This is a genomic window from Alphaproteobacteria bacterium LSUCC0684, assembly GCA_041228335.1.
Lineage (GTDB): Bacteria > Pseudomonadota > Alphaproteobacteria > Puniceispirillales > UBA1172.
This window is the reverse complement of sequence record CP166130.1, coordinates 1,378,931-1,435,405: the sequence shown is the minus strand read 5'-3', so window position 1 is coordinate 1,435,405 and position 56,475 is coordinate 1,378,931. Positions and strand designations below refer to the sequence as shown.

At 56.2% G+C, this 56,475-nt stretch carries 56 protein-coding genes and 1 tRNA gene (2 of these 57 only partly in view); 25 read left to right on the top strand and 32 right to left on the bottom strand.

The genetic code is table 11. The annotated features are described in order from the left end of the window. Window positions 1-145 carry the start of a type I methionyl aminopeptidase gene (gene map, locus AB8880_06815; protein XDZ64645.1) on the bottom strand. It extends 602 nt beyond the left edge of the window, so only the first 145 of its 747 coding nucleotides appear in the window; the start codon lies at window positions 143-145; its stop codon lies off the left edge, out of view. A gap of 47 nt (window positions 146-192) precedes the next feature. Beyond that, window positions 193-930 (bottom strand): DNA/RNA nuclease SfsA, encoded by a 738-nt coding sequence (sfsA, locus tag AB8880_06810; protein XDZ64644.1) that lies wholly within the window; start codon window positions 928-930, stop codon window positions 193-195. Between the two features lie 87 nt (window positions 931-1,017). Here sfsA and AB8880_06805 point away from each other — a divergent pair, with 87 nt between their 5' ends. Next, window positions 1,018-1,788 (top strand): competence/damage-inducible protein A, encoded by a 771-nt coding sequence (locus AB8880_06805; GenBank protein ID XDZ64643.1) that lies wholly within the window; start codon window positions 1,018-1,020, stop codon window positions 1,786-1,788. Between the two features lie 25 nt (window positions 1,789-1,813). Here the strand turns inward: AB8880_06805 and AB8880_06800 are convergent, their stop codons facing one another. After that, window positions 1,814-2,659, bottom strand: a complete 846-nt coding sequence (locus tag AB8880_06800) for a rhomboid family intramembrane serine protease (protein XDZ64642.1) — start codon at window positions 2,657-2,659, stop codon at window positions 1,814-1,816. Window positions 2,660-2,804: 145 nt separating this feature from the next. On the opposite strand from AB8880_06800, the gene AB8880_06795 reads away from it, so the two are divergent. Further along, window positions 2,805-2,891, top strand: a tRNA-Leu gene (locus tag AB8880_06795). Between the two features lie 16 nt (window positions 2,892-2,907). Here the strand turns inward: AB8880_06795 and AB8880_06790 are convergent. From AB8880_06790 to AB8880_06775, 4 genes are all read right to left on the bottom strand, one after another. Next, entirely contained in the window at window positions 2,908-3,459 is a 552-nt protein-coding gene (locus AB8880_06790) for a 5'-methylthioadenosine nucleosidase (protein XDZ64641.1), read from the bottom strand. Then, window positions 3,452-3,979 (bottom strand): adenine phosphoribosyltransferase, encoded by a 528-nt coding sequence (locus AB8880_06785; protein ID XDZ64640.1) that lies wholly within the window; start codon window positions 3,977-3,979, stop codon window positions 3,452-3,454. Before AB8880_06785 ends, AB8880_06790 begins: the two co-directional genes overlap by 8 nt. Window positions 3,980-4,000: 21 nt before the next feature. After that, window positions 4,001-4,624, bottom strand: coding sequence for a 2-hydroxychromene-2-carboxylate isomerase (locus tag AB8880_06780; protein ID XDZ64639.1), 624 nt, complete (start codon window positions 4,622-4,624; stop codon window positions 4,001-4,003). A gap of 109 nt (window positions 4,625-4,733) precedes the next feature. After that, a complete protein-coding gene (locus tag AB8880_06775; protein ID XDZ64638.1) occupies window positions 4,734-5,345 on the bottom strand; it encodes a YfbR-like 5'-deoxynucleotidase in 612 nt (203 codons plus the stop codon). A 108-nt stretch (window positions 5,346-5,453) separates the two neighbouring features. Here AB8880_06775 and AB8880_06770 point away from each other — a divergent pair, with 108 nt between their 5' ends. Then, window positions 5,454-6,176 (top strand): hypothetical protein, encoded by a 723-nt coding sequence (locus tag AB8880_06770; protein XDZ64637.1) that lies wholly within the window; start codon window positions 5,454-5,456, stop codon window positions 6,174-6,176. On the opposite strand, the gene AB8880_06765 is transcribed toward AB8880_06770, so the two are convergent. From AB8880_06765 to AB8880_06740, 6 genes are all read right to left on the bottom strand, one after another. After that, window positions 6,170-6,787 carry a flavin reductase family protein gene (locus AB8880_06765; GenBank protein ID XDZ64636.1) on the bottom strand — a complete coding sequence of 206 codons (618 nt, stop codon included), beginning with the start codon at window positions 6,785-6,787 and terminating at the stop codon, window positions 6,170-6,172. The genes AB8880_06770 and AB8880_06765 overlap by 7 nt on opposite strands. Before the next feature lie 72 nt (window positions 6,788-6,859). Continuing rightward, the gene (locus AB8880_06760) at window positions 6,860-7,102 is read right to left on the bottom strand and encodes a hypothetical protein (protein ID XDZ64635.1); all 243 of its coding nucleotides are present in this window, start codon (window positions 7,100-7,102) and stop codon (window positions 6,860-6,862) included. Between the two features lie 10 nt (window positions 7,103-7,112). Next, the gene (locus tag AB8880_06755; GenBank protein XDZ64634.1) at window positions 7,113-7,553 is read right to left on the bottom strand and encodes a YcgN family cysteine cluster protein; all 441 of its coding nucleotides are present in this window, start codon (window positions 7,551-7,553) and stop codon (window positions 7,113-7,115) included. Then, a complete protein-coding gene (locus AB8880_06750) occupies window positions 7,553-8,896 on the bottom strand; it encodes an FAD/NAD(P)-binding protein (GenBank protein XDZ64633.1) in 1,344 nt (447 codons plus the stop codon). Before AB8880_06750 ends, AB8880_06755 begins: the two co-directional genes overlap by 1 nt. After that, window positions 8,889-9,368 carry a flavin reductase family protein gene (locus AB8880_06745; protein ID XDZ64632.1) on the bottom strand — a complete coding sequence of 160 codons (480 nt, stop codon included), beginning with the start codon at window positions 9,366-9,368 and terminating at the stop codon, window positions 8,889-8,891. The genes AB8880_06750 and AB8880_06745 overlap by 8 nt, the downstream gene beginning before the upstream one ends. Before the next feature lie 65 nt (window positions 9,369-9,433). Further along, window positions 9,434-11,059 carry a GMC family oxidoreductase gene (locus AB8880_06740; protein XDZ64631.1) on the bottom strand — a complete coding sequence of 542 codons (1,626 nt, stop codon included), beginning with the start codon at window positions 11,057-11,059 and terminating at the stop codon, window positions 9,434-9,436. A 147-nt stretch (window positions 11,060-11,206) separates the two neighbouring features. On the opposite strand from AB8880_06740, the gene AB8880_06735 reads away from it, so the two are divergent. The 6 genes from AB8880_06735 to raiA all read left to right on the top strand — a co-directional run bounded on the left by AB8880_06735 (window position 11,207) and on the right by raiA (window position 15,254). Further along, complete coding sequence (locus AB8880_06735; protein XDZ64630.1) at window positions 11,207-11,626, top strand: gamma-glutamylcyclotransferase family protein; 420 nt, start codon at window positions 11,207-11,209, stop codon at window positions 11,624-11,626. Next, window positions 11,607-11,759, top strand: a complete 153-nt coding sequence (locus AB8880_06730) for a hypothetical protein (GenBank protein XDZ64629.1) — start codon at window positions 11,607-11,609, stop codon at window positions 11,757-11,759. Before AB8880_06735 ends, AB8880_06730 begins: the two co-directional genes overlap by 20 nt. Before the next feature lie 27 nt (window positions 11,760-11,786). Then, window positions 11,787-12,527: an SDR family NAD(P)-dependent oxidoreductase gene (locus AB8880_06725; GenBank protein ID XDZ64628.1), complete on the top strand. Its 741-nt coding sequence runs from the start codon at window positions 11,787-11,789 to the stop codon at window positions 12,525-12,527. Between the two features lie 23 nt (window positions 12,528-12,550). Further along, entirely contained in the window at window positions 12,551-13,945 is a 1,395-nt protein-coding gene (locus AB8880_06720) for an aminotransferase (GenBank protein XDZ64627.1), read from the top strand. Between the two features lie 17 nt (window positions 13,946-13,962). After that, window positions 13,963-14,592 (top strand): hypothetical protein, encoded by a 630-nt coding sequence (locus AB8880_06715; GenBank protein ID XDZ64626.1) that lies wholly within the window; start codon window positions 13,963-13,965, stop codon window positions 14,590-14,592. Between the two features lie 83 nt (window positions 14,593-14,675). Continuing rightward, window positions 14,676-15,254: a ribosome-associated translation inhibitor RaiA gene (raiA, locus tag AB8880_06710; GenBank protein ID XDZ64625.1), complete on the top strand. Its 579-nt coding sequence runs from the start codon at window positions 14,676-14,678 to the stop codon at window positions 15,252-15,254. Here the strand turns inward: raiA and AB8880_06705 are convergent. From AB8880_06705 to cobU, 4 genes are read right to left on the bottom strand one after another with little or no spacing between them, the layout of a single operon-like run. Next, entirely contained in the window at window positions 15,251-15,877 is a 627-nt protein-coding gene (locus AB8880_06705) for a histidine phosphatase family protein (GenBank protein ID XDZ64624.1), read from the bottom strand. The two genes, raiA and AB8880_06705, sit on opposite strands and share 4 nt — an antisense overlap. A gap of 1 nt (window position 15,878) precedes the next feature. Further along, a complete protein-coding gene (locus tag AB8880_06700) occupies window positions 15,879-16,679 on the bottom strand; it encodes an adenosylcobinamide-GDP ribazoletransferase (protein ID XDZ64623.1) in 801 nt (266 codons plus the stop codon). 10 nt (window positions 16,680-16,689) lie between these two features. Continuing rightward, entirely contained in the window at window positions 16,690-17,703 is a 1,014-nt protein-coding gene (cobT, locus tag AB8880_06695) for a nicotinate-nucleotide--dimethylbenzimidazole phosphoribosyltransferase (protein ID XDZ64622.1), read from the bottom strand. Window positions 17,704-17,751: 48 nt separating this feature from the next. Further along, window positions 17,752-18,276 carry a bifunctional adenosylcobinamide kinase/adenosylcobinamide-phosphate guanylyltransferase gene (cobU, locus tag AB8880_06690; GenBank protein XDZ64621.1) on the bottom strand — a complete coding sequence of 175 codons (525 nt, stop codon included), beginning with the start codon at window positions 18,274-18,276 and terminating at the stop codon, window positions 17,752-17,754. 159 nt (window positions 18,277-18,435) lie between these two features. Here cobU and AB8880_06685 point away from each other — a divergent pair, with 159 nt between their 5' ends. Together AB8880_06685 and AB8880_06680 are read left to right on the top strand one after the other, a co-directional pair. Further along, a complete protein-coding gene (locus AB8880_06685) occupies window positions 18,436-19,992 on the top strand; it encodes a trimethylamine methyltransferase family protein (protein ID XDZ64620.1) in 1,557 nt (518 codons plus the stop codon). A 40-nt stretch (window positions 19,993-20,032) separates the two neighbouring features. After that, a complete protein-coding gene (locus AB8880_06680; GenBank protein ID XDZ67037.1) occupies window positions 20,033-22,462 on the top strand; it encodes an FAD-dependent oxidoreductase in 2,430 nt (809 codons plus the stop codon). Here AB8880_06680 and AB8880_06675 read toward each other — a convergent pair. Together AB8880_06675 and AB8880_06670 are read right to left on the bottom strand one after the other, a co-directional pair. Then, window positions 22,459-23,658: a mandelate racemase/muconate lactonizing enzyme family protein gene (locus AB8880_06675; protein XDZ64619.1), complete on the bottom strand. Its 1,200-nt coding sequence runs from the start codon at window positions 23,656-23,658 to the stop codon at window positions 22,459-22,461. The two genes, AB8880_06680 and AB8880_06675, sit on opposite strands and share 4 nt — an antisense overlap. A gap of 23 nt (window positions 23,659-23,681) precedes the next feature. Then, window positions 23,682-24,758, bottom strand: a complete 1,077-nt coding sequence (locus AB8880_06670; GenBank protein ID XDZ64618.1) for an alcohol dehydrogenase catalytic domain-containing protein — start codon at window positions 24,756-24,758, stop codon at window positions 23,682-23,684. Between the two features lie 403 nt (window positions 24,759-25,161). Here AB8880_06670 and AB8880_06665 point away from each other — a divergent pair, with 403 nt between their 5' ends. The 3 genes from AB8880_06665 (at window position 25,162) to AB8880_06655 (ending at window position 28,464) form a co-directional block, all read left to right on the top strand. Further along, the gene (locus AB8880_06665) at window positions 25,162-26,562 is read left to right on the top strand and encodes a short-chain fatty acyl-CoA regulator family protein (GenBank protein ID XDZ64617.1); all 1,401 of its coding nucleotides are present in this window, start codon (window positions 25,162-25,164) and stop codon (window positions 26,560-26,562) included. A 62-nt stretch (window positions 26,563-26,624) separates the two neighbouring features. Further along, window positions 26,625-28,025, top strand: coding sequence for a magnesium transporter (mgtE, locus tag AB8880_06660; protein XDZ64616.1), 1,401 nt, complete (start codon window positions 26,625-26,627; stop codon window positions 28,023-28,025). 19 nt (window positions 28,026-28,044) lie between these two features. Next, the gene (locus AB8880_06655; protein XDZ64615.1) at window positions 28,045-28,464 is read left to right on the top strand and encodes a DUF1489 family protein; all 420 of its coding nucleotides are present in this window, start codon (window positions 28,045-28,047) and stop codon (window positions 28,462-28,464) included. A 63-nt stretch (window positions 28,465-28,527) separates the two neighbouring features. Here AB8880_06655 and AB8880_06650 read toward each other — a convergent pair whose 3' ends face one another. From AB8880_06650 to AB8880_06640, 3 genes are all read right to left on the bottom strand, one after another. Then, window positions 28,528-29,781 carry an MFS transporter gene (locus tag AB8880_06650; protein ID XDZ64614.1) on the bottom strand — a complete coding sequence of 418 codons (1,254 nt, stop codon included), beginning with the start codon at window positions 29,779-29,781 and terminating at the stop codon, window positions 28,528-28,530. A 143-nt stretch (window positions 29,782-29,924) separates the two neighbouring features. Beyond that, entirely contained in the window at window positions 29,925-32,759 is a 2,835-nt protein-coding gene (locus tag AB8880_06645; GenBank protein ID XDZ64613.1) for a bifunctional [glutamine synthetase] adenylyltransferase/[glutamine synthetase]-adenylyl-L-tyrosine phosphorylase, read from the bottom strand. Between the two features lie 19 nt (window positions 32,760-32,778). Further along, entirely contained in the window at window positions 32,779-34,158 is a 1,380-nt protein-coding gene (locus AB8880_06640) for an MATE family efflux transporter (protein XDZ64612.1), read from the bottom strand. A 245-nt stretch (window positions 34,159-34,403) separates the two neighbouring features. Between AB8880_06640 and AB8880_06635 the strand changes: the two genes are divergently transcribed. The 8 genes from AB8880_06635 to AB8880_06600 all read left to right on the top strand — a co-directional run bounded on the left by AB8880_06635 (window position 34,404) and on the right by AB8880_06600 (window position 44,571). Next, a complete protein-coding gene (locus AB8880_06635) occupies window positions 34,404-35,591 on the top strand; it encodes an efflux RND transporter periplasmic adaptor subunit (protein XDZ64611.1) in 1,188 nt (395 codons plus the stop codon). Then, window positions 35,588-38,722 (top strand): efflux RND transporter permease subunit, encoded by a 3,135-nt coding sequence (locus tag AB8880_06630; protein XDZ64610.1) that lies wholly within the window; start codon window positions 35,588-35,590, stop codon window positions 38,720-38,722. The genes AB8880_06635 and AB8880_06630 overlap by 4 nt, the downstream gene beginning before the upstream one ends. 3 nt (window positions 38,723-38,725) lie before the next feature. Beyond that, complete coding sequence (gene hisI / locus AB8880_06625; GenBank protein XDZ64609.1) at window positions 38,726-39,058, top strand: phosphoribosyl-AMP cyclohydrolase; 333 nt, start codon at window positions 38,726-38,728, stop codon at window positions 39,056-39,058. A gap of 2 nt (window positions 39,059-39,060) precedes the next feature. After that, on the top strand, window positions 39,061-39,801 hold the full coding sequence (locus tag AB8880_06620) for an RlmE family RNA methyltransferase (GenBank protein XDZ64608.1): 741 nt from the start codon (window positions 39,061-39,063) through the stop codon (window positions 39,799-39,801). 92 nt (window positions 39,802-39,893) lie between these two features. Then, the gene (gene guaB, locus AB8880_06615; GenBank protein ID XDZ64607.1) at window positions 39,894-41,354 is read left to right on the top strand and encodes an IMP dehydrogenase; all 1,461 of its coding nucleotides are present in this window, start codon (window positions 39,894-39,896) and stop codon (window positions 41,352-41,354) included. An 8-nt stretch (window positions 41,355-41,362) separates the two neighbouring features. Beyond that, on the top strand, window positions 41,363-42,913 hold the full coding sequence (gene guaA / locus AB8880_06610) for a glutamine-hydrolyzing GMP synthase (GenBank protein XDZ64606.1): 1,551 nt from the start codon (window positions 41,363-41,365) through the stop codon (window positions 42,911-42,913). Between the two features lie 181 nt (window positions 42,914-43,094). Beyond that, window positions 43,095-43,496, top strand: coding sequence for an ester cyclase (locus AB8880_06605; GenBank protein XDZ64605.1), 402 nt, complete (start codon window positions 43,095-43,097; stop codon window positions 43,494-43,496). 286 nt (window positions 43,497-43,782) lie between these two features. Then, window positions 43,783-44,571: an FkbM family methyltransferase gene (locus AB8880_06600; protein XDZ64604.1), complete on the top strand. Its 789-nt coding sequence runs from the start codon at window positions 43,783-43,785 to the stop codon at window positions 44,569-44,571. A 65-nt stretch (window positions 44,572-44,636) separates the two neighbouring features. On the opposite strand, the gene AB8880_06595 is transcribed toward AB8880_06600, so the two are convergent. Both AB8880_06595 and AB8880_06590 read right to left on the bottom strand, forming a co-directional pair. Then, a complete protein-coding gene (locus AB8880_06595) occupies window positions 44,637-44,852 on the bottom strand; it encodes a DUF3126 family protein (GenBank protein XDZ64603.1) in 216 nt (71 codons plus the stop codon). Between the two features lie 23 nt (window positions 44,853-44,875). Beyond that, window positions 44,876-45,118, bottom strand: coding sequence for a DUF2794 domain-containing protein (locus AB8880_06590; protein XDZ64602.1), 243 nt, complete (start codon window positions 45,116-45,118; stop codon window positions 44,876-44,878). A gap of 237 nt (window positions 45,119-45,355) precedes the next feature. Between AB8880_06590 and AB8880_06585 the strand changes: the two genes are divergently transcribed. The 3 genes from AB8880_06585 to der are packed head-to-tail and all read left to right on the top strand — an operon-like array spanning window position 45,356 to window position 48,739. After that, the gene (locus AB8880_06585; GenBank protein XDZ64601.1) at window positions 45,356-45,973 is read left to right on the top strand and encodes a tetratricopeptide repeat protein; all 618 of its coding nucleotides are present in this window, start codon (window positions 45,356-45,358) and stop codon (window positions 45,971-45,973) included. Window positions 45,974-45,975: 2 nt separating this feature from the next. Next, window positions 45,976-47,310 carry a PQQ-binding-like beta-propeller repeat protein gene (locus AB8880_06580; protein ID XDZ64600.1) on the top strand — a complete coding sequence of 445 codons (1,335 nt, stop codon included), beginning with the start codon at window positions 45,976-45,978 and terminating at the stop codon, window positions 47,308-47,310. 16 nt (window positions 47,311-47,326) lie between these two features. Next, on the top strand, window positions 47,327-48,739 hold the full coding sequence (der, locus tag AB8880_06575; protein ID XDZ64599.1) for a ribosome biogenesis GTPase Der: 1,413 nt from the start codon (window positions 47,327-47,329) through the stop codon (window positions 48,737-48,739). 8 nt (window positions 48,740-48,747) lie between these two features. On the opposite strand, the gene AB8880_06570 is transcribed toward der, so the two are convergent. The 8 genes in view from AB8880_06570 to AB8880_06535 are tightly spaced (at most 53 nt apart) and all read right to left on the bottom strand, a layout consistent with a single transcriptional unit that may run on beyond the window. Further along, window positions 48,748-49,470, bottom strand: coding sequence for an SDR family NAD(P)-dependent oxidoreductase (locus tag AB8880_06570; protein ID XDZ64598.1), 723 nt, complete (start codon window positions 49,468-49,470; stop codon window positions 48,748-48,750). Next, on the bottom strand, window positions 49,467-50,921 hold the full coding sequence (purF, locus tag AB8880_06565) for an amidophosphoribosyltransferase (GenBank protein XDZ64597.1): 1,455 nt from the start codon (window positions 50,919-50,921) through the stop codon (window positions 49,467-49,469). Before purF ends, AB8880_06570 begins: the two co-directional genes overlap by 4 nt. A gap of 14 nt (window positions 50,922-50,935) precedes the next feature. Further along, entirely contained in the window at window positions 50,936-51,610 is a 675-nt protein-coding gene (locus tag AB8880_06560) for a CvpA family protein (protein ID XDZ64596.1), read from the bottom strand. Between the two features lie 53 nt (window positions 51,611-51,663). Beyond that, window positions 51,664-53,037 (bottom strand): DNA repair protein RadA, encoded by a 1,374-nt coding sequence (gene radA / locus AB8880_06555; protein ID XDZ64595.1) that lies wholly within the window; start codon window positions 53,035-53,037, stop codon window positions 51,664-51,666. Then, a complete protein-coding gene (locus AB8880_06550; protein ID XDZ64594.1) occupies window positions 53,037-53,810 on the bottom strand; it encodes an ABC transporter ATP-binding protein in 774 nt (257 codons plus the stop codon). The genes radA and AB8880_06550 overlap by 1 nt, the downstream gene beginning before the upstream one ends. Window positions 53,811-53,812: 2 nt before the next feature. Further along, the gene (locus AB8880_06545; GenBank protein ID XDZ64593.1) at window positions 53,813-54,592 is read right to left on the bottom strand and encodes an MlaE family ABC transporter permease; all 780 of its coding nucleotides are present in this window, start codon (window positions 54,590-54,592) and stop codon (window positions 53,813-53,815) included. Next, window positions 54,589-55,710, bottom strand: a complete 1,122-nt coding sequence (gene alr, locus AB8880_06540; GenBank protein ID XDZ64592.1) for an alanine racemase — start codon at window positions 55,708-55,710, stop codon at window positions 54,589-54,591. Before alr ends, AB8880_06545 begins: the two co-directional genes overlap by 4 nt. A 6-nt stretch (window positions 55,711-55,716) precedes the next feature. Further along, a protein-coding gene (locus AB8880_06535) for a replicative DNA helicase (protein XDZ64591.1) crosses the window boundary here: on the bottom strand, window positions 55,717-56,475 show its 3' portion. The gene runs 768 nt beyond the window's last position; 759 of the gene's 1,527 nt are visible here — the last part of the coding sequence; the start codon falls outside the window, past its right edge — the gene reads right to left on this strand; its stop codon occupies window positions 55,717-55,719.

Here is a 56,475-nt window from a genome sequence, read left to right as displayed (position 1 = left end):
TGTAATTCAACGGGGCAGGAACAGCGTCATGGTCTTCGATAAAGCGATGGCAGAGATCATTCAATTCAAGTGTTGTTACCCCAGCCTGAACAAAAGGGGTAATGTAATCGAGGGTTTCCGCCGCCAGTCTGCCGGCGTTTCGCATGCCGATAAATCCGCTCTCATCATGTCGTATGACTGGTTCAACTCGCATCATGCGTCTCGTTTGTGTTGCAGCGAGGCGATGTCCATCGGCATCGCTTCGGTAATCTTTATGGCGTCAGGGCTGACCATACAACGCCAGGCTTCCATGTGAACCCCAGCGGCGCGGGCCTCCATGAAGGCTTCTGCATAAACCGGATCAATATCGTCCGCAAGGGTAAACCTGTCGCCATCGCCGCGCTGGATCACATAGAGCATGGCGGCTTTCTTCCCTTTGCGGGCTATCTCCGCCAGAATACGTAGGTGCTTTGCCCCGCGGCTGGTGACGGAATCGGGAAATTCGACTGCCCCTGGATTTGGACCGTCCGGCCGGGCAAGATGGACATTCTTGACTTCGAGATAGAGCGCCTCACCCGTTTCCGGATTCTGCAGGCGAAAATCAAAACGTGTGCCCTTTGTATAGGTGAATTCGGGGCTGATGGCTGAAAACGTCCTGAAGGCCGGGATAATCCCCGCTTCAAGAGCTTCGAGTGCAAGCTTGTTGGGCTGGTTGGTGTTGATCCCGACCATAACGCCGTCAGCTTCAATCAATTCAAGCGTTTTCTTGAGCTTGCGGGCAGGGTTATCCGACGTCGAACACCAGACATTCATCCCTGGGTCCTTGAGTCCGGTCATCGCCCCGGGATTAGGGCAATGCACGGTTTCCACCTCACCGTTGAAATCCACATCTGCGAGAAATCTCTTGTAGCGTCTGATGAGAATCCCTTTTGTCAATTGCGGGAGAAGCATGTAAACCTCTTGCAGGGCAGGGGCTGGTTATTCGCATGAATTATCTATATAGACATAGGACCTATCAATGTCTTCAAAAGGTTTTTCATGCAACCAACTGCAGCCATCATCATCATCGGCGATGAGATTCTGAGCGGTCGAACCGCGGATAAAAACATCAACTGGCTGGCTTCTGTTCTTTATGAACGCGGCATCAAGCTTTCGCAGGCCCGGGTAATCGGAGATGACGAAGCGCTGATCATTGAAACGGTTAAGGCGCTGTCCTTGGCCCATGATATCGTTTTTACATCCGGCGGCATCGGGCCGACCCATGATGACATCACCACCGCCTCTATCGCCAAAGCCTTCGGGGTTAAGGTGATCCGCCATCCCGAGGCAGACCAGCGGCTCATTGATCACTATACCGGCACCGGGCTTGAATACAACGCAGCAAGGCAGAAGATGGCCGATATTCCCGAAGGAGCCGAACTGATCGACAACCCGGTTTCGGCTGCGCCCGGGTTTATTATCAACAATGTCTATGTTCTGCCTGGTGTGCCATCAATCCTTCAGGCCATGGTGGAGAATATGGGAGATCAGCTTCCCGGTGGCACCAAGGCCCATCGGTTGACGGTCCAGACAGATATCGGCGAAGGCTCCCTTGCTGAAGGTCTGGCCCGTATCGAAGCTGAATATGAGGGGATTTCAGTGGGCAGCTATCCCTGGTTCAAGCCTGGAACCTACGGCACGGCGCTTGTTGTCACCGGCCTTGATCTGAGTCTGGTGGAAGCCGCGGCGGCCGCGCTGGTGAAACTGGTGGAAAGTTTTGGCGGCACCGGCTTTATCGATGAGAAGGTGGTTGGCGGCAATACGCCATGAGCCGGGGGTGGCCAAATATCAAAGATTACCCCCAAGGGCCTTTTCGTCTTGAGTTCTTGCGGCTGATGGAAGGGATATCCGAGCGGCCCGGACGCCGATAACTGTATCTTTTTCTGAACTCATCCCGGACCTGTCGGGCTGGTGCCGGGGAGATATCCCAATGCGGCGGTTCGTCCTGTTTCGGCAGCAGCACCACACCTTTTTTCTTGAAGAAAGGTGTCAAGACAAGCCCGGCCAGAAACCCGCCTATATGGGCAAAATATGCCGTGCCTCCCCCGTCGCCTGCAAGTGAAGACGGCGCCGCCACGAATTGAAGCAGGACCCAGACGCCGAGAACCACAAAAGCCGGGATATAAATCCACCGGATGAAGATCAGGATCACCATGATGACGCGGACTTTTGCTCGGGGAAACATCAGCAGATAGGCCGCAAGAACCCCGGCGATAGCCCCGGATGCCCCGACAAGAGGCGTGGTCGAGGCCGGATCAACCATCACATGGGCAAGCGAGGCCGCCACGCCGCAGATCAGGTAGAACAAAAGAAATCTGACCGGACCCATGCGATCTTCGACATTATCGGCAAAGATCCAGAGATAGAGCATATTTCCGCCAAGATGCATCCAGCCGCCATGAAGAAAGGTAGAGGACACCAAGGTTGCCCAGGATGGAATGGACCGCAGCGCATCAGGCAGAAAAGCCTCCCCGGTGACAATCGCCGGAATGGTTGCGTATCGCAGCAGGATTTCATACTGGCCACGTTCAGGCTGTGTGGCCTGAATGAGGAAAATCAGAATACATAGCGCCATGATCATCCAGGTGACCAGTGGCGGGCGACTGGTCGGATTGTCGTCAAAGAGCGGCAGAAAGAACATGGGGAGATTGTACCCTTGCGGCAGTGATGATCAAGCTTAGCCCGGATCGAGTGGATATTGCACTTGAAATCAGCGCCGGGTCTCTGTAGTGAAATGGGTGGCTGTTTCGTCAATATTGAGGGGGCAGCGAGCCAGGGTCTGGCACGGGAGCGTGGCGGAATTGGTAGACGCAAACGACTTAAAATCGTTTATCTTCAATGGTGTACGGGTTCGAGTCCCGTCGCTCCCACCACCTTGGCCCGGCACGATCATCTCCCCAGAACGGTGGTTGCGAAAAGCTGCGCTCCAAATTGCAGGGACGCGCTCCAATCCGTGGCGGCGGCCTCGTCGGCTTTATCGGAGATATATTTGAAGCACCAGAAGGGCAGGCCGAGCGACATGCTCAGGCGGGCAAGGGCATAGGCTTCCATATCGACAAGATCGGTCATGAGTTCTGGCGTTCGTTCAACAAAACTGTCACCTGTACCGATGCTGAGCCCGGGGCGGCCGAGATCAATCGGGCCTTCATCTTCAAAAGGTGTCTGGCCGAGGGCAAAGCCAAGCCCGCGGACATCCATATCGCGCTGATAAAACCGGCTGACCTCATGTATGCCGGAAAGATTGTCCATAAGCGTCCCGGCAGTGCCGAAATTGATCACGGCCTCCGGTCTTGTCTCAACAATGGCCTGAAAGCCCCGGATGGCGGCATTGACCTTGCCAACCCCGGTGTAGCGAATGATCCACCCCGGCGCGGCGGCTTCGGGCAACTCGTCCTGAAGCGCAACAAGAATGAGGGTGGTTGATGGATCAAAACTAGTCATCATAGGCCAGTAGTGAGACAACCGGCATGCCGACAGCCGCGCGTCCTTTCAGGGCTTCGAGTTCAATGACGACGGCGGTGGCGACCGGTTCGGCCCCGAGGCGTCGAAGCAATGCCGCCGAGGCCGCGACGGTCCCGCCGGTGGCCAGCAGATCATCCACCAGCACAACGCGCTTGCCCCTTACCGGGGCGTCGTTTTGCATGGTCAGGGTGTTTTCGCCATATTCCAGCGCGTAGCTTTCGGCGATCAGGCTGCCGGGAAGTTTACCTGGCTTGCGAATCATGAGCGATCCCTTGCCGAATTCATGCGCCAGCAGAGTTGAAAAGAGAAACCCGCGGGATTCGATCCCGGCAAAAAGGTCTGGCTCAAATGGCTCGAGGCCTTGCCTGAAGGCATCAATGGCTACCCGCATGGCTCCGGGCGAGGCCAGCATCGGGCTGATATCCCGAAATAGGATACCGGCTTTGGGAAAATCCGGATAGAGCCCGATATGGTGTTCAAGTTCACTGACAGACATCATCTTTGACCTCAAGTTTCCCCTTCAAGCCTCCCCCTCAAGCCTCCAGGCAAGCAGGTCAAGCCTGTCCTGCCCCCAGAAGACTTCGCCTTTATAGACATAGGATGGCGCGCCGAAAACCTGTTGGTCCAGGGCTTTTTCCGTATCGGCGGCGATACGGCTGTCAAAACCGCTGCTGTTGGCCCCGGCGATCCGGACCAGTTTTTCGCCATCAAGACCTGCGGCGTTGAGCGTGGCACTGACAGCGGCCGGATCATCCATATCCTTTTCCTCGGCCCAGAGCCCCTTGAGCAAAGCCTCCGATGCGATCATCCCGTCATGGACACCACCCGCTTCAACCGCGGCAAGGATGGTATAGGCGCCAAGACGCGTCCGTGACGGGAAATGCTTTGGCTGAAGCACGAGAGGGATATTGAGGTAATCCCGAAATCTGGCCAGGTCCTGCAACCGGTAAGCCTGCCTTGCCGGGGCACGTTTCGGCAGCGGGAGCCCGCCGGTCTGGGGAAATATCACGCCGTAATCAACAATGCGAAGGTGAACTTTTGCCTTATGCTTTTCGGCAAGGTGGCGGAACCTTTCCGCGCCGAGATAGGTCCATGGGCTTACCGGGGTCAGGTAGTAATCGATCTCGATTGGTATATCTGGCATGGTTGCTCAACGCTCCTTTAGGTAGTGATAGCTTGCCCTGATATGGTTCAGGACACCAGCTTATGAAGATATTCTGTTATGCCGTGATTTCATGGGCGTGATCCTGCCTTCAATCTTTTCTTCCTCCAAGATACCGGAACCGGCGCAAATAGGTCTCTTCTGTTCGGATCGGGGATTCGGGCTTGATGCGGATATCGGGAATTATCCGGGGACGGGCGATCGCGGCCCGCGCTTCCTTTTCCGTAAATCCGGCAATCTGGACAGCCTCGATAAATGCCGCCAGTTTATCTGCCCGTTTGATCGCCTTGTGCACCCCTTCAGGAAGGGTGCCGGGCAGGCCAAAACGAATATGAACCGCCATCTCAAGTCTTTTCTCTATTTCCTTGTATTCATGTGATAAAACTGCCTTGACTGGCGTGATCATATCACCGATTACATATTCAGGTGCATCATGCAGCAGGCAAGCCAGCCGCCACCGCCGGTCAATGCCCGGATTCTGCTTTGCAAAGAGCCGTTCCACAAGGACGCTATGCTGGGCGACGCTATAGGCCCATTCGCCTGATGTCTGCCCGTTCCAGCGTGCGACGCGCGCAAGGCCATGGGCGATATCCTCGATTTCGATATCCATGGGTGATGGGTTGATCAGATCAAGGCGTCGCCCGCTTAGCATGCGTTGCCAGGCCCGGGGTGTCTTGGGATGATTTTTCTTTCCGCTCGCCATAAGTATCTCGATCCGCCTCGATTGTTTCTCCAACTGAAAACGCGCAGCTTGCTATTGCTCATCTTCGGGTCGCGCCGTATAACTCAAGTGCAAGGGGACGCGCACCATATGAAGGATTATTACCAAACAACAGAACGATATCGAAAACAAGAATTCCGTGCCCAGATCAACTGGCTTATTCGTTTATGCGTTCTTGGTTTCATGCTCTGGATCGGATGGTTCTGGGGCAACAGCCAGCAATCGGCGCTCGTATCCACCAATGCCCAGCAGCTTCTCGAAATGCAGCAGGAAAACGAGAAACTGCAGCAGCAGATCACCACACTCAATACCTCGCTTGAAGAAGAGCAGCGCCTTCGGATGGAGGCTGAACTTGTCGGCGGATCATCCGGGCAGGACGCCAGGATGAAGCAGCTCAACCGCCGGATTGCCCGTTTTCTTGCACGAGGGGTGGATGAACAGCAGATTGTCAGGGCATTGAATACCCTCTCCAAACCGGCGCGGTGCCGGACCATCGAGACAAAGGATGTCGCGGTGGCGACGAGCTTGTTTGCCGGCGGGGAATCCAAGGCTGATCTTCTCGGTGGTTCGCTTCAGGTCTTCATCGAAGGCGAAGCCGGGCACGAAGCGACACGCGATACCCCCTGGTTTGATCCGGCCAAGCCTGTTTCCATGCGGATCAGCTATTTCGGTGGGGAGAAGATCAATTCGGGCATGTTGCCGTTCGATACGGTGCTGATCGCCGATACATGGCTGATCAAGATACATCTTTATGAAACAAGCCTGCAGGGATATATCAATCTGGTTGTTGATACTTGTCCGATTGATCAGTAACCGCCTTTGGGCCGTTCGATCTCAAACACATCACGAACAACCGAGTAGTCCTTGTATCCAAGTCGGCTGACCGGCTGATAGAGGCTGACATCAACCTTGCCATCGACGATCACCGCATCATTGATGTTTATGCCGATGATTGTGCCCATGACCCAGTAATTCCTGTCGCCGTTTTCATCTTCGGGCAGGGCCAGAATATCCCAGACCTTGCATTCGAGATGACAGGGGGCATCCTTGACCCGCGGCGGTGCAACCCTGGTCGAAGGCTCAGCCTCTATCCCCACAAGGTCAAATTCCGATACGCCATGGGCCGCCGGGGCGGAGGTGTCGCTCATGGCCTGCATCTGCGCGTGGGAGACGATATTGACGACAAATTCCCCGGTCTCGCGGGAATTGACAAGCGAATCCTTTTCCCGCTCGGCTGGCGATACTGAAAACCCGACCATGGGCGGAGTTTCCGAGATCGCGTTGAAGAAACTATAGGGCGCAAGATTGGCGTTGCCCGCCGCATTCACGGTGGATATCCAGCCGATGGGACGCGGGGCAACAATCGCCTTGAGGGGATTGAAGGGAAGGCCGTGTTCTTGATGGGTGCCTGGGGTAAAAAACATTGTATTTCTCCATTACGTTTCAGGGCCATGGATGGATCAGATCTTCCGCCTGATCTCGTTTGGGGTATCTGTTCAGATCTTGCGGCCGGGGCTGTCCGGCAAAATTGAGGAAGGGCTCTGATCCCCGCCGAGACCTCGACGCGGGGTGCAGTCACCGCTGATCATCTGGGTGAAGAGCGACTCTTTGCACTGCTCCCAATCAGGGGCCTTGGCATTGCGGCTCTGATAGAGGCTTGCGATAATCAGCGCCGTGATCAGGGCGTAAAGCACCCAGCGCAGGCTTCCGCTTTGGCGTTTCGGTTCCTGTTCGGTCATGTCTTCTCCATCAATCCCATTCTTTTATATGTGCGGGGTAGTCATCTTCCGCAATATCATCTTCATGAATTATTTGTCCTTTGACGGAGATGCCGGCCTTATGGGTACTTTCGGGATCTCCTGTAATCAACGGATGCCAACGGGGCAGAGGCTTGCCTTCATGGATAAGCCGATACGCGCAGGTTGAAGGCATCCACGGCAGGCTGTCGAGGCTCGATGGGGATAGAATGACGCAATCCGGCACTTCTTTCTTCCGGTTTGCGTAATCGGTGCAACGGCATGTCTTTCCATCCAGAAGTCGGCAGCCGATATCGGTATAGTGGATCGTGCCGTCATCCACATCTTCGAGTTTGATAACGCAGCATTTGCCGCAGCCATCGCAGAGGCTTTCCCATTCATCAGGGCTCATCTCTTCGAGCGGCGTTGTCTCCCAGAAGCGTTCTGCCTTCATCACCTGTCTCCGGCCAGATGACGGGCGAGATCAAAAGCCTGGCGGCCAATACTGCTGGCGCCGATGACATCACCAAGGGCAAAGGCTGTCGGCGGTCCTATCGCATGGCAGCGGCCAAGCGGAAGACCATCTGCACCAAGGACGTTAAGCCCGTGGTCCACCTTGAGCCCTGCCGGTGATCCGGCCAGAAGACCGTTCTGGAACATGCTGGCGGCAAGCGGGTCCTTCCCGGCCCCGGTGGCAAGAAGAAGGTGATCGGTGTCAACCTCATGGGTGGTTTCATCAGCAAGGGATATGGTGATGCGTGCCTTGTCGTTTTCACCTGTCCGGGCAGCCTCGCAACGGCCATGATAGAGTTTTAGCTGGCCTGAGGCCTCAAGCCTTGCGGCCGCTGCCACCGTCTGTGGTGAGGCGCGATAGCGGATAAGCTGCCACCACCAGCCCATTTCTTGCTTCAACCGTTGGCGGTCGGTCTCGGGCAGGTTCTGCCAGGCGAATGAAATACCCGGCCGCAGGGATTCAAATCTGGCCTGCCAGTCCGGGTCTTTCCAGTCACCATCACCAAGTTGCCGCCGGAATATCGCGAGGAATTCCCGGCCGCTGAGATGGCGTGGCCAGGGGTAGGGGGCTTTTCGTATCCAGGCAGTTTGCCGGGGGGGAAGCATTCCAATGGGGCTGATGATGTTGATCTGGCCGCGGTGACCTCTCTGCTCGAGGGTGAGGATGGCGTCCATGGCGGTCAATCCGCCGCCGATGACGGTCATATCGGCATCCTTGTCCACCTGCTCAACCCAGGTGCCGGTCCAGGCATTCGGGATCAGGTGTTTGCGCGCGCCATCGCTCAAGGGGAAGGTGGGGGAAGGATCAGGATTCCCCAGCGCGAGCACAACCGTTTCCGCTGCCAGATTTCTCCTCTCTGTTGTGGTGATGTGCCAGCATGTCTCTTTCTTGCCGGTGATGGGTTTAAGGTCATGCGCCCGGTCCCTGATTTGCAGCAATTCCCGGCCTCCTAGGGCGTCATGGATTTCCTGTTCAAGGTAGCGGGCAAAATCCTGACGCCGGAAAAACCTGCCAGCGCTGGTTTCGGCATCGGGATCCTTGAGGTTATGTTCGGCCCAGGTGGCGAAATGCTGGCTGTCGCCGGGACGCAGCATCATCAGATCATCCCGGACATTGAGCCGGAAGTCAGGGTTTCGGCAGCCATACGCCTTGCCAGCACCCAGACGATCAGGGCCAAGAATGGCCATCCGCGATGTGTCGATGCCGCGTTCAAGGAGATGCAGGGTCAGGACGGCACCTGCATACCCATCCCCGATGATCAGAATGGGGATCGGTTCAGTCATGGCCGAGGGTGAAATACCTGCCTTTATGATAGCCGAGGCCAGGCTTGTCGGTGCTGGCGCAAGAGACAACCTCGCCAATCATGATGACATGATCGCCGGCATCGACGGTCTTGTGCATCCGGCAGCTGAAAAATGCCGCAGTGCCACCAAGGATCGGGGTGCCTTCATCGCTTAACGACCAGTCTATGCCGGCAAAACGATCTTCGACATTGCGGGCAAAACGAGTTGATATCTCCTGCTGGTCATGGGCAAGGATGTTGACGGCAAAATGACCGGCATCACTGAAGGCGCTTAGATTTTCAGAGGATTTATCAATGCAGATCAGCAACAAAGGTGGCTCAAGCGATACTGAACTGAAAGAATTGGCGGTAAAGCCGAGAGGCTGGTTGCTTCCGTTGCGGGCCGTGACCACGGTAACGCCGGTCATGAAACTGCCAAAAGCTTTACGAAGATCGGCTTGCTCAACACTCATTTTTTGATCCTTTCAACGCCTTCCCCTATATGGGGCAGAGAAAGCGTTCGTGTCCAGTCCTGATCCTAGTGTTTTCTGCCGTGATCTTCCTTGATCATGGCCGCGCCCTTTTCTCCAATCATGATGGTTGGCGCATTTGTGTTGCCTGAAACAAGCGTGGGCATGATCGAGGCATCCACGACACGCAGGCCATCTATACCGTGAACGCGCAGCCTTTCATCCACCACATCCCCTGATGCGGGCGACGGGCCCATCCGGCAGGTGGACACAGGGTGATATAGCGTAACGCCGGTTTCCCTCGCATAGGCAAGGAGATCCGCGTCGCTGCCGATTTCCTTGCCGGGCCGGAGTTCAATATTCACATGTGGTCGCATGATATCGCTTTGCATGATATCGCGCGCGATCTTCAGCCCTGCGACATGCACCCGCTGGTCTTCATCGCTCTCAAGATAATTCGGGAAAATCATCGGCGCATCGGTCGGGTTCGGTGAGCGGAGATGGATATGCCCCCGACTTTCCGGACGCAGCTGGCAGGGGCCGAAGGTCATGCCGGGGAAATCATCAAATATGCGCCTGGCCGGATTGGCGAAACTGGCATTGGCGATGTGATACTGGATGTCCGGGCCGATGAGACCAGGGCGCGATTTCACGAAACCGCCGAGAATACCGGCGGGAAGTGACAATGCCCCGCGTCGTGTCAGGGCGTATTTGACAACCTCGCCTGCCAGCGCAAGTCCTCGTGACAGATGATTGATCGAAATATTACCGTTCAGTTTCCATGAAATTCGCGAGATATAATGATCCTGCAGATTTTCGCCAACACCGGAAAGGTCATGGCGAGGCTCGATACCGTGCCGTGCCAGAATTTCCGGATTGCCGATGCCGCTTAATTCAAGCAGTTGAGGGGACTGGATCGCACCTGCGGAAAGAAACACCTCCCGGCCGGCTTCAAGCCGGATATCCTGTCCATCTTTCCGGCCAAGCACGCCGACAGCTTTTCGCCCTTCCATGATCAGGCCGGTTGCCCGGGTTCGTGGCAGGATTGTCAGGTTTTTCCGGTGCCGGACCGGATCAATATAGGCTTTCTTGGCCGAATGGCGGACTCCGTTCTTCTGGGTGACCTGATAATAGGCAAAGCCTTCCTGGTCATGGCCGTTGTAATCCGGGTTGCGCGGGTAGCCGAGGTGTTCGGCCGCGTCAATCACCAGATCAAGGGCCTTGTAGCGTGAGCGGACCATCGCCACATTGAGCGGCCCGCCGCGGCCACGAAGATCGGGGTCCATGTCTTCGCTCTCCAGAGCTTCGCAATGCTCGGCCTGGCGGAAATAGGGCAGCACATCCTGATACGACCAGCCACGATTGCCGCGCTGGGCCCAGCCATCGTAATCATGTGACTGCCCGCGCACATAGAGCATGGCATTGATCGCCGATGATCCGCCCATGACCTTGCCTCGCGGAAACGCGATGGGGCGCATGGCGGTATTGGCTTCAGGTTCGCTTTCAAACATCCAGTTTATGGCCGGATTGACCATGGTCTTGATATATCCTGCCGGAATATGGATGAGAGGGTTGCGATCTTCGCCACCGGCTTCAAGCAGGATGACACTGACTTTCGGGTCTTCCGTCAGTCGGTTCGCGAGAACACATCCGGCCGAACCTGCCCCGATGATGATATAATCTGCCTTGCGCATTGGCTCTGTCTGATCAAGAATTTCACGTACTATACTCCAGTTCCGAGGTCTGGAAAGTTGTTTTTCCAGTTGTGGTCCTGATTGAGGCAGGGCAAGTCAATCGGCAAGAGTGCAGGTAGTTGTTTATCCTTTGAAGGAGGGATCAGGATGGATGTCTTTGTATATGGAACCTTGCGTGATACGGCCATTCGTGAGGTGGTGATCGGCCATGCCGTGCCGCGCGTGACCCCATCGCTGATAAGAGGATATCAGGCACGGCTTGTTCGCGGAGGAGACTTCCCCATGATCCGGCCTTCGCCGGATGGCGTGGTGGAAGGGCTTATCCTGCATGATCTTTCACAAGAAGATATTGACGCTCTGGACAAGTTCGAAGGGGATACATACAGTCTTGAGGTAATGATGGCAGTTCTGCCCGATGGGAGGGAGCAGGCCGTCAGGGTCTATGTTGACAGCGGTGTTTACGAAGATGGCGGCCCCTTTGAGCTTGAGCGCTGGGCGCGCGAGCTGAGGCAGGGGTTCATCGAAACGTTCATGGGGGGGCGAGGGTTTGGCAGACCCGCCGACTGACAAAGACACCGCCGGGCCGTCCCGCAAACGCTGGCTTAAGCATCTCGGGGTTGGGGCGTTTCTCTTTTTCCTCTTCAAGGGGATTGCCTGGCTGGTGGTCGCAGGTCTTGCCGTATGGGGTTTCTGGGGATAAGGTGAAAAACATAGCCAAGGGCCATTCATGACGAAGCAAAAACCCATCCTAGTTTTGACCGGCGCAAGCCGGGGCATAGGGCACGCGACCGTGAAGCGTTTTTCCCAGGAAGGATGGCGCATCATCACCTGTTCCCGACATGCTTTTCCTGAAAACTGTCCCTGGCCCGCCGGTGAGGAAGATCACCTTCAGGTGGATCTTGGCGATGTATCCAGCATCGAAAAGGGAGTGAGTGAACTCCTGGAGCGGCTCAATGGCCAGCCCCTCAATGCGCTGGTGAACAATGCCGGTATTTCCCCAAAAATGCCCGATCAGCAACGCATGGACAGCCTGCATACGCCGATGGAAACCTGGAGTCAGGTTTTTCAGGTGAATTTCTTTGCCCCGATTATGCTTGCCCGGGGGTTGAGTGCATCGCTGGTCAAGGGCCAGGGATCGATTGTCAATGTCACGTCCATCGCCGGAAGCCGGGTGCATAGTTTCGCTGGTACAGCCTATGCTACATCCAAGGCCGCGCTGGCGGCGCTGACCCGGGAGATGGCGGCGGATTTCGGGCCGCTCGGTGTGCGTGTCAACGCGATTGCGCCGGGGGAAATCAAAACCGATATCCTCTCTCCCGAGACCGAAGCAAAGGTCCTGCCCGATATTCCCATGCGCCGGTTGGGCACCACCGATGAGGTGGCGGAAACTATCTATTTTCTCTGTTCCGATGCCTCGAGCTATCTTAATGGTGCGGAAATTCATATTAATGGCGGTCAGCATGTCTGATCATCAATCAATGAGGTAAAGCCATGAACAAACCTGAACAATTCTCCCCCAATTCTGCAGAAGCACGAGATATCGCCCATCACCTGCATCCTTACACCAGCCCGGCTATGCTGAAGGAAAAAGGCCCGCAGATCATCAATTCCGGCAGCGGGATCTATGTCACCGATGCCGATGGGAAAGAGTATATTGAGGGGATGAGCGGATTGTGGTGCGCCTCGCTCGGGTTCAACGAGCCCGAACTCGTGAAGGCAGCAGCAGAGCAGATGCAGAATCTGCCCTATTACCACAGTTTTACCGGCAAGACCGTCAATCCAGCCATTGATCTTGCCGAAATCCTCATCCGGATTGCTCCGGAAGGGCTTGAAAAGGTGTTCTTCTGTAATTCCGGATCAGAGGCCAATGACACCGCCATCAAGATGGTCTGGTACTATCATGCGGCCATCGGCAAGCCGGAGAAGAAGAAGATCATCAGCCGCAAGCGGGCGTATCACGGGGTCACCCTCGCGGCCGCCAGCCTGACGGCGCTGGCCTATGTTCAGGATGGGTTTGGCCTGCCGCTTGATTTTGCCCGCCACACCTCATCGCCGCATTATTTCCAGGATGCCCATGACGGCGAAAGCGAGGCTGAATTCACCAGCCGTATCATGCACGAACTTGAAGAGATGATCGAACGGGAAGGCGCGGACACGATCGGTGCCTTCATTGCCGAGCCCCTGATGGGAGCGGGCGGCGTCATCGTGCCGCCGGAAGGGTATTTCCAGGCGCTCAAGCCGATTCTTGACAAGAATGACATCCTCATGATCGCCGATGAGGTGATTTGCGGCTTCGGCCGTACCGGCAATATGTGGGGATCCGAAACTTTCGGGATCAAGCCTGATATTCTGACCTGCGCCAAGGCCCTTTCATCGGCCTATCTGCCGATATCCGCCGTCATGGTCTCCGGCAAGGTGGCGGCAGGTGTTGAAGAACAGGCAAATCGCCTCGGCCAGTTCGGCCACGGTTATACCTATTCGGCGCATCCGGTGCCGGCGGCGGTGGCCAAACGGACGATGGAGCTTATGGAAGAACGGGATATTCTCGGTCATGTTCGTTCCATTGCACCGCTTTTCAATGAACGTGTCACCGCCATGGGAAGGTTTGAAAGCGTCGGCAATACGCGTGCCGTCGGCCTGATCGGCGCCATGGAATTCGTGGCTGAACCCGGCACACGCATCAAGATTGATCCTGCCCAGAAATTTGCCGCCAAAGCCATGGCCATCATTCAGGAGCATGGGGTTATCCTGCGCGCGCTGCCGGTGGATGGTATCGGTTTCTGCCCGCCTTTGATTACATCTGAAGATGAAATCAACCTGCTCTTTGACCGGGTGGAAAAGGCCATGCCAAAGATCGACGCCATGGCCGCGGATCTGCGCGGGTAGCACAAGTGCCCCCGCCATTGTCCAGAACGCCGGGCAAGGTCAGGGCGTTGGGCGCGGCGCTTGACGAGCTGGCGGCAGAGGGCACACTCGGCGTGTCGGTGCCGTTTTTCAGCCCCGATGAAGTGGCGGCGTTGATCCGCCAGGCTTCACGTCTGCCCATGCGAAAGGCAAAGCCCCGGGCCGGGGCTCAGGGGCGTGAGGTGCATCAGGATTTCGATATCTGCTTTCCGGCACCGCGGCAGGATGCGCTGGCTGATCTTGCCGATCTGCTGGAGATATGCGTGGCCGAAGTTGAAAAAGATAGGAACTCTCCCTTTCTTGACGGGCCGCTCACGCTCAATGACCTGGCGGTGCAGCATTACGCCAGCGGATCAAAAGGGATCGGTGTTCACCGCGATGCCCTGCGCTATCGCCGGCTTGTTTTTATCATCACGCTAGCCGGCGAGTCCCGCTTCTGCCTCTGTGCGGATCGAGATGGTACCGGCGCCACGGTTCTTGACGACAGCCCCGGGATGTTGACGATCCTCTCGGCGCCAGGTTTCAGGGGGCGGGAAGGCGAGGCCGCGCGGCCATTGCATTTCGTCAGCGGTATCACCGGCGGCAGATTGTCCATAGGTCTGAGGGACGATTCCAGCCTATCCACCTGATATTCCCATCGGGATTGTTGCAGGGATGGCCCTGATCTGCGATCCTGATATTACGACTTGAATATATATAAGGAGAAGCGGTGATGAAGATAAGCGTTTCCGGCAAGAACATGGATACCGGTGGAGCCTTTCAGGAACATGCAAATGATTCGTTGTCCGCAGCGGTTCTAAAATATTTTGATAACGCGATCAGCGGATCCGTTACCCTGACCAAGGGAACCGCAGGATTTGATGTTGGCATCCGGATAACGCTTACCCGCCGAATAGTCATGGAGGCCAGTGGCGCGGCCTCTGATGCCCATGTCGCGCTGGATCAGGCTATCAATCATATCGAGAAACGGCTTCGCCGTTACCATCGTAGGCTCAAGAATCATCGCGCTGAGACGTCGGCAGAAGATATTATGCCGGCAACGGTGACGGTTTTTGCCCAGGAAGAACCTGAAGCCGAAGCCGCTCTGCCCGAAGATATATCCGCACCACCTATTCTGGCCGAAATGGATTACGAAGTGCATCTCATGACCGTTGAAGAAGCGGTGATGGTGTTTGAACTTTCGGGCCAGTCGGCGCTGATGTTCAGGAACAAGGCCCATCTCGGGCTCAACATGCTGCATCGGCGGGACGACGGAAGTATCGGCTGGGTGGACCCGAGAGGCAACCGCTAGGCCGGAACATTCAGCTGATCAAGCATCCAGCTTCCCCTGCTCTCGCCTTGCGGGCGGATAAATGTAATCCGGCTCATCGAAAGAGGGCTGATACCGAAGGCAAGCGCGCGTTCCGCATCAAGCCCCATCGCCTGACCGATCAGGGCGCGGAAGATCATGGCATGGCCGATCAGCACCAGGTGATCTTCCCGGGTTTTTTCGATGGATTGCCTAAGTTCAGCTACCCGGGCCCATAGCTGGTCAAAACTTTCACCACCGGGGGGCGTGACCGAAGGATGCAGAAAATGGAACGGTGTCAGCGGGCCATCCTTGATCTCTTCCCAGATTTCAGCGACGGGTCGTCCATGCCAGGTTCCGTAATCCTGCTCCTTGAGCATGGGGGCGGTGATCATCTCACCCGGATGTGCCCCGGCCGCAATGAGGGCATCAGCGGTCATGCGTGTCCGGCGGAGGGGGCTGACCCACCAGGTCGCATCAGCAGGCAGCAAACCGGCCAGACGTTCAAATGCCGCTATATCCGACATATCGGCCTCCGGATCGGCGGGCGGCAGGCATCCCTCTTCATGAACCGAAGGGCCATGCCGGATAAGGGTCAGGTGAAGTGGCCGCACCATCTCCGCCATTTCAGCCGATCATCACGAAAGTCATGAGGATTGCGGTTTCGCTGATCTGCTGGGTGGCGCCGAGCCCGTCGCCATTGACGCCGCCAATCCACCTCTCAAGAAACCAGCCAAGCGCCAGCGTGACCGCAACGCCGGCCAGAAACCCAGCAATCGCGGCGCTGATGCCGGTGAAGACAATTGCCAGAAGAAGACCGAGCAGCAGGCTTGTCGCTGCAACGATCATGTCGGGCTGACCGGTCAGATGAGCAAGTCCCGTCTCATCCGGAGGTGAGCGCATAACCCGCTGGAGCGCCATCATCGCCCGCGAGAGGGCCGCGCTTGCCACCAGCGCATGGAGCATTCCCCATGGGCTGTTGCTGCCGAGATCAGCAAGGTATACCGCGGCCGTCATGGTGAAAATCAGCAAGGCAAGGGTGCCGAAACTGCCGGTGGCGCTGTCGCGCATGATTCGAAGCCGATGCGATGGATCACGCCCGCCAAGCCCGTCCGCGACATCGGCAAGCCCGTCCTGATGAAGCCCGCCTGTCAGTATCATGATGCCGCCCAGCGCCAGCATGGCTGATGCCAGCGGCGGAATACCGGCAGTGACAAGCAACGCGCCGATCGCCCCGGGGATGGCGGCAACACCAACGCCGATGATGGGGAAAGCCCAATAGCTTCGTTTCGTGTCCGGTTCGGTTTCAAATTCATAGGTCACCGGTATCCGCGTCAGGATCATCGATGCCGCCATGATATCCTGATAAAGAAGGCCGGGCGTTATGTTGCTCCAGTCCGATGAAGGGGGTTGGGATCTGGTCATCATCCCTCCATTTCTATCCGTCGGATACACCGGCTTCGGCAAAGGTGGCCATGCCGCTATGGGCTTCCACGGCGGCCCTGATAATGGGAAGCGCCGTCGCAGCACCGCTTCCTTCACCAAGCCGAAGCCTGAGATCCAGTATAGGCTCAAGTCCGGTTTTGGCAAGAATACGCTGGTGCCCCGGCTCCTCGGATCGATGACTGATCAGGCAATGGTCCAGAATAGAAGGGTTGTCCAGGTAAAGAGGCAGAACCGAAGCGGTGCTGATATACCCATCAAGAAGGACAGGAAGAGAGCGATGCCGGGCCGCCAGCACAGCGCCAGCAATTGCGGCAATCTCGCGTCCACCAAGACATGCAAGGATGGAAAAACCATCCCGGGCATCCGAATGAAGGGCAATTGCCTCTTCGACCACATCCGCCTTATGGTTTACGCCAGCCGCATCAAGGCCGGTGCCAGGGCCAACCCAGTCGCGTGCCACCCCCCCAAGGCAGGCGGCGGCAACAGCCGCGGCGGCGGTGGTGTTGGCTATTCCCATCTCACCGAGAAGAAGGATATCGGCGTCATCGGGGATGGCATCAGCACCTGTTTTCATGGCAGCAAGCGTCTCTTCGGTGCTCATCGCGGGTTCAGCGGTGAAATCCCGGGTCGGGCGATCCAGTTCCAGTGCAGTCACCTCAAGCCTGATCCCCGCCGCACGGGTCAGCTGATTGATCGCGGCCCCGCCTGCGGTGAAATTACCTACCATCTGGGCCGTGACTTCGGCCGGAAAGGCGGAAACGCCGCGCGCCGCAACCCCATGGTTGCCTGCAAAAATCAGGCAGGAAGGTGAGTTGAGATGCGGCTTTTCCCGGCCCTGCCATCCGGCCATCCAGATAGCAATATCTTCAAGCCGCCCGAGGGAGCCGGGGGGTTTGGTCAATTGCCCCTGCCTCAGTCGTGCCGCATCTTCAGCCTTCCCATCTGGTCCGGGCAGGCTCTTTATGGCTTTTTGATAGGATTCGACGTCAAGGAGAGAGATGGTCATGGGTGTCTGCCTCGAATTTTGGCCACGATTTTCACAATATCCCGGCAATTATTTCAGGATCATGGGGAGACCGGCTACCATCAGGACGACCTTGTCGGCCATGGCGGCGACACGTTGGTTGAGAAGTCCTGTATCATCACGGAAATCTCTGGCCATTTTGTTTTCAGGCACGATGCCAAGGCCGGTTTCCTCACTGACAATCACCACGGATGCTTTCGTCTCTTCGAGTGCGGTGATGAACGCGTCAAAAGCCGCGGGTCTGTCGCTCTCGCCCAGCATCAGGTTGGTGATCCAGACGCCGATACTGTCAACAAGGATGACACTTCCTTCGTCCTGTCCCCTCAGGATTGATGCGATATCAAGCGGCTCTTCAATGGTGGTGAATCGATCCTGCCTCAACTCGCGGTGGCGGGATATTCTTGCTTCCATCTCCGCGTCAAAAGCCTGGCCGGTGGCAAGATAGAAGGGGCGAGATTCCCCGGCAAGCGCCAGCGCCTCACCTTCGGCATAGGCTGTCTTGCCGGAGCGGGCGCCACCAAGGGCCAGCATGATTTTCCTGGATCGAAGAGGCATGCCTTTTCTCCCGTTGCCATGATTATCTGCTTTTATGATGCCGCAACCATCTTGGCCAGTATAGATTTAAGGTAAGGGCGAATTTTCGCATTAAAATGTCTTTTTTAGACTTTTCAGGCCGGTATTCGTGGTTAAGGTGATAGGTGAAGGAACACGCGTATGAACGCACCAGCATCAGAACGTGGCCGGCGACGTTCAGGCCGGTCCCAAAGCAGGACCGACACCAGGGCGGCGATCGAACAGCTTGCCTGGTCAATTCCTGAATATATCGATCCGCCGGTTGAACCTGCTAATGAGGAAACGCTTGAGCGCATCCATTTGACCTCGCTCAGGGTGCTGGAGGAGATCGGTATTCTCTTTCTCAATAGTGAAGCAAGATCGCATCTGAAAGATATCGGCTGTGAGGTGGATGACAACACCGAAAACGTCCGGATGGACAGGGCGCTGGTGCTGGATGCGATCAGCAAAGCGCCATCAATCTTCACCGTCACCCCAAGAAATCCGAAGCACAAAATTCATCTTGGTGGCCGACATATCGCGTATTCGACCGTTTCGTCAGCGCCCAATGTCAGCGATCTCGATGGCGGCAGGCGTGTCGGCACACGCGCTGATTTTCAGAATCTCCTGCGGCTAAACCAGTTTTTCAACTGCCTTCATTTTGTTGCCGGCTATCCGGTTGAGCCGGTGGATATCCATGCCTCGATCCGGCATCTGGATGCGCTTCATGACATGCTGACCCTCACCGACAAGGTTGTCCATGCCTATTCGCTCGGCCCGGAGCGGATTGAAGACGGGATGGAGATGGTCCGCATTGCCGGCGGCCTTACCGAGGCGGAATTTGAAGCCAGCCCGCGCATGTTCACCAATATCAATTCCTCATCCCCCCTCAAGCATGACTGGCCGATGCTCGATGGTGCCATGCGCGCCGCCCGCCGCGGGCAGGTGGTCGTTGTCAGCCCGTTCACGCTTTCCGGGGCGATGGCGCCAGCCACGGTGGTGGGGGCGCTGGTGCAGCAGAATGCCGAATTTCTGGCTGCCCTTGTGCTGCTTCAGGCGATACGGCCAGGAACACCGGTGGTGTACGGGGCGTTTACATCAAATGTCGATATGAAATCCGGGGCGCCGGCTTTCGGCACGCCTGAATATGTGCGGGCGATGCAGATCTCGGGCCAGCTTGCCCGCAAATACAACCTCCCCTGGCGGGGATCGAACGCAAACGCTGCCAATACCCCGGACGGGCAGTCGGTATGGGAGAGCGTTCAGTCGCTCAATGGGGTTTCTTCCGGGCATTGCAATATGGTGTATCACGCCGCCGGATGGCTGGAGGGCGGGCTCTGCGCAAGTTTTGAGAAACTGATCATGGATTGTGAGGTTCTTCAGCAGATCATCTATCTCAATACGCCGCTGGATGTCTCTGATGATGCCATGGCGTTTGAGGCGATACGTGAAGTGGGGCCGGGGAGTCACTTTTTTGCCGCCGAACATACCCAGCGCCGTTTCAAGGATGCTTTCTACGCACCGTTTCTTTCCGACTGGCGGAATTTTGAAACCTGGGAGGAAAGCGGATCGCTGAGGGTGGAAGAGCGCGCAAACCGGATCATGAAATCCATTCTCGATGAATTTACACCGCCGCCGCTCGATGAAGCGATCGCCGACGAACTCAATGATTTTGTTGCCCGGCGAAAGGCCGAGGGCGGCGCGCCAACGGATTTTTAGGACTTATAGAACAGGAAGGAGGCCGGCGATGGCTGAACAAATGAAATCTCAAGCACAGGTGGTGGTGATCGGCGGCGGGGTTGTCGGAGCATCTGTATTGTTCCATCTGACAAAACTGGGCTGGAAAGATGTCATGATGCTTGAGCGGTCGGAGCTCACTTCAGGTTCCACCTGGCATGCAGCGGGGGGGATGCACACCATCAATGGTGATCCGAATGTTGCTAAACTCCAGCAGTATACCATTGATCTTTATAATGAAATTGAAGAACTTTCCGGTCAGGATATAACCATGCACATCACCGGCGGGGTGATGCTGGCGGCCACAAAGGAAAGGTTTGACTGGCTGAAAGGTGTCTACGCCAAGGGCAAGTATCTCGGCATGAAAGGGCTTGAACTGATCACCCCTGATGAGGCCGCGAAACTCATGCCGCTTCTGGACCCGAAGCATTTTACCGGGGCGATGTATGACCCGATCGAAGGCCATGTTGATCCTTATGGCGTCACCCATGCCTATGCCAGGGCGGCACGCAAGAATGGCGCCAGCTATTTCACCCATACCAAGGTCGAATCACTGTCCCAGAACAGCGATGGCACCTGGTGCGTTGAAACCGACAAAGGCCAGGTTCTTGCCGAACATGTCGTTAATTGTGGCGGGCTCTGGGCGCGTGAAATCGGCCGCATGGTCGGGCTGGAACTGCCAGTGCTCGCCATGGAGCATATGTATCTTCTGACCGAGGATATGCCCGAAGTTGCGGAAATCAATGCCACCACAGGCAAAGAAGTCATCCATGCGGTTGATTTCGATGGTGAGCTCTATCTCCGGCAGGAGCGGGGGGGTATGCTCATGGGTACCTATGAAAAGGCCTGCCGCCCATGGTCTGAATACAATACGCCATGGGAGTTCGGCCATGAATTGCTTGAACCGGATATTGACCGTATCGCGCCATCCCTCGAAGTCGGCTTCAAGCATTTCCCGGCTTTCGAAAACGCCGGTATCCGGCAGATCATCAACGGCCCGTTCACCTTTGCCCCTGATGGCAATCCGCTGGTCGGCCCGGTTGAGGGGCTGACGAATTTCTGGTGTGCCTGCGGCGTGATGGCCGGGTTCAGCCAGGGGGGCGGGGTTGGCCTTGCCTTGTCGAACTGGATGATCAATGGTGATCCTGAATTTGACGTCTGGGCCATGGATATCAGCCGATTTGGCGATTATGCCTCAATGCAGTACACCAACGCCAAGGTGAGGGAGAATTATTCCCGTCGGTTTTCTATTCGCTATCCCAATGAAGAACTGACCGCGGCGCGCCCCCTGTTGACCACCCCGATCTATGATCGGCTGAAAGATGCCGGGGCGCAGTTTGGCGTCAGTTTTGGTATTGAACATGCGCTCTGGTTTGCGCCGGAGGGGCTTGCGGATGTATTCAGCTGGCGCCGCAGCGTGGATTTCGAGCATGTCGGCAATGAAGCCCGGGCGGTACGGGATGGGGTTGGCCTCCTTGAGATTTCCAACTTCGCCAAATACATGGTGACCGGCGAAGGGGCGGAAGCCTGGCTTGATCAACTGCTGGCCTGCCGTATTCCCGAAGAGGGACGGATGACGCTGGCGCCGATGCTGAAAGATGACGGCAAGGTGATCGGCGATTTCTCGCTTGCCCGTCTTGATGAGGATACTTTCCTGATCGTTGGTTCCGGTATCGCTGAAAGCTATCATATGCGGTGGTTTACCGACCATCTGCCCGGGGACGGTTCGGTGGAGGTAGAGGCCATGGGCCTGAGCCTCACCGGCCTTTCAATAGCCGGCCCGAAAGCGCGGGATGTGCTGGCTTCGCTGACGAGGGAGGATGTGTCGAACGATGGCTTCCGTTTCATGGACGTGCGGGAGTTGCATCTCGGCATGGCACCGGCCATCGTGGGCCGTATGAGCTATACAGGTGATCTCGGCTATGAAATCTGGGTGACGCCGGAATACCAGCGCTATCTGTTTGATCTGATCATGGCGGCCGGGGCCGAGCACGATATCCGGCTGATCGGAGCGCGGGCACTTAACGCGCTCCGGCTTGAAAAGAATTTCGGATCATGGGCAAGAGAATTCCGGCCGGTCTATGGGCCGCTGGAATGCGGGCTTTCAAGGTTTGTCGCCTATGACAAGGAAACGGATTTTATCGGCAAGGCCGGTGCTCATGCTGAAAAGAAGCATGGCGGCAAGATGCGGCTGAGGGCCTTTGTGGTCGATGCCAGGGATGCAGATACGATCGGGGATGAACCTATTGCCCATAATGGCGAGGTCTGCGGCTGGGTCACTTCCGGCGGGTTTGCCCATGCATCAGGTGTGTCTGTTGCCATGGGGTATGTTCCCAAGGAGATTGCCGATGAGCAGGACGGATGGACAATCGAGCTCTTGGGGGAGGAGCTCGATGCCCGGCTGCAGCCTGTGCCGCTCTTTGATGCCAATGCCAGCCGAATGCGCAGCTAGGCTTGTCTTGGATCATCCCGCTCGGTTGAGGTGAGATGAAGCCGGTCGCCGGTATAGGGGTTGGCGCGGGCAACGTCCTCGTTCACCTCAACGCCGAGCCCGGGGGCATCCGGTACGATAACATAACCATCTTCCCAACGGATCGGGCTTGTCAGGATGTCGCGATGGAACCCTTCCCATTTGCGGATTGATTCAAGAATAAGAAAGTTCGGTGAGGCGGCAGATACCTGAATATTTGCCGCCCCCACGATCGGCCCACAATAGAGATGGGGCGCGATATGGGCATAAAAGGCTTCGGCCATGGAGGCGATTTTCTTGGCTTCAAGGATGCCGCCGACGCGGCCAAGATTCATCTGCAGGATATTCGCCGCGCCAAGTTCAAGAACACGCGCGAATTCATATTTGGTCGTCAGCCGTTCGCCGGTGGCGATGGGGATGGAAGTGGCGCGGGCCACTTCAGCCATGATCTCGGGTCGTTCCGGCGGGGTCGGCTCCTCGAACCAGAGCGGATCATAGAACTCCATCATTCGCGCCATGCGCCTTGCGCCTGATGGTGAAAACTGTCCATGGGTGCCGAACAGCAGATCAGCATCATTGCCCACCGCCTGACGCAATTTCTTGAGGAAGTTTTCCGATCGTTCGATATCCGCCAGTTCCGGCATGTGCGGGTCCAGGATCGTATAGGCCCCGGCCGGATCAAATTTTAGCGCCGTGAACCCTTCTTTGAGGTATTTTGCGGCCATTTCCGCCGAAGCATCGGCATCATTATAGAAACTGGCCGGATCCATGCCTTCCCCGGGATAGATATAGGTATAACTCCTCAGCCGTTCATGGAGTTTACCGCCAATCAGGGCGTGAACAGGTTTTTCAAGCGCCTTGCCGATAATATCCCAGCAGGCCATTTCAAGGCCGCTCATCACCCCCATCAGGGAGATATCCGGACGTGAGGAATACCCGCGGCTGTAAACACGTCGCCACATGCGCTCGATATTGAACGGATCTTCACCGGCAAGATCACGGGAAAACACATCTTCGGCCATGGCAATCATTGTCTGGGGGCCGAAAGAGGCGGTATACATCTCTCCATAACCGACAATCCCGCAGGCAGTAACCAGTTTGACAAAGAGAAAATACTGCCCGCCATGCCCCGGGGGCGGGTTGCCGACAACAAAGGTTTCAAGCTGGTCAAGTTTCATGGTCGTCCTCTTTTCTAGCCTTTTCAGTCAAAGGTCAGCACCACCCTTGCGGAGGAGGGGTCAGCCGCCATTTCAATCGCGGTGTTGATATCCTCAAAAGGATAACGGTGACTGATGAGACGGTCGAGGGCGATCTTCCCTTCCTGAAAGAGACCGATCAAATGCGGAATGTCTTCCCTGATCATGGCGGATCCCATCTTGGTGCCGATGATGCATTGGGCGCTGCTGGCAAGGGATGAGGCGTCGATACGGGCCAGATCATCGGAGGCAGGCATGCCGAGGATCACCACCTTGCCGGCACGGCGGATCAGCGGCAGGGCATTTTCGATGGCCTTTGCCACACCCACGGCAACAAAAACCATATCAAGTTTTTCCCCGCCGGTGGCTTCATCCACGGCAACGGCAACATCATCTTCGAGGACGTTCAGGAAATGCGTTGCGCCGAGATCAAGGGCGAGGTCACGTTTTGCTGAAGACGCATCCATGGCGATGATGGTCGATGCGCCGGCAATCCGGGCCGCCTGAATGGCGTTGATCCCGATCCCGCCGCTGCCGATGACGCCAACACGATCCCCGGATTTGACGTTGCCTACCCTGAATACGGCCCCGAACCCGGTGATCACGCCGCATCCCAGCAGTGAGGCTGTTTCAAAATCAAGATCATCCGGAATGGCGATACATTGCCGCTCATGCACCAGAACTTCTTCGGCAAAAGCCCCTGTGTTCATCGAGGGCTGTATCACCTCGCTTGCGGCCTGGTGGCTCGGGCTGGTGATGGCTGGCGGGGTTGCACAGATCGCTTCCATGTTGTCAAGGCAGGACGGGCAGGTGCCGCAAGACCGCATCAACGTCACGACAACACGGTCTCCCGGTCTGAAGCCAGTCACGGCATCGCCCACCGCCTCAATGACCCCTGCTGCTTCATGGCCGAAGATCATGGGCAGATTGCCACCCCAATAGCCCTTGATATAGCTGATATCGCTATGGCAGATCGCGCAGGCCTTTATGCGGATCTTGAGCTCATGTCCTGTGGGATCAGCAAGAGAGAGAGGTTCAAGAGTAAGGGGGGCGCCGAATTGACGGCAGACAGCAGCTTTCATCACACGCCTCTTTATTGCATTAAGAATTGATCGTGATCCTCTTTATGCAGCAGGTAAAGGGTGAAAATTCCGGATGGGTCAAGATAATTCATCTTGAAGGGAGGCATGCCACCAGATGCAATGAAGCCTGGCTGGGCCAGGCTTCATCTCCCGGTCAAGCCCCCCACAAGCTCACCGGGGAAATGAGAACGGTGCAGTTCGGAGGGAGAGAAAACCACACCATGGGGTCAAGTTAGAAATATAGCCTAGGGTATCCTGCTGGAGGCATCAAAGAAAAAAGTGAAATAGTGAAAATTGTAAACATTTCTAATTTACAAAAGACAGAGTATCCCGTATTTTGATTGTCTATCCCTTGTTCTGAAGACGGAGAAGAGCGATCATGCTGGAAATGGGGGAAAAGCCCATGATCGGGCACAAGATTCGCAAACTCAGGGCGGATCTCGGGCTCACGCAATCGGATATGGCCGCGGCAATCGGCATCAGCGCAAGCTACCTCAATCTGATCGAGCATAACCAGCGGCCGGTGACGGTGCCGCTATTGTTCAAGCTTGGGCAGAGTTTCGACATTGACCTCAAGGATTTTGCGGCCGACGATACCACCCGCCTCATGGCTGATATAACGGAAATGTTTGCCGACCCCGCCATGGCAGGGCATTCGGTCTCAAAACGTGAGATGCGTGATTTTGTCAACAGCCAGCCGAATATCGCCGGTGCGCTGTCACGTTTTTACAGCAATTATCGCATCGTCAAGGCTGAGATGCAGAATGTTGCAGCCGCAGGAGGCGGCCAGCGTTCGGCGATTTCGTCCTCATCTCTTGCCGATGATCTGCGGCTTTATCTGCAGGATAACGGCAATTACTTCGCCGAACTCGAAGAGGCCGCCGAGGATTTCGCCAATCAGGCGTCGCTCGGAACCGAAACCCTTTATGCCGATCTTTGCCGTTGGTTCCTCGATGAGAGGGGTATCGATGTTCAGGTTGTGCCAGCGGAAGTCATGGGCGTAAACCTGCGTCAGTATGATCCCCATAAAGGGCGCATCCTTCTGTCGGAAGGGCTGCGCCGCCCGCGGCGGGTCTTTCAGCTCTTGTTGCAGGTGGTTGCCCTTACCCAGCATGAAATCATTGAAAAAATGGTCAAGGATGCCGACATGCCGCATATCACCGGTATGTTGCGCAACACGCTCGCGGGATATTTTGCCGGTGCGGTGATGATGCCCTACACGCCCTTCGCTGATGCGGCGCGAAAGCTGAGATATGATATTGATCTCATCGGGCGCCGCTTCGGTGTCAGTTTCGAGCAGGTCTGCCATCGGCTGACGACGCTCAACAGGCCGGGGGATCGCGGCATTTCGTTTTTCTTCATCCGGGTTGATCCGGCGGGTAATGTGTCCAAGCGTCTTTCCGCCGGCAAGATGCAATTCGCCAACCATGGCGGTACCTGCGCGCGCTGGGTGGTGCATCAGGCCTTCCGTGTTCCAAGCAAGGTCCTGACCCAGGTGGCCGAACTCGAAGAAGGCCAGCAGGTCTTCACCATGGCGCGAACGGTATCGCCGCAATGGACCCCGAAAGATCAGCCCGAGCCTGAATTTGCCGTCGGGCTTGGCTGTCATGTCAATCAGGCGCGGGATATCGTCTATGCCGATACCCATGATCTGGGCAAGAACAGCAAACCTGTTCAGATCGGCATTGGCTGCCATGTCTGTGAGCGCATGGATTGCGCCCAGCGATCACAGCCGCCGCTTGGGTACAATGTGCGCTTTGACCCCTACCGGCGACGGCTTGGACTATTTGACATAGAAAGCTGACCTGGTCACCTCCAGGATTGACGGATGACTGGAATTTGATAGAACCTCGTCAGGAGGTTGACGTGTCAGAGCAGAACGAAAAATCACCGATCGGACGTGAAGATCCGGCGCCGTTGTCCAGCCTCTATGGCATGACGCCAAAGGTTGAGGCTGCCGTGATCACGGCACTGGCCGAAGGGAAGATCGCGCGTGTTCGTGCGCTGGTCTCGCCCTTGCACCCGGCGGATCAGGCTGATCTGATCGAACGGCTCAATATGCCGCAGCGGCGGCGTCTTTTCAGTTACATGGGCTCAAACCTCGACCCTGAAACCCTTGCATTTCTGGATGATGATCTTCTTGATGTTGCGCTCAATATCATGGGGGCGGAGGGCGTAGCCAAGGCCCTGCCTGAGCTCGACAGTGATGACGCGGTGGATATCCTTGAGGAATTTGACCCCGAAGAACGTGATTCAATTCTTGCTGCCATGCCAGTGGCGGAAAGGTTGATTGTCGAGGAAGGTCTCGCCTTTCCCGAAGACAGCGCCGGCCGCCTGATGCAGCGGGAAGTGGTGGTCAGTCCTTCGCATTGGACGGTTGGCCAGACCATTGATTTCATGCGCAGTCAGGATAACCTGCCGGAAGATTTTTACGCCATTGTCGTGATAGATCCGGCAAGGCGTGTGCTGGGGCAGGTGATGCTGTCGCGACTGCTGGCCTCACAGCGTCCGGTGCGGATGTCGGAAATCATGACGAATACGCCATACCAGATACCGGTCAACATGGATCAGGAAGAGGTGGCGCTTCTGTTCAAGCGATATGGGCTTGTCTCTGCGTCCGTGGTGGATGATCAGCACAGGCTTGTCGGGATGATCACCGTCGATGATGTGGTTGATGTGATCGAAGAAGAGGCGGAAGAAGATCTGATGGCGCTTGGCGGGATCAGTGATGTCAGCATCCGTTCCAATCTGCTGGAGACAATCCGGTCACGGTTTTCCTGGCTTTTTGTCAATCTGCTGACGGCGATAGCCGCGTCGGTGGTTATCGGTTTCTTTGAGGGTACGATTGAAAAACTCGTAGCCTTGGCGGTATTGATGCCGATCGTGGCATCGATGGGGGGAAATGCCGGTACCCAGACGGTGACCGTTGCGGTCAGGGCACTGGCCCTGCGCCAGCTTTCCCGGCAGACAGCGACAGGCTTTGTGTTGCGGGAGCTCAGTGTCGGTTTTGTCAATGGCATGGTCTTTGCCCTGACCGCTGGCGGTATTTCATGGATCTGGTTTGGCCAGCCTGAAATCGCGGTGATCATGGGGCTGGCGATGCTGGCCAATCTGGTGATCGCCGGGTTGAGCGGGACTCTCATCCCGCTTGCGTTGGAGCGTTTCGGTATTGATCCCGCGATTGCCTCGTCGGTATTCATCACCACGGTGACCGATGTGATCGGGTTTCTGACGTTTCTTGGTCTTGCAGCGATGTTCCTTGTCTGATTGGCAGGAAAGGAGATCAATGCCACTTCATCTGAAAAAACTGTCGGTTGGGTCAACCAGTATCGAGAGCCTGACAGAATGGCATGATGAGGTGCTGAAACGTCGTGGACGCATCATGCATACCACGCGATCTTTTCCTCGTCGTGCTGCTGAAATTCTCCCGGGTGGAAGCATGTTCTGGATCATCAAGGGCCGGATGTGCGTACGGCAACTGATCGAGGAATTTGTCGAAATCGAGCGGGAAGATGGCGGTGTTTCCTGTGGTATCGTCTTGAAACCTGGATTGATGCGGGTGGTTGAACGTCGACACCGACCTTTTCAGGGCTGGCGCTACCTTGAAGAGGCAGATGCCCCGATTGATCTGCCTCTAGGTGATACACCGGACGATGTCATGCCCCTGGAAATGGCCGAAGAGCTGCGCGATCTCGGTCTGCTCTGATCCGCCTTGAATGATATCCGGCCCCGGGGCATAGGAGCTGGTGAAATCGCCGGAAATACATTTTTATTCAGGTGCAATGCCGGTGTTTTTCCATTCGGCCTCGGGCAGCAGGCTTGTTGCGATGGCGGTGGCGCGCTCAGGCATGGCAACGAAAGGTGCCTGGGCTTCGACGGGCATGGAATCGCGGACCTGCATCCGGATCACCACGATCACGGTCATGATAAAATGCATGATTGCCATGGTTGGGAAGAACGCCGAAGGCCCGAAAATTTTCATGCAATACCCGACGATTGGTGCGCCGAAAACAGCCCCGATACCGTTGATCATCACCAGCATCGACGACATGGCAATGATCTGCTTCGGGGTGAGATAGTCATTGGCATGAGCGATGTAGAGCGAATAGAGAGGCGTATGCACGCCGCCATAAATCAATCCGGCAAGCAGCAGGAGGGGAAAGCTGAGGCTTTCCGCCACAAAGCCGAGCATGGCGGTTGCGGTGGCCAGAATCTGGACCACGAGAATCACCGACCGGCGGTCAAAAATATCGGACAGTTTGCCGATGGGGTATTGCAAAATAAGCGCCCCTACCATGATCGAGGACATGAATATTGCAACTTCATTGAGGCTCAGCTGCAGTTTGTTGGCGTAGACCGCCCCCATGCCGAACAGCACCGCCGAGGTCATGCCGTTGAACCCCATCCCGATCACCGCCAGCGGCGAGACGTGATAGGCCCGGAGGAGTGATGTCTTTTCAGGCTCGGAAATTTCCGGCACTTTCGCGGCGGTCATGAGAATAGGAATAACGGCGATCGAAACCAGAATGGATACGATCAGAAAGAGGGTCACGTCGTCCGGCTCACCGGCTGAAAGCAACAGCTGGCCTATGATCAGCCCCATCATGCTCACGATCATGTAGATGGAAAGAAGACTGCCTCTTGTCCGGTTGTCGGCTTTGGCGTTGATCCAGCTTTCGGCAACAATATACATGCCCGAATAGGCAAAGCCGGTGATGATGCGCATCAACATCCATAGCGACGCCAGTTCAAACAGGGCATGGACAAGAATGGATGAAGAGGCCAGCCCGGCCAGTGCACCGAAAACCCGGACATGGCCCACCCGGCTTACCATCCTTGGTACGATTTTGGAGCCGAGAAGAAAGCCGAAGAAATACCCGGACATCACAAAGCCGGTGGTCAGGTCGCCAAAGGCAAGCTGTTCTGCCCGCGTGCCAAGCAGAATCCCCTGCAACCCATTTCCGGCCATGAACAGGAAAATGCCAAAAAACAAGGTCCATGAGGAGAGTAACGCTGCCTGCATTCTCCAAGCTCCTGTTCTGCCGTGTGTATTGAAATTTTGCGCAGATTTATCCTGCGATCTCCCCGCTCTCTACTCCCTTGACCGGGGATTTGCAATCGGAAAATTCCACGCTGGCAAATTTCCTGACAGCAGGGGTTTTCCGGCTAGGTTTTTGGGTGAAGGAAGAGTTCGAGCATGGCGCTGATCCCGCCGCAAAGTCTTTCGATTTCGACTTCCAGGGTTTCGCTATCCGAATGCCCGGTGAGTTGTTGAAATGTCTCGGGAAGAGATTTCTCCTCCTGAGGTCTCGAGCGGCTTTCCGGCAGGATCAGGCGTATCCATTGATGCAGCGCCGTGAGCCTTTCTGCCGCCATGCTGAGAAATTCTGCCTGTTCTTCATCCAGCAGTTTCTGCCGGGCCAGTTCCGGCACCGCAAGACGGGCAGAACGACAGCGGACAATATCTGTTGAATTCGGCATGAGTTGAAGCATCTGGGTTAGAAAATCAAGATCAAGAAGCCCGCCGTCACGATGGCGAAGATCATGGGCGGATGGCGCTGACATGGCTTTACGAATCCGCTGGCGCATCGAGATCACTTCTTCCCGCATATTGGCGGGATCCCTTGGTTTCTGCAACGCGTCGCTGATAACGGCCTCAACTTCATGGGCCAGCGATACAGCGCCGATTGTCCCGACAATCCGCGCCTTGAGCAGCGCGAAATGCTCCCACAACCAGGCTTCCTCCATCTGATACTGCCGAAAACTGCTGATATGAACTGCCACGGGCCCCGCATTGCCGCTTGGACGAAGCCTCATATCGACATTGTAGCATCTGCCTTCAGCGGTTGGTGCGGTGAGGGCGTTGATCATCTGCTGCACGAAGCGCGTAAACCACTGGCTTGCACTCAAGGATCTGGGGCCGGAGGAATTGGCATTTTCCGCGCAGTCATAAATGCAGATCAGGTCAAGATCAGACAACATAGTCATTTCCTCGGCCCCGAGGCGGCCAAGTGCCAGCACCGAAATGGAGCCACCTTCGATACCGCCATAGCGTTCGGTCATCTCGCGGTGAACGATCGGCAGAATGGCCTGGATCGAGATGCTGGCGATCATGGAAAAAGCCTTGCCAGCGGCGACAGGATCGAGCACTTCATGGAGCAGTTGCACCGCTACCTGAAACGACCAGTCACGTTGAATCCGCCTTAGGATATCGAGCACATCTTCGTAATCCCTCGCATCCTTGAGGGCTGTGTCCAACTCGGATTTGCGGTTTTCCCAGTTTATATCGACATCCCAGAAATCCTCATACATCAACCGGTCAACGACCATGGGGTGACGGACCAGTTGTTCCCTGAGCGATGGCGCGCCGGTCACGATTGCGCCAAGTGTGGTGGCAAGCCCGTCGTTGCTTTCAAGCAGGGAGAACAGCTGCAGCCCGGCAGGAAGCTGATCCACCAGCTGGGCAAAACTGATGAACGCCTGATCCGGATTGTCGGTTTCCGCAAATCGCCGTATAAGCTTGGGCAGCATCCGGCGCAGTTTTTCCCGTGACTGATCTGACCGTGTTGCCGGGGCGCGGCCAGCCATCCAGCCTTCGCATACCGCAAACAGGCTTGCCGGATCATGAAAGCCAAGAGAGGCCAGAAGATCTGCCGCATCCTCGCGGGTATCGGTATTGCCATAAAGCCAGTCACGGAAAGTGTCCTGCTCACCCTGATCATCTTGACCGATTGCCCTGATCAACGGTGCCGTATCAGCGGCGACCTGATCGCTCAGGCAGATCAGTGCTGCACGAAAATCATCGCTGTTCTCATGCCCGCAGAACGCCGCTATTGCCCGCATGGACTCGTCGCTTTTGGGCAGCTGATGGGTCTGAGCATCACCGATCATCTGCAAGCGATGTTCCAGCCGCCGCCAGATATAATAGGCATCGCTCAGCCGGGCAGCTTCTTCCGGGGTGATCCAGTTGCCGTCACCAAGCCTGCCGAGAGCTTTTGTCGTCTCCTTCTCGCGCAAGACCGGCTCTCGCCCCCCGGCGATGAGCTGATGCACATGGACAAAGAATTCAATCCCCCTGATCCCGCCGATACCTGTCTTGATGTTGAAGCCGAGAAGATGATCGTCGCGTGGGTCACGCCGCAGCATGACGCGCATATCCTCAAGCACGGTATAGTCAAGATGACGCCGCCAGATAAACGGCTGGATCGATTTGAGAAAATCTTCACCTGCCTTAAGGTTACCAGCGATGGGGCGGGACCGGATAAAGGCAGCTCTCTCCCAGGTTCGGGCCAGGGATTCGTAATAGCTGATGGCGGCATCACGCGGGATGGCGATGGGCGTTGCACCCGGATCCGGCCGCAGCCTGAGATCAACCCGCCAGCCGATCCCGTCGGCGGTAGGGGTGCTGAGAAGCGAGGTCAGGCGCCGTGCCCTTCGCACATATCCGGCGTTGGTGTTTTCATCCGCGCCAGGAAGGGTGATGATGATCAGATCAATATCGGAGGAGAAATTCAGCTCATTTGCCCCAAGCTTCCCCATTCCGAGAATAAACCACCCGTGATGGATCGCATCGCCTTCCGCCCCCTGGCCGCAAAGCCATCTTGCAACGCCTTCCACGGCAATGCTCGCGCAGCGGCTGAGCCAGGTTATCTGGGTTGCCAGCGGCGTTATCTCAAAGACATCCGACATCGCAACGAGATAATTCACCCTTCCGCGAAACCGGCGTATCGCGGCCATCACTTCATCTTCCTGGCCTGTCTTTGCTAGCCGATCATGAAAGACGGCTTCGGCCTCGGTGAATATTGCTTCTCCATCGCCGGTGAGAATGCGATCAAGGTCTTCGCCAAAACGTTGCTGCAGCCGATGCAGATAGGGCGCGATTGAGGTGATGGCCGCGACGATATCTGCCGGACCTTCGGGCTCCGGCGTTTCCATGCCGGAGGTGCGTTCACCCGGCCATCGGGGCGGGGCCTTGAAGATAGGGATCTGTGAATCACTCATGTCTTAACATACCACGGGATCAGACCTGGACAATTCTTCCCCCTTGAAGGATACGCCTCCAGGTCACAACACATCGCCATCCCAGCAGCAGGCTGCCCATCGCAAGGCCGAGAAACAATCCCCACCACATGCCGATCGGTCCCCAGCCAAGGCCACTGGCAAGGCCGATACCGCTCGCAACACCGACGCCCCAGTAACTAAAAGTCGAGGCCAGGGCAGGGATGCGGGTATCGTTGATGCCGCGGAGAATGGCGGTAAACACGGCCTGAAGGCCATCTACCAGCTGGAAAAAGGCAACAATCAGGACCATGGGAATGGCGATGGCCATCACCTGATCATATTGCGGATCGTCGGCATTGAGAAAGGCGGCAATGAAGATTTCCAGATCCGCAACAAGAAGAAGGGTGAGGGCAAGGCAGATCACAATGGTCAGCATCAGGGCCGTGATGGCGGCCCTGAAGATATCGCCGACATGCCGCCGTCCGGCCGCATGCCCGACACGGATGGTCGAAGCCTGGCTTATCGCCAGCGGCACCATAAAGGCAACAGCCGCGATCTGGTTGGCAATGCCCGAGGCGGCAACCGCGAGCGTGCCGAAAATACCGATATAAAGCCCGGCAAAAATGAACATCCCGGTTTCAGCCAGAAGGGTGATACCAATGGGAAAGCCCACCAGCAGCAGCCTTTTCATGATTGTCGTATCAAGCCTGAACATGCGGGCAAAAGGACGGGTGAAGCGAAAAGGTTTCCTCGTGGCAACATAAATCGACAGCATCACCGCCATGATGGTGAAGGTCAGGGTCGTGCCAAGCCCTATCCCGGCAATACCGAGGGCGGGCAGGCCAAACCAGCCATAGGCCAGCACCTGATTGAGCAACAGATTGATGCCGACACCGATCAGGTTGATGATGACCGGCGGCATAGGCCGGTTATGCGCCGAAACATAATGCCTGAGGACGAAATATATGTAGGTCGGGATCATCCCCGGAGCAAGCATGCGAAGAAATGGCCCGGCATCGCGGGCGACAGCCGGTTCCTGCTGCATGAAAAGCAAGAGGCTTTCACCATACCACATGGGGACCATGGTGATGGCGCCATAGATGGTGGCAAGCCAGATCCCCTGACGCATCACTCGTCTGGCCTCGCGCCGACGAAAAGCACCCAGCGCCTGGGCGGTAAGCGGGCTGACAGCGATGGTCAATCCGAGGGCAATGAAATAAAACGGCTGATAAAGGCGGTTTGCCTGGGTGCCGGCGGCAAGCGCATCGGTGCTGATCCACCCCATCATGAGAATATCCACCGTCCAGATGCCGATCATGGCAATCTGCCCGATGATCAATGGCAGGGACAGAAACAGGGTAGCCTTGGTGTGATGCTGCCAGGAGGCGGGAGCCGTCATGTAATTCCTTTAATTTCGATTATCCTGAGGATAGGCCTTTGATATCTGATTGGCCACCACATTCGTACAATCGAAGGGCGCAAACTGGTCTATCATGTCGCAGATAGAGGATTTTTCTTGAAGAACATTTCCATCAGTCTATTTCCTGTGCTAGTAGAACATGTAATCTGATCTGGCCTGTTTTTTTGCGGTTTCACTTAAGGCGCCAGTCAGATGTAGCTGAAACCGATACTGGAATATCAACAATGTTTAAATCTGGACTTGGACAATTTCTATCTGTCTTTTCCAAGTTGCTGATGGCTGTGGCGATCATCGGCCTTGGTGTAATCGGGTTTCGTGTGCTGGTTGCAACAAAACCTGAGGTAAGCCCGCAGCCGAGACAGGAAGTTGTTCGTCAAGTCACCTCGCATATCGTCAAGATCGAGGATGCGCGGCCTGTCTTGAGGGCGTTCGGATCCGTGAGTGCGACGCGCACGGCTAACTTGAGTTTTGCGATCGCCGGTGAGGTCAGCCAGGTCTCCGAGCAGATGCGCAACGGCGCTTTTGTTGCCGAAGGCGACGAGCTTGCCCGGCTCGATGATGAGTTGCTTGAACTGGCCAGAAACGAGATTGAATTGCAACTGGCCGCCGAAGAGGTCAATGTGGCCGAACTGGAAATTCAGCTTGATCTCAGGCAGCGCCAGTTCGAGCGGATCACCCAGATGAAGGCAGCTTCGGTGGCAAGCTTATCCGTGCTCGAAGAATCAAGGCTGGCGCTTTCCATGGCCAAAAACGCGCTCAGCCAGTCACGTTCTCGTGTTCTTCAGCTCCAGATAGCTTTGAGGCGGGCGGAAAAGAATCTCAGCGATACGGTGCTTCGGGCGCCATTCACCGGGGTCCTCTCGAAGATTGAAATCGGGGAGGGACGCGTGCTCTCTACTTCAACAAGCCTCGGGACGATCACCGATCTTTCCAGTCTTGAAGTCTCGTTTGTTGTGCCGGCTTCGGTCTATGCTGCGTATGACGATATTCTGGGGCAGAAGGTTGACATTTCATGGAAAACAGGTGGCCGCAGCGTCAGCACCGTGGACGGCCGGATTGTTCGCGCCGAAAGCAACGTGACAGCGAGCGAAGGCGGCGGCAGATTCTATGCCGTCCTGCCGGGGCCGGGCAAGGATCAGCATGCCCCGATCCCGGCCGGGGCATTTGTCGAGGTTGAGTTTGCCTCGGTTCTGCTTGAAGATATAGCGATCATTCCAGAAGCGGCGCTTTTCGACAATGATACGGTGTTCGTGATCATTGATGGTCGCGCCCAGGCCAGGAAGGTTGTGATCGAAGCCAAGACCAACGGGAAGATCTATGTCTCCGATGGCCTTGAAAATAACGATGAGATCGTTACCACCCGCATTCCCGGCCTTGGTGAAGGGGTTCGGGTTGAGGCGGATCGATCATGAACGCTTCGCCTTTTCTTCAATTCTTCATCCGCCACAAGACGGCGGCCAACCTCCTGATGATACTCATGCTGGTGGTGGGGCTCATCTCGCTTGAACGCCTGAACAGGCAGTTCTTCCCCAGTTTCGAAGTCGAACTGGTCGTGGTCAATGTCGGCTGGTCCGGGGCCACGGCAGAAGATATTGACGCCAATATCATCCAGCCGCTTGAGCCGGAACTTCGCACCATCAGCAACGTTAAAAAAGTCATCTCAAACAGTTACGAGGGCCTTGCTTCCGTCCAGGTGGAATTTGAATTCGGCGCGGATATGAAACAGGGGCTGGCTGATGTCGAGACAGCGGTCGGTCAGGTTGATTTCCCCGAAGAAGCCGATCAGCCCAAAGTTGTCCGCGGGGAGTTCTTCGATACGATCAGCAAACTTGTACTTTCCGGACCTTTCAGCATCGAAGCCCTGCGCAGCATCGCCAAATCCATCAAGGAAGATCTTCAGCGTCTTGGGGTCGACAAGGTGATCATCAGCGGCCTTCCGGATGAAGTCATCCGGATCGAGGTGAGCGAGACGGAACTTGCGAAACTGGGCATGCCGTTCAATGACGTCGCCAATGCCATCTCCCGGACCTCGCTTGACGTGCCGGCGGGACGTTTTGCCGATGGAGCGTTGCGTGTCCGGTCGCTTGGTCTGCGCCGCACCGCCGCCGAATACGAGGATGTCGAAGTGGTGATCCGGCCTGATGGCAGCCGTGTCCTCCTCGGCGATATTGCCACGATTACCGATGCGTTTGATGAACCCTATGTCAAGATCACCCGCAATGGGATGCCTGCGGTTGAACTGGAATTCAGGCGCGGCAAGACAAACGATTCCCTTGAAATAAATGACGTCATTCAGGACTGGCTTGCTGCCTATCGGACCAAGGCCCCGGAAAGTCTCATCATCGAGCAATATAATATTCAGGCCGATCTCATCCAGGAGCGGATTGCCCTCTTGCTGAAGAACGGGGCGAGCGGGCTTGTGCTGGTGGTGCTGGTCCTGTTTCTGTTTCTGTCGACGCGGGTGGCCTTCTGGGTGGCGGCAGGGATACCTGTTGCCTTTCTGGCCACATTCGGTGTCATGCTCGCCATGGGGCAGACGATCAACATGATCTCGCTCTTCGGGCTGATCATGGCGCTTGGTATCGTGGTTGATGATGCGATCGTCATCGGCGAGCATTCGGAATATCTGAGCCAGCGGCGGAATCTTCCCCTTGATCAGGCCGCCGGGCTTGCCGCCACCCGGATGGGTCCGCCGGTGGTGAGCGCGATGCTGACAACAGTGGCGGCATTTCTGCCGCTCTTTACCGTCAAGGGCATTATAGGTGAGATCATTTCGGCCATTCCGATGGTGGTGGTGGCGGTGCTCATCGCCAGCCTGATCGAAGTGTTTTTCATTCTGCCAGCCCATCTTGCGCATTTCGGTGGAGCATCAAGGAACAAGAGCTCTTTCCGGCAGTTCTTTGACGCGGGCTTCAATGCTTTCAGGGACGGGCCGTTTCGCAAACTTGTTTCCCTTTCCGTACGCTGGCGATATTCGACGCTCGCGCTGGCCTTTGGTCTGCTGATCCTCTCCATCGGCATGATGGCCGGTGGCAGGGTCAATTTCGTTTTCTTCACGTCACCTGAGGCGGATGTCGCCTTTGGCAATATTGTCATGGCGCCGGGGTCTTCCCGGAGTCAGACCGAAGTCATGCTGCGGGAGGTGGAACGGGCGCTCGAGGTCGCAGAAAAGAAGGTCACCGGCGGCGAGGGCGGGTTGATCCGCGTGGCGGTGGCATCACTTGGAACAAATCGCAACGCCGATAACCAGGAAGGCGATACCGGCGCGTCCGATATTCAGGCAGGTGTGGTGGTGGAACTGATAACCGCCGATCAGCGTCAGGTGCGGATGCGGGACTTCGTGAATGCCTGGCGAGATGAAATAAACCCCATGCCGGGGCTGGACAGGCTGACCGTCCGGGCCCCGACCGGTGGCCCGCCCGGGCGGGATATAGACATCCGGCTGATGGGGAATGATCTTGAAATTCTCAAGGCTGCGGCCACTGAATTGGTTGAGATTATCAAAACCATACCCACGGCCAATTCGGTGGCGGAAAATCTTTCCTATGGCGCAGAAGAACGTATCATTCGCCTGACGCCGCTTGGCAAGTCTCTCGGGTTCAGCGTCTCATCGGTGGGCCAGCAGTTGAGGTCGGCGCTGGACGGCGCGGTGGTGCGCCGCTTCCCCCGGGGTGATGAGGAAGTTACGGTCAGGCTCTCCCTTCCCGAAGATGAAACACTCACCGATAATATCGGCGGGCTGCGCCTGATTGCACCGGATGGGAGCTTTGTCCGTCTTGCCGATATCGCGACGGTTGAAAACCGCCTCGGCTTTTCGGTTGTCCGCCGTCAGGATGGTTTCCGTGAGGTGTCGGTCACAAGCGATCTGGATGCGACCGTCATCTCGACGCCGGAAGCGCTGGCAAAAGTGGTGGAAGCCGGATTGCCGGAACTGGCGGAGAAATACAATCTCCGCTATCGGTTTGATGGCCGTGACAGCGAACAATCCGAAGCTTTTGCCGATATGCAGACCGGCGGCATCATGGCGCTAGTCTGCATCTATGTCATCCTGGCCTGGGTGTTTTCATCCTGGGTGCTTCCTCTGGCGGTGATGATCATGATCCCCTTTGCGTTGATTGGCGCCGTGCTGGGGCATTACCTGATGGGGCTTACCATGACCATCCTTTCCATGTTTGCGCTGATTGCGCTGGCCGGAATTGTGGTGAATAACTCGATCATTCTCGTTGCCACGATCGAACGGCGACTGGAAGAGGTGGAAGGTGACCGGATGGCGGCCATCATTTCCGGGACGACCGACAGGCTGAGGCCTGTTCTTCTGACATCGATCACCACCATCTGCGGGCTTTCGACCCTCATGTTTGAAAAATCCCTGCAGGCGCAGTTCCTGATCCCGATGGCGACAACGATCGTCTTCGGCCTGGGGATCACGACACTGCTGGTGCTTTTTGTGGTTCCGTCCACGCTCGCCATTGGCAGAGATTTCAAGGTCATGTATCATGGCGTGCGGCGGATGTTTTCCAGCTCGCCATCTGCCGCGGAGTAGGGGATGAAACTTGCCAGGCTTGAACATGTTCGTTTCAACTCCGATGGGCTGGTGCCGGCCATCGCGCAATGCGCCGCCTCGGGTGACGTCTTGATGATGGCCTGGATGAGTGCGGAATCGCTTGAGCTGACCCTGCGGACACGGCGGGTTACCTATTTTTCCAGATCACGGCAGGAGTTGTGGGAAAAGGGGTTGACCTCCGGGCATACCCAGCGGCTGGTTGATGTGCATCTTGATTGTGATGGTGACACGATCCTGATGAAGGTTGAGCAGGTTGGCGCCGCCTGTCATACCGGGGAGCGCAGCTGTTTCTTCCGGTCTCTTTCCGGGGAATAAACATGTCCGGCCGGGATCAGAAAAAAGGGGCCAGCGGTCGCAGTTACCGCGGCTCGGCAGGGATCACCAAAACACCGAAAAAATCCCGTGGCAGATCGGAATCCTCGCGTCGCTGGATACAGCGTCAGCTCAATGATCCTTTTGTCGCCGAGGCTAAATCGCGTGGTTTCAGGTCTCGGGCTGCCCTGAAACTTGAGCAGATTGACGAAAAATTTTCCCTGCTCAAACCCCATGACAAGGTGCTAGATCTTGGCTGTGCCCCCGGCGGATGGCTGCAATATGCCAGCCAGAAAATCGGCCTGACCCAGGGGCATGGCGTGCTTGCGGGAATAGACCTTCTTGAATGTGATCCGGTTCCCGGCGCCACTATATTCAAAGGTGATATCAATGACGATGCCATGATGCATGCCCTGATTGACGTGATGGAAGGCAAAGCGGATGTTGTGCTTTCGGACATGGCGGCGGATACAACCGGACATCGCGCCACCGATCATTTGCGCACAACAGCTCTTCTTGATATTGCGCTCGATATGGCCGGCCGTATCCTTGCGCCTGGCGGGATATTCCTTGCGAAATGTTTTCGCGGCGGGGCAGAGAAATCCGCCCTTGATCTCATGCGACGTGACTTTGCGTCGGTCAGGCATGTCAAACCTGCCGCCAGTCGTCAGGAATCCGTGGAAAGTTATGTGCTGGCCATGGGATTTCGGGGCAAGCCACAAGATGATGACAATCCTCGCGAATAATCCTCAATATTTTGCCTTTTCAGCATCTCTAGGCTCTTCCCTGCGGCGTGGTGTTTGGGTATAATCCAATGCTTCCACCCATTGGAGGCATCATGCCAATTTCAGAAGCTCTCACTTTTGATGATGTACTGCTTCAGCCAGCGGCATCATCCATACTTCCGGGCGATGCCGATGTCCGGACCAGATTAACGCGCGATATCGCCATCAACATTCCGCTTGTTTCCGCTGCAATGGACACGATCACGGAAAACCGCCTGGCGATCACCATGGCCCAGCTTGGCGGCATCGGAATCATCCACAAGAACATGTCAGCCGAAGATCAGGCGCGGGAAGTCGCCATGGTCAAGAGGTTTGAGGCGGGGATGGTGGTCAACCCGCTTACTATCGAAGAGAACAAGACCCTCGGCGATGCGCTGGCCCTCATGCAGCAGCATGGGATCAGCGGCATTCCTGTTGTTGCAAAGGGATCGGATGTTCTGGTCGGTATTCTCACGAACCGTGATGTGCGCTTTGCCCTTGATCCATCGGAAAAGGTCTCCCAGCTCATGACACGTGATGTTGTCACCGCCCCGGAGCAGATCAGCCACGACGATGCGCGCAAACTGCTCCATGCCCACCGGATTGAAAAGCTGGTGGTGGTGGATGACAAAAACCGCTGTATCGGGTTGATCACGGTCAAGGATATGGAAAAGGCGGAAACCTACCCGAACTCGGCGAAGGATGCGTCGGGGCGTTTGCGGGTCGGGGCGGCGATCGGGGCAGGTCAGGATGGGCTCGAGCGTGCCGAAGCCCTGATGGCAGCGGGGGTTGATGTGCTGGTGGTGGATACCGCGCATGGCCATTCCGAAGGCGTGCTCAATGCCGTGGGTAATGTGCGTAAAATGGCCAATGACGTTCAGATCATCGCCGGCAATATTGCCACTGCCGAAGGCGCGGAGGCGTTGATCAAGGTTGGCGCGGATGCCGTGAAGATCGGGATCGGCCCGGGGTCGATCTGCACAACGCGCATGGTTGCCGGTGTCGGGGTGCCGCAATTGACGGCGATCATGGAAGCATCGGCTGTTTGCCGCAAGGCCGGGGTGCCAGCCATTGCCGATGGCGGGATCAAATATTCCGGTGATCTGGCAAAAGCCATCGCGGCAGGGGCGGATTGCGCGATGATCGGCTCCATGCTTGCCGGAACCGAGGAAACCCCGGGTGAGGTTTATCTCTATCAGGGGCGGTCCTATAAAGCCTATCGCGGCATGGGATCGCTTGGCGCGATGGCGCGCGGCTCGGCAGACCGGTATTTTCAGGCGGAAATATCCCAGCCGCTCAAACTTGTACCCGAAGGCATCGAAGGCCAGGTTCCCTATAAGGGGGAGGCGGGCGCAGTGATTCATCAGATGCTCGGCGGCCTTAAGGCGGCCATGGGATATACCGGCAATGCGACGATTGCCGAGATGAGCAAGAACGCCAAATTCGTCCGCATCACCGGAGCAGGGCTGAAGGAAAGCCATGTTCATGACGTGACCATCACAAGAGAAGCACCGAATTACCGCCCTGATTTTTAGGCCAGAAAATGACCGATACAATTCTAATCCTTGATTTTGGCAGTCAGGTCACTCAGCTGATTGCCCGCCGCCTGCGTGAAGATGGTGTCTATACCGAAATTCTGCCCTGCACGGCGGACCCTGACCGGATAGGAGCTCTTGCCCCGCGCGGGATCATTCTTTCAGGCGGGCCGAATTCGGTGGCCCTTGCCGATACCCCCAGGGCACCTGATATCGTCTTTTCTTCCGCGGTGCCGGTTCTTGGCATCTGTTATGGCCAGCAGACAATGTGCCAGCAGCTTGGCGGCAGGGTTGAGCCGGGCGAGGACCGTGAATTTGGCCGTGCCGATGTGACCGTAACCTCTTCATGCCGCCTGTTTGACGGGGTGTGGGAAGAGGGCAGTTCCTATCCCGTCTGGATGAGCCACGGTGACCGGGTGGTGAAATTGCCCGAAGGCTTTGCTGTTGTCGCAGCATCATCCGGGGCGCCCTTTGCTGCCATCGCGGATGAAGAGCGCGGCTATTACGGGGTGCAGTTTCATCCCGAAGTTGTCCATACGCCGGATGGTTCTGCCCTGCTTTCGCGATTTGCCAAAGGTGTATGCGGGGTCAAGGGCGACTGGTCCATGGCAGCATACCGGCAGCGGGCGATTGCCGCTATTCGTGAACAGGTGGGGGAAGAAGGCCGGGTGATCTGCGGTCTTTCAGGCGGCGTTGATTCATCGGTGACAGCGGTGCTGATCCATGAAGCCATCGGCGACAGGCTGACTTGCGTCTTTGTCGATCACGGGTTGATGCGCAAGGGTGAAGCCGAGGAAGTGCTGCAGCTTTTCGGGGGGCAGTACAATATTCCTCTTGTCCATGAAAACGCCGCCGATCTTTTTCTGGGCCGTCTTGAGGGGGTAATGGACCCTGAAGAAAAAAGGAAGATCATTGGCGCGACCTTTATCGATGTCTTTGACAAGGCAGCTGCACGCATCGAAGGCGCAGAGTTTCTCGCCCAGGGAACGCTCTATCCGGATGTCATCGAAAGCGTGTCGGCTTCGGGCGGGCCGAGCGTGACCATCAAATCCCATCACAATGTCGGCGGGTTGCCGGAGGATATGGCGCTCAAACTCGTGGAACCGCTCAGGGAACTTTTCAAGGATGAAGTCCGGGCGCTGGGGCGGGAGCTTGGCATGCCGGAAAATCTGGTAGGGCGGCATCCCTTTCCGGGGCCAGGTCTTGCCATCCGAATCCCGGGTGAGGTGAGTGCCGAGAAATGCGATATTCTCCGCCAGGCGGACGCAATCTATCTTGATGAAATCCGCAACGCCGGTCTTTACGATGAAATCTGGCAGGCATTTGCGGTGCTCTTGCCGGTGAAAACCGTGGGCGTCATGGGGGATGCGCGATCCTATGAGCATGTCTGCGGGCTTCGCGCGGTCACATCCACCGATGGCATGACCGCGGACTGTTATGCCTTCCCCCATGACTTCCTGATGCGTGTTTCAACCCGTATCGTCAATGAAGTCCGGGGCATCAACCGCGTCGTCTATGATATCACGTCCAAACCCCCCGGCACGATCGAGTGGGAATGAGGTTTATCTATTAAGTAATTGATTTTATTACAAAATATGTTAGGCAATTAGAAATGCTAAAAATTTAAGTCATTGTTTTGTAATGTAAAAAAACGACGACTTACAAACTTTCATACAAAGTATTGGAACTATTGCGATTCATAGAAATCTTAGTAGTTATCAATGTTGGGGCGAGAAAATAATGTCGATAGAAAAGTCTTTAGTTGAAGTGTTCTATTCTGAAGTTTGGAACAAAAAAAATTTAGAGAAAGCAAACGAGATTCTCGCGGAAGACTTTTTGTTTAGAGGCTCGCTTGGTAACACGAAAAAGGGAATTGATGGATTTTGGACTTATGTGGAATCTGTACATAATGCCTTATCGAACTATCAATGTATTATTGAAGAGATGGTAATTTCCGATAAGCAGATTGCTGCCAAAATGATTTTTAAAGGCATTCACAAAAATACTTTTTTTGGCATAGAACCCACAAACAAAATGATACAGTGGTACGGCGCTGCTTTCTTTAAATTTTCGGACAAAAAGATAACTGAACTATGGGTTTTAGGGGATGTTGATTCAATTAAAACTCAGTTGAACGCTTGATGTCTCATCAAGTTACAAACTTTGTAACTGTTGAACTCTAATTTGATAATTCCAAAACATCTCAATGTTCATTTTTTCTTAATTGATTTCTTAATACTTACAAACAACTTACAAACAAAAAATAAGATACATTTATAACAATGACTTACGCTATTGGAACTATTGAGTGGGAGTAGCGTCTCAGAGGCGTGGATATGCTCGGGTTTGGAGGAGCGGTCAAGGCCTTTGAAAAACTGGGGTCAAGAGCTTAGAATAGCAGGGCGCATAATCCGAGGAAGGGGCAGAAATGAGCCTGCGAAGAGTTCTGGCAGATTGCCAATTCCTGCGCCGTTTACTCTTCCCGTTGTTTCGCCGGATGAACGTGGAAGTCAGGTGGCGACATGATGTCACCCGCCGCGGGTTTTCGCTGATGACCTGGCTCCATAAGGGATACTGGTATTACGGAAACACCCGGGAGTTAAACGAGCTCAGTCGATTTGAAGAGTTCATAGACACCGGTGATTGCGTCCTCGAAGTTGGTGGCCATATAGGCTATGTTACGCAAGTCTTTGAGAAACTGGTCGGAGATACCGGCAGGGTTTTTGTGGCAGAGCCATCGCCGGTCAGCCGGAATTTACTGCAAAAAAATGTGTTGCCCGAAACAACAATCCTGCCCGTGGCGCTTTCAGACAAGGTCGGCGAGGCAGATTTCTACCTGGAAGAGTTTGGCGGCTTCATGAACTCGATCGACAAGGATTTCACCGAAAACTCCCACAGGGAATTGAGGAAATACCAGCACAAAACCGACAGTCAGGTAACCAGAATTTCGGTGCCTGTTTCAACGGTTGATGAAGTTTGCAACCAATATGATATCACGCCGAAGTTTATTAAAATCGATACAGAAGGACATGAAATCAACGTATTGCAGGGAGCATTTAATATATTGCCTTATGTGACGGCGCTGATGGTCGAGGTCACCAAACATCACTCGGAGGTCTACAATCTGATGTACGGGCTCGGTTTCCGTGCAAAAGATGAGGGGGGGAGGGAAATCACCGGGGAGTTTTTGGGCGGCAACATATTTTTCTATAAGTAGAGGTCAGCCTGTACGGTGATGCAACATGTCCGGGAGATATAGTGCCCGTGTTGTTCCCTTATTTTCTATTCAAGGTCTTCTTCGATGATCGTCCATTGCAGATGATAGCAAACCTCGCCATCTTCGCGGTCCTTGAAGATCACGCCCAGAAATTCCCCATCAAGGGTGACTTCGGCCGAATCTTCGGAAACATCATCGGCGCGGGGGCGCAGGGCAATCCCCGTATTCCCGAGTTTTCCGCGCAGAAATGTCTGGATTTTGAGCGCTTCCTGGCTATTCATGTAACTGTCCTTCCATGGTGTAATCAGGTGTTGACCAGTCTCGGCAGGCCGGTCAGGTAATCAAGTATATCCTGGAGCCGTGCACCGGTTTTCAGTGTTTTTTTCCGGTCCCTGAGGCTGAAGAGCCAACGATCCTTGCCTTTGAGCCGCCTTTTTTCGATCGTGTAGAGAGGCATTTCATGACTGGATCGGTAGATTGAAAAAAACGCCTGCCCTTCGAGGTGATCAAGCGAATAGTCCCGCCATTCACCTGCGGCAACACGCATTGCATAAACCCCAAGGATACGGGTGAGTTCCGGGCGCGAAAAATACCCGATACGTGACCTTTTGGTCGAGCTGGAATGTGTGCTTGTTTGTATATCTGAGCCGTTAATTATGCGCATAATAAGATTTGCAACAATTCCTGCTGGTTATTCATCCATTTCCTTAGTATGTTGCATGGCGTTGTCTATCTACGTCAAGATGCGATATGAAATTCTGATGCAAGAACAGAGAAAATCAGTATGAACGACTTCATTCACGAGATTAATCAGGAACTGCGTGAGGAGCGGAGACGAGCGCTGTGGAAACAGTATGGCAAATATGTCATTGCCATGGCGGTTGCGGTGGTGGTGCTGGTTGCCGGACGTCAGGGCTATGTCGGGTATCAGGAAAATGCCCGCCAGCAGGCCGCGGACAGTTTTCACGCAGCCCTTGCCGATGGGGGCATGGCCGAGTTGGAAAAACTGGCAGGCGCGGGCGAAGGCTACCCGATGCTGGCCCGGTTTCATCTGGCCGGCAAACTTGCGGCCACGGCTGATCCGGCGGCAGAAGAAGCGTATCTTGAAATTGCAAGAGATTCTTCCCTTGCGCTTGTCTACCGTGATGCGGCGATGATTCTTTCGGTCATGAACGCCGCTCCGTCCACCGATAGCGCCACCAGAAAAGCAAGGCTTGAGCCCATGGTTCAGGGAAGCGGGACCTGGCGCCTTTTGGCCGCCGAACTGCTGATCGGTCTCGCTATTGCTGATGGGGATATGGCGCAAGCCCGTGAACGCATCGACGGGTTGCAGGCTGAATCTGGTCTGCCCGCGGGTCTGAGCCAGCGTCTTCAGGTTATAGCGCAAGCGCTGGGGGAATGAAAATGCGGCGCGCTCCCGCCATTCTATTGTGGAAATCTGTGCTCATGCTCATTGCAGGGTTTGCTCTTTCCGCCTGTTCGGAGAGAGAAGTCATCCTGCCGGGGGAACGGATTTCGATTACATCTTCCAACAGCACTCTTCTGCTTGAGCCTGATGCATCGGCGGCGGCCGAAGGGGCGCAGACAGGCGCCCCACAAGCCAACAGCCATTTTGAAACGCCCGGATTTTCCGATAACCATGCCGGAGGGCATTTCAGCGTCGATCTGCCTCTTCGTGCTGCCTATCATCTGGATGTCGGGATCAATGCCGAGTTGGGAACCGAAGTCGCGCAGCCGGTAGCCGGAGGCGGGAATATCTATACGATCATGCCCCTTGGTGATCTTCGGGCAACGTCGGTTAGCGATGGCAAGCCTGTCTGGCGCAAGGATATCGATGAGTCCACCGATAAAACCCAGGCAAGTATTTCAGGTGGTCTTGGGCTTGAAGGTGATATTCTTTTTGCGCATGCCGGCAAGGAACGTCTCTATGCCCTGAACGCCGCCACGGGGGAGGAGATCTGGTCCACCGATTTTGACGACTTTCTCATCGGCGGGCCAACCATTTCCCTGGATGTGGTGATTGTCACCGATGTCAGCGGCAGGGTCATTGCCGTATCGGCGGCGGATGGCCAGCAGTTGTGGAGCCGCATCGGCAGCCGCGGGGATACACGTGTCACCGGATCATCTTTCCCGGCCATCAGCGATAACGAAGTCATCATCGGTGGTGCCGAAGGCGAGCTGATATCGCTCAGCCTTGATCAGGGGCAGATGAACTGGGGGGAATATCTGTCGCCATCAAACCTGCTGACGGCACTGGATACGTTTTCGGATATCACCGCTCATCCTGTCCATGATGGTGGGCTGGTGGTGGTGATTACCCAGTCCGGCCTCATGGTCGCCTTCAACGCCCGGAGCGGGCGTGTTGTCTGGGAGCATGAGTTGCGGGGCATCACCATGCCCTGGCTGGCCGGGCAGACGATTTTCGTCACCACGGTCAACGGCCAGCTTTACGCCATCAGGCGCGTTGATGGCGCGGTTCGCTGGAAAGCTGATCTGCCCGGCGCGTTTGATATTCTGGAGCCTATTTCCGAAGATGCGTATACCTACGCATCGCCCATTGTGGTTTCGGGCAAGGTTCTTGTTCCGGGAACGACCGGGCAGTTACATATATTTGATGCAGAGACAGGAGAGGCGGAACAGACGCTTTCCACACGCGGACCTGTCACCACCGCACCGATTGTTGTTAATGGAACGGTCTTTACGCTCAACCGTAATGGTGGGCTGACCGCCTTCCGTTGAAGCGACGGGTATAGCCATGTATTCGATAGCGATTGTCGGTGGGCCGAATGTCGGCAAGTCAACCTTGTTCAACCGGCTTGCCGGCCGCAAGCAGGCTATTGTTGATGACAGACCTGGCGTGACACGGGACCGGCGGGAAGCGAAGGGGAGTCTTGCCGATCTCTCTTTTGATCTTGTCGATACGGCCGGGCTTGAAGAATCCGCCCGCGGCAGCCTTGAAGACCGCATGCGCCAGCAGACGGAAAAAGCCATTGAGCTTGCTGACCTCACCCTGCTTGTTTTTGATGCAAGGGAAGGTGTCACGCCGGCGGACAAGTTCTTTGCCAATGAAATTCGCAAGGCCGGGGCAGATGTGGTGCTTATCGGAAACAAATGTGAAGGCAAGGCTGGCCTTGCCGGGGTGGCGGAAGCCTGGTCGCTTGGATTTGGTGCGGCAATTCCAGTTTCTGCGGCCCATGGCGAGGGGATGGGCGATCTCTACGATGCGCTTGTTGAAATAGCAAGCCGGCAGAACCGGCTGGCGGAGCTCACGGGAGATGCCGCTGATGCCCCTGATATTGACGAGGACGAGGTGCTGGAAGACGCACCGGATGGCGCAGAAATCTGGACCGACAAGGGCGCAGACCGCCCCATGCGCATTGCGGTGATCGGCCGTCCGAATATGGGGAAATCCACCCTTGTGAATCGACTGGTTGGTGAGGACAGGCTTCTCACCGGGCCGGAAGCCGGCATCACCAGAGACGCGATTGAAATTCCGTTTACGATTGATGGCCGAGACGTCATCCTGATCGATACCGCCGGCATGCGGCGCAAATCCCGCATCGATGAATTTCTTGAAAAGCAGATGGTGGATGATGCCCTCAGGGCCATCCGGTTTTCCCATGTCTGTATTCTTGCCATTGATGCACGCGAGCCCCTGAACAAGCAGGATCTGGCGATTGCCCGTCTGGTGGCGGAAGAAGGCCGCGCCATGGTGATCGCAGCAAATATGTGGGACGAGGTGGAAAACCGGAGTGAGGTGCTTGAGGAGCTGCGCTATCGGCTGGATCAGTCGCTCGGCCAGATCAGGGGCGTGCCGCTGGTGCCGATCTCAGCGCTCCATGGCAAACGGATTTCCACCCTGATGGAGGAAGCGTTCGGGATCTATGAGCGCTGGAATATGCGTCTTTCCACGTCGCGGGTCAATCGCTGGCTTGAAGGGATGCTTGAAGCGCATCCGCCGCCGCTGGTTCAGGGTAGACGGCTTCGTATCCGATACGCAACCCAGGTCAAGACAAGACCACCCAGTTTTGCCCTTTTCGTCAGCAGACCTGCAGATTTTCCGGATCACTACATGCGTTATCTTGCGGCAGGCTTGCGGCAGGATTTCGGAATGGAGGGCGTGCCGATCCGCCTGATGATGCGCAAGGGCAACAATCCCTACGCCTGACTTTTGCTTCAGGATCCGGTCAGTTGCGATGCGCGCAGGATCTCTCCGTGATAGGGGCAGTCCTCAGCGGCCAGTTTAACAAAGGCCGGGCTGATGTCATCGGGTTGCGTCATTGCCGCAAGATCAGCCCCCGGATAGGCCGAAGCGTACATCCTTGTCGCCACCCCACCGGGATTGAGGATATTCACCTTGAGCGGGGTGGAGGCAACCTCGGCCGCCCAGCATTGGCCCAGCGCTTCAAGGCCTGCCTTGCTCGCGGCATAAGCGGACCAATAGGGGTAGCCTCTGCCATCAGCTGCCGTTGACGTCATCAGGATGGCGCGGCCGGAAGGTGAAAGCCTGAGCAGCGGGTCAAACACCCGGATCATCCGCCAGACCGCGGAAAGGTTGATATCGATCACCTCATCCCAAGTCTCTTCATCCATATGTGAGGCAGGCGTAAGAACCCCGAGAACCCCGGCATTGGCCACCATCACATCCAGCCTGCCCCAGCGTTCATGGATGGCATTGGCCAGTTTCGCCATGGCCGGGCGATCGGCCAGATCCATCGGCACCAGCGTGGCCTTGCCGCCAAGTGCCGTGATCGCATCATCCAGTTCCTCAAGCCCGCCTACGGTGCGGGCCGTGGCAATGATTTCAACTCCGGCTTTGGCAAGGGCGATGGCGGCGGCATATCCAATGCCTCGTGAGGCACCAGTGATGAGGGCTACGCGTGATGATGAACGGGTCATAAGGTTTCGATAACAGAGGTTTTGCTGGTGGAGGTGGTTTGCGGCTTGATCGGATATTCACCGGAAAAACAGGCATCGCAAAATTCCGGTGCGGCGGCGTTGCGGCCAGAAGCAATGCCAAGCGACCGATAGAGCCCGTCCATGGAAATAAAGGCGACGCTGTCGGCGCCGATCTGCCTTGCGATGGAATCCGCATCCATCTTGGCGGCAATCAGCTTGTCCTGATCGGGGGTGTCAACGCCATAAAAGCACGGATGCGTCGTGGGCGGGCTTGCGATACGCATATGAACCTCTTTCGCGCCGGCGCTCCGCATCATGGCAACGATTTTCATCGAAGTGGTGCCGCGCACAATCGAATCATCCACCAGAATGACCGATTTGCCTTTGACGGTCGCCATATTGGCGTTGTGCTTGAGCTTGACACCGGTCTGCCTGCCGCTGTCGGTCGGTTGAATGAAGGTTCGGCCCACGTAATGGTTCCGGATGATCCCGAGCTCGAAGGGAAGCTGGGCTTCTTCTGCAAATCCAAGCGCTGCCGGGACACCCGAATCCGGAACCGGAACAACAATATCAGCGTCAACCATGGCTTCGCGGGCAAGTTCACGGCCGATATTCTTGCGTGCTTCATAGACGCCGCGACCTTCAACCTGGCTGTCCGGGCGGGCAAAATAGATATATTCAAAGACGCAGAACCGAGATTGCACTTTGGCAAAGGGCTTTAATGATGTAAGCCCGTCATCGTTGATCAGCACCATCTCCCCGGGCTCGAGATCGCGGATGTAGCTGGCGCCGATAATATCGAGCGCGCAGGTTTCCGAAGCCATCACATAGGCATTGTCAAGTTTGCCAAGAACGAGAGGTCGCACCCCATGCGGATCACGAACGCCGATCAATCCATCCGGGCATAGCGCAACAAGAGACCAGGCACCTTCAAGTTGTTTCAATGTATCGACGATCCGCTGGCTTGGCGTGTTCTGGTGTGATCTTGCCACCAGATGAACGATGACTTCGGTATCGGTGGTGGACTGCATCAGGCTGCCTGTTTCAACCAGCGACTGCCTCAATCTCTCGGCATTGGTCAGGTTGCCGTTATGGGCAAGAGAAAACCCGCCAAAGGCGAGTTCTGAGACAAAAGGCTGAATATTGCGGATTTCCGGCTTTCCCGTGGTTGAATAGCGGTTATGGCCGATCGCCGCATGACCTTTGAGCTTGTCGAGATGGCCGGCATTGGCATCAAAATTTTCCCCGACATGGCCGATGCCGCGATGGGCGAAATACTCACTTCCATTGGTGCTGACGATACCGGTTGCCTCCTGGCCACGATGCTGAAGGGCATGCAGGCCAAGCGCGGTTAGGACCGAGGCCTCTTTGGTGCCGTAAATCCCGAAGACGGCGCATTCCTCCTGAAACCTGTCAGGCAAGGTGGATAAGGAAGAGGGTTCCGCTGTCATTGGTTTCTCTCGCTTTACTGGCTTGTGCCAGGAATAATCGATTGTTCGTCGGGAAGCAATTCTTCAGTGGCTGATTTTGCGGCGGCACCTATTTCATCAGAGGCTTGCCCGGCCTGGTCGGTGACGGTTCCGATCACCTTATCCCGGAGCGCATCGATATCCTGTTCCGGGATGGTGTCTTCCATGGCCTGACGGATATCATCAGGGGCGATGCCGGACATCATGGAGGCGACAATCCGTGTCGGCACGATAGAGGTGGAGTTCAGCACCTGATCCGGCAATGATGCTTCGTTCCGGGTGACAAGCAGCGCCGTCATGTAGATCACCGCAATGATGACCACCCCGCGAATGATGCCAAAAATAAAGCCAAGTGGCCGGTCCATTGCGCCAAAGGCAAGTTTCTTGAGCCCCGGGGAGATGATATTCGCCAGCAGGAACCAGAAAAAGACGATAGCGATGAACGGCGCGATGAACCCCACTATTTCAGCGATGTTTTCATTGCCGATGGACTCAACCACCAGATCGGTGGTCCATGGCTGAAGAAACCGGGCACCGACAATCGCGACAATCCATCCGGCAAGTCCCATGATCTCTCGCGTTGCCCCCCTGAACGTAGCCAGCACCCCTGAAAGGAAGAGCGTAATCAGCACGACTATGTCAACGGCATTGATGGAGAGATGTTCAAACATGAAAAAGGCTGCTCCTGCCCGGTAAGGTTAAGCGGTATTCAGTATATCCCGTGTCAGTCAATCCCGCCAAGGGTTTCCATGAGTTCCGCCAGACTTGCAACAACATCGGTCATCATTCCGGCTTTTTCAACAGATTTCCCTTTCATGTTCGGCATGATGGCGCGTTCAAAGCCAAGTTTGGCGGCTTCTTTGAGGCGCAGTTCCGGATGCGCCACCCGGCGGACTTCGGCGGCAAGCCCGACCTCACCGAACACCACCGTATTCTTGTTACACGGGCGCCCCGTCACCGAAGAGATCAGCGCCGCGGCCACCGCAAGATCCGCGGCCGGCTCCAGTATCCGTACGCCACCGGCGACATTGAGAAAAATGTCACGGCCGGAAAGCGGCAGGCCAAGTCTGGCTTCAAGCACGGCGGCCAGCATGGAAAGACGTCCAGAATCCCACCCCACCACGTTACGTCTTGGGTTGGCCATCGACGACGGTGCCACCAGTGCCTGAATTTCCACCAGCACCGGCCGCGTTCCCTCGATGCCGGCAAAAACAACCGCGCCGGAAACATCCTCGCGTCGGTCAGCCAGAAACAATTCGGACGGATTGGCGACTTCGGTCAGTCCGGCACCGGACATTTCAAAAACGCCGATCTCGTCCGTGGGGCCGAAGCGGTTTTTCATCCCCCTCAGGATGCGGAAATGATGGCTTCGATCACCTTCGAAATGAAGCACGGTATCCACCATATGTTCAAGGACCTTGGGGCCAGCGATTGCCCCATCCTTGGTAACATGCCCGACAATGAGCACCGCGGTGCGCTGGCGTTTGGCCCCGCGGATGAGCTCATGGGCGCTGGCACGCACCTGACTGACTGTCCCCGGGCCGGATTCCACCCCTGGCAGATGCATGGTCTGGATCGAATCGATGATGGCAAGCGATGTATCAGGCGCGGCGGCAAGCGACGCTGCGATATTGGCGGCATCGGTAGTGGTGGCGATACCGACGCGATCTTCCGATGTGTTGGCAACCCCAAGGCGTTGCGCCCGCATCCTGATCTGGTCCGCCGATTCCTCTCCGGAGAAATACGCCGCCCGATGCCCGTTTGCCGCCATCTGGCACACCGTCTGCAGAAGCAGGGTTGATTTTCCTATCCCGGGGTCACCCCCGATCAGGGTTGCGGAGCCGGGAACAAGCCCGCCGCCAAGCACCCGGTCAAATTCAGGAATACCGGTTGAAATCCGCGCAAGGGGAGGGGTGGTGCTGCGCAGGCTTTCCATAAGAACTTTCTGACCGATGGCACGGCCTGCCGGCCCCGGGGATTTTTCCTCAATCTCTTCTGTAAGGCTGTTCCAGGCGCCGCAATCCTCGCATTTGCCTGTCCATTTCGGGTGCACGGCGCCGCATTGCTGGCACACATAGTGACGCCGCGACCGGGCCATCAGCCGCGCTCCGCCTGAGGGGTGAGAGGGCCATCCGGACGTCCATGGACAAATTGATCCAGTACCGGATTCCCGCTCTTATCCATTTTCCTGATAGGTCCATGCCAGGTGATTTTGCCGTCGTGGATCATCGCGACTTCATCGGCAATCGCCCGAACAGAGGTCATGTCATGGCTGATTGTGATGGCGGTTGCCCCAAGCCGGTCCACGGCTTCCCGGATCAGGCGGTTGATCACCCCCGATGTGATCGGGTCAAGACCGCTGGTGGGTTCATCAAATAGAAGGATCTGCGGCCGGTCGGCGATGGCCCGCGCCAGCGCTACCCGTTTCTGCATCCCCCCTGAAATCTCGGCAGGGTAGAGATCAAGCACCCGGGCCTCAAGATTGACTTCGGCCAATGTCTGGCGTGCCACTTCCCGTGCTTCTTCGGTGCTGATGCGTTTGCCCTGTCGATACCGGAAGACGACATTCTCCCAGACCGGCAGGCTGTCAAAAAGCGCGCCACCCTGAAAGAGCATGCCGAATTTCTGCAGTATCATCTCACGTGTGGCCCGGCTCGCACCAACCGTTTCCACCCCGTCCACGGTGATGGACCCGCTGTCAGGTTCAATCAGTCCAAGCAGGTTCTTGAGCAGCACGGACTTCCCCGTGCCCGAAGCGCCGATGACCGCGATGGATTTGCCTTTCGCAATCGAAAGGTCAAGCTCTCGGAGCACGACCTTGGAGCCGAAGGCCTTGTTCAACTGCCGGATGATGATCTGATCGTCCGCCATGGCTACCTCACGAATACCAGGCCGGTGATGAAGAAATCCGCCACCAGAATGAGAATGGCTGAATAGACCACCGCGTTGGTGGTGGCCCGGCCGACGCCTTCGGCCCCGCGCCCGGAATAATAGCCGTGAAAACATCCCATGATGGAAAGGATGAACCCAAACACCGCCGCCTTGATGAGGCCGAGAATGACGTCAAACGGCTCGAGATATTCAAGCGTGCTGTCAAGATAGCTGGCCGGGCTGAACCCAAGCTGATAGATCGCCACCACATAGCCGCCGAAAACCCCGATAATATCGCCGACGAGAACAAGGAACGGCAGGCAGATCGTCGCCGCAATCACCCGTGGTGCGATGAGATACTGCATCGGCCGTGTGGCCAGGGTGTCCAGCGCATCGATCTGATCGGTGACCCGCATGGTGCCGATTTCGGCGGCCATCGATGCCCCGATCCGTCCTGCCACCATCAACCCGGCCAGCACCGGCCCGAGTTCACGCGTTACGATCAGCACCACCACGGTTGCCACCGAAGCTTCGCCTTCCGCGGAAAACCTCTCCGTGCCGGTGTAGCTCTGCAGCGCGATGACCATCCCGGAAAAGAGCGTCGTAAGCCCCACGACAGGCAGGGAGAAATAACCGATATCTATCGCCTGGCGGAAAAACTGCCGACCATACCAGGGGGGGCGGAAAATCCAGAAAACAGCACTTGCGGTAAACATGGCCAGTTTGCCAAATTGCGCAAGCAGATCTAGGGCGGCCCGGCCTGGAATACGAAGGAAGTTCATCTGTCCTGATTTTCAAATTCTGCCATGATCCTGCCAGCATACTGTCGCTTTGCGCGAAGGCCAAGTGTTGTCAGTATATCATACCCGATCGTATCGCTGTCCCGGGCCATGTCATCGGCAGTATATCCATCATGGATAAGGTCAAGCCAGTCTCCGGGGGCAAGATGGTTCTCGGGCCAGTCGGTGATATCGACAATGGTGGTGTCCATGGAAACCCGGCCGATCACCGGCGCGGCAAACCCATCTTTATGAACCGTGCCCTTGTTGCTGAGCTGGCGGCGCACTCCATCGGCATACCCGCCCGCAACGGTGGCAAGACGCGTGTCCCGCCCGAGGGTGGCGGTGGCGTTATAGCCGACATGCTCGCCGGCTTTCGCCTGCCTGATCTCAAGGACGCGGGCATGAAGGCTGAGCGCTGGGTTGAGATGGGGCGCAAGCGACGGAAGAGGCGGCAGGCCGTAAATCCCGATCCCGGGCCGTGTCATCTGATAATGAAACGCTGGCCCAAGGGCAATCCCGCCGGTGGCGGCAAGACTTGCCGGAATAGAAGGGAAGAGGCGCCGGACCCTGTCAAATGCCGCCCGCTGGGTTTCGCTCTGGGCTGATTGTGGGTCATCAGCGCTGGCGAGATGGGAGAAGATCAGCTTCCAGTCCCCGGCGTTAAGTTTCTCGCTGCTGGCGAGTTCATCAAGGCGATCCGGCCCGGCACCGAGGCGATTCATCCCGGTATCAATCTGGAGCATGGCCGGAATGGGGTTGCCGTGCCGCCGCGCCATATCCGCAAGAAGATCCATCTGGCCCGGGGATGAGATCGCGGGCCATATATCATAGGCACGTACCGCTTCGGTATCTTCGGCATGGAGGCCATCAAAATATCCGATCACTGCCTTGCCGAGATGAGACCTGAGAAGGACGGCTTCATTGATACTTGCCGTGAAGAAGACCCGGCATCCGGCCTGATAGAGGGCGCGGCCGACCATTTCAACACCATGTCCATAGGCATCAGCCTTGATCACGGCTGAGGCTTCCGCCTGACCTGAAAGGGTGTTGAGATTCCGCCAGTTCGCAACCAGCCGGTCAAGATCAATCCGGGCAATCAGGCGCGCCGAGCTACCCATTTTCCCCTAATATCCTTCCGGCAGGTGATCTTCGGCTATGCTGTCAACGAACTTCGTCTGCTCGGCAATGAAGTTTGGCATGATCACCCCGGTGGGGCCGTGGCGTTGTTTGGCGATGATGACTTCCGCCCGTCCTTGCGCTTTTTCAAGGCGTTCTTTCCAGCGTTCGTAGCGGGTGTTGAAAACCTCATCACTGTCGGTGTCGCGGCGATCCGGTTCACTCTTGGAAAGATAGTATTCTTCACGATAGACGAACATGACCACATCGGCGTCCTGTTCGATGGAGCCGGATTCCCTCAAATCCGAGAGATTGGGGCGCTTGTCTTCGCGCTGTTCCACCGCCCTCGACAACTGCGAGAGAGCAAGAACAGGGACATTGAGTTCCTTGGCAACAGATTTCAGCATCCGGGAGATGGAAGATATTTCCTGGACCCGGTTTTCCGTCTTCTGGCCAAGAGGTGCCGACAGAAGCTGAAGATAATCGACAACAATAAGCCCGAGCCCGTTGGTCCGCTTCAGCCGCCGTGCCCGGCTGGCAAGCTGGGAGATGGACAAAGCCGGGGTGTCATCGATGAAGATCGGCGCGGTTTCGATTTCACCTGCGGCCTGGACCAGGTCACGGAACTGGTTGGCCGTCAAATCCCCGCGACGGATGCTTTCAGACGAGATGCCGGATCGTTCCGATAAAATACGGTTTGCCAGCTGTTCGGACGACATTTCAAGTGAAAAGAACGCCACATGCTGCGGGGTTTCGCCGGTGAGGGT

What these genes read in the sequence shown, in the direction of transcription:
- sfsA (XDZ64644.1), bottom strand. Translation starts at nt 930, where the DNA reads ATGCTTCTCCCGCAATTGACAAAAGGGATTCTCATCAGACGCTACAAG.
- AB8880_06805 (XDZ64643.1), top strand. Translation starts at nt 1,018, where the DNA reads ATGCAACCAACTGCAGCCATCATCATCATCGGCGATGAGATTCTGAGC.
- AB8880_06800 (XDZ64642.1), bottom strand. Translation starts at nt 2,659, where the DNA reads ATGTTCTTTCTGCCGCTCTTTGACGACAATCCGACCAGTCGCCCGCCA.
- AB8880_06790 (XDZ64641.1), bottom strand. Translation starts at nt 3,459, where the DNA reads ATGACTAGTTTTGATCCATCAACCACCCTCATTCTTGTTGCGCTTCAG.
- AB8880_06785 (XDZ64640.1), bottom strand. Translation starts at nt 3,979, where the DNA reads ATGATGTCTGTCAGTGAACTTGAACACCATATCGGGCTCTATCCGGAT.
- AB8880_06780 (XDZ64639.1), bottom strand. Translation starts at nt 4,624, where the DNA reads ATGCCAGATATACCAATCGAGATCGATTACTACCTGACCCCGGTAAGC.
- AB8880_06775 (XDZ64638.1), bottom strand. Translation starts at nt 5,345, where the DNA reads ATGGCGAGCGGAAAGAAAAATCATCCCAAGACACCCCGGGCCTGGCAA.
- AB8880_06770 (XDZ64637.1), top strand. Translation starts at nt 5,454, where the DNA reads ATGAAGGATTATTACCAAACAACAGAACGATATCGAAAACAAGAATTC.
- AB8880_06765 (XDZ64636.1), bottom strand. Translation starts at nt 6,787, where the DNA reads ATGTTTTTTACCCCAGGCACCCATCAAGAACACGGCCTTCCCTTCAAT.
- AB8880_06760 (XDZ64635.1), bottom strand. Translation starts at nt 7,102, where the DNA reads ATGACCGAACAGGAACCGAAACGCCAAAGCGGAAGCCTGCGCTGGGTG.
- AB8880_06755 (XDZ64634.1), bottom strand. Translation starts at nt 7,553, where the DNA reads ATGAAGGCAGAACGCTTCTGGGAGACAACGCCGCTCGAAGAGATGAGC.
- AB8880_06750 (XDZ64633.1), bottom strand. Translation starts at nt 8,896, where the DNA reads ATGACTGAACCGATCCCCATTCTGATCATCGGGGATGGGTATGCAGGT.
- AB8880_06745 (XDZ64632.1), bottom strand. Translation starts at nt 9,368, where the DNA reads ATGAGTGTTGAGCAAGCCGATCTTCGTAAAGCTTTTGGCAGTTTCATG.
- AB8880_06740 (XDZ64631.1), bottom strand. Translation starts at nt 11,059, where the DNA reads ATGCGCAAGGCAGATTATATCATCATCGGGGCAGGTTCGGCCGGATGT.
- AB8880_06735 (XDZ64630.1), top strand. Translation starts at nt 11,207, where the DNA reads ATGGATGTCTTTGTATATGGAACCTTGCGTGATACGGCCATTCGTGAG.
- AB8880_06725 (XDZ64628.1), top strand. Translation starts at nt 11,787, where the DNA reads ATGACGAAGCAAAAACCCATCCTAGTTTTGACCGGCGCAAGCCGGGGC.
- AB8880_06720 (XDZ64627.1), top strand. Translation starts at nt 12,551, where the DNA reads ATGAACAAACCTGAACAATTCTCCCCCAATTCTGCAGAAGCACGAGAT.
- raiA (XDZ64625.1), top strand. Translation starts at nt 14,676, where the DNA reads ATGAAGATAAGCGTTTCCGGCAAGAACATGGATACCGGTGGAGCCTTT.
- AB8880_06705 (XDZ64624.1), bottom strand. Translation starts at nt 15,877, where the DNA reads ATGGCGGAGATGGTGCGGCCACTTCACCTGACCCTTATCCGGCATGGC.
- AB8880_06700 (XDZ64623.1), bottom strand. Translation starts at nt 16,679, where the DNA reads ATGATGACCAGATCCCAACCCCCTTCATCGGACTGGAGCAACATAACG.
- cobT (XDZ64622.1), bottom strand. Translation starts at nt 17,703, where the DNA reads ATGACCATCTCTCTCCTTGACGTCGAATCCTATCAAAAAGCCATAAAG.
- cobU (XDZ64621.1), bottom strand. Translation starts at nt 18,276, where the DNA reads ATGCCTCTTCGATCCAGGAAAATCATGCTGGCCCTTGGTGGCGCCCGC.
- AB8880_06685 (XDZ64620.1), top strand. Translation starts at nt 18,436, where the DNA reads ATGAACGCACCAGCATCAGAACGTGGCCGGCGACGTTCAGGCCGGTCC.
- AB8880_06680 (XDZ67037.1), top strand. Translation starts at nt 20,033, where the DNA reads ATGAAATCTCAAGCACAGGTGGTGGTGATCGGCGGCGGGGTTGTCGGA.
- AB8880_06675 (XDZ64619.1), bottom strand. Translation starts at nt 23,658, where the DNA reads ATGAAACTTGACCAGCTTGAAACCTTTGTTGTCGGCAACCCGCCCCCG.
- AB8880_06670 (XDZ64618.1), bottom strand. Translation starts at nt 24,758, where the DNA reads ATGAAAGCTGCTGTCTGCCGTCAATTCGGCGCCCCCCTTACTCTTGAA.
- AB8880_06665 (XDZ64617.1), top strand. Translation starts at nt 25,162, where the DNA reads ATGATCGGGCACAAGATTCGCAAACTCAGGGCGGATCTCGGGCTCACG.
- AB8880_06655 (XDZ64615.1), top strand. Translation starts at nt 28,045, where the DNA reads ATGCCACTTCATCTGAAAAAACTGTCGGTTGGGTCAACCAGTATCGAG.
- AB8880_06650 (XDZ64614.1), bottom strand. Translation starts at nt 29,781, where the DNA reads ATGCAGGCAGCGTTACTCTCCTCATGGACCTTGTTTTTTGGCATTTTC.
- AB8880_06645 (XDZ64613.1), bottom strand. Translation starts at nt 32,759, where the DNA reads ATGAGTGATTCACAGATCCCTATCTTCAAGGCCCCGCCCCGATGGCCG.
- AB8880_06640 (XDZ64612.1), bottom strand. Translation starts at nt 34,158, where the DNA reads ATGACGGCTCCCGCCTCCTGGCAGCATCACACCAAGGCTACCCTGTTT.
- AB8880_06635 (XDZ64611.1), top strand. Translation starts at nt 34,404, where the DNA reads ATGTTTAAATCTGGACTTGGACAATTTCTATCTGTCTTTTCCAAGTTG.
- AB8880_06630 (XDZ64610.1), top strand. Translation starts at nt 35,588, where the DNA reads ATGAACGCTTCGCCTTTTCTTCAATTCTTCATCCGCCACAAGACGGCG.
- hisI (XDZ64609.1), top strand. Translation starts at nt 38,726, where the DNA reads ATGAAACTTGCCAGGCTTGAACATGTTCGTTTCAACTCCGATGGGCTG.
- AB8880_06620 (XDZ64608.1), top strand. Translation starts at nt 39,061, where the DNA reads ATGTCCGGCCGGGATCAGAAAAAAGGGGCCAGCGGTCGCAGTTACCGC.
- guaB (XDZ64607.1), top strand. Translation starts at nt 39,894, where the DNA reads ATGCCAATTTCAGAAGCTCTCACTTTTGATGATGTACTGCTTCAGCCA.
- guaA (XDZ64606.1), top strand. Translation starts at nt 41,363, where the DNA reads ATGACCGATACAATTCTAATCCTTGATTTTGGCAGTCAGGTCACTCAG.
- AB8880_06605 (XDZ64605.1), top strand. Translation starts at nt 43,095, where the DNA reads ATGTCGATAGAAAAGTCTTTAGTTGAAGTGTTCTATTCTGAAGTTTGG.
- AB8880_06600 (XDZ64604.1), top strand. Translation starts at nt 43,783, where the DNA reads ATGAGCCTGCGAAGAGTTCTGGCAGATTGCCAATTCCTGCGCCGTTTA.
- AB8880_06595 (XDZ64603.1), bottom strand. Translation starts at nt 44,852, where the DNA reads ATGAATAGCCAGGAAGCGCTCAAAATCCAGACATTTCTGCGCGGAAAA.
- AB8880_06590 (XDZ64602.1), bottom strand. Translation starts at nt 45,118, where the DNA reads ATGCGTGTTGCCGCAGGTGAATGGCGGGACTATTCGCTTGATCACCTC.
- AB8880_06585 (XDZ64601.1), top strand. Translation starts at nt 45,356, where the DNA reads ATGAACGACTTCATTCACGAGATTAATCAGGAACTGCGTGAGGAGCGG.
- AB8880_06580 (XDZ64600.1), top strand. Translation starts at nt 45,976, where the DNA reads ATGCGGCGCGCTCCCGCCATTCTATTGTGGAAATCTGTGCTCATGCTC.
- der (XDZ64599.1), top strand. Translation starts at nt 47,327, where the DNA reads ATGTATTCGATAGCGATTGTCGGTGGGCCGAATGTCGGCAAGTCAACC.
- AB8880_06570 (XDZ64598.1), bottom strand. Translation starts at nt 49,470, where the DNA reads ATGACCCGTTCATCATCACGCGTAGCCCTCATCACTGGTGCCTCACGA.
- purF (XDZ64597.1), bottom strand. Translation starts at nt 50,921, where the DNA reads ATGACAGCGGAACCCTCTTCCTTATCCACCTTGCCTGACAGGTTTCAG.
- AB8880_06560 (XDZ64596.1), bottom strand. Translation starts at nt 51,610, where the DNA reads ATGTTTGAACATCTCTCCATCAATGCCGTTGACATAGTCGTGCTGATT.
- radA (XDZ64595.1), bottom strand. Translation starts at nt 53,037, where the DNA reads ATGGCCCGGTCGCGGCGTCACTATGTGTGCCAGCAATGCGGCGCCGTG.
- AB8880_06550 (XDZ64594.1), bottom strand. Translation starts at nt 53,810, where the DNA reads ATGGCGGACGATCAGATCATCATCCGGCAGTTGAACAAGGCCTTCGGC.
- AB8880_06545 (XDZ64593.1), bottom strand. Translation starts at nt 54,592, where the DNA reads ATGAACTTCCTTCGTATTCCAGGCCGGGCCGCCCTAGATCTGCTTGCG.
- alr (XDZ64592.1), bottom strand. Translation starts at nt 55,710, where the DNA reads ATGGGTAGCTCGGCGCGCCTGATTGCCCGGATTGATCTTGACCGGCTG.